At 70.0% G+C, this 56,397-nt stretch carries 47 protein-coding genes; 22 read left to right on the top strand and 25 right to left on the bottom strand.

Annotated elements, in window-relative coordinates; translation table 11 throughout:
• Nucleotides 1-115 precede the first annotated feature (115 nt).
• The gene (locus ACI3KY_RS12650; RefSeq protein WP_404930523.1) at nt 116-1,018 is read right to left on the bottom strand and encodes a TerC family protein; all 903 of its coding nucleotides are present in this window, start codon (nt 1,016-1,018) and stop codon (nt 116-118) included.
• Nucleotides 1,019-1,137: 119 nt separating this feature from the next.
• Between ACI3KY_RS12650 and ACI3KY_RS12645 the strand changes: the two genes are divergently transcribed.
• The gene (locus ACI3KY_RS12645) at nt 1,138-2,337 is read left to right on the top strand and encodes a fatty acid desaturase family protein (RefSeq protein ID WP_404930522.1); all 1,200 of its coding nucleotides are present in this window, start codon (nt 1,138-1,140) and stop codon (nt 2,335-2,337) included.
• 54 nt (nt 2,338-2,391) lie between these two features.
• Here ACI3KY_RS12645 and ACI3KY_RS12640 read toward each other — a convergent pair whose 3' ends face one another.
• The 4 genes from ACI3KY_RS12640 to ACI3KY_RS12625 all read right to left on the bottom strand — a co-directional run bounded on the left by ACI3KY_RS12640 (nt 2,392) and on the right by ACI3KY_RS12625 (nt 5,266).
• Nucleotides 2,392-2,886: an SRPBCC domain-containing protein gene (locus ACI3KY_RS12640; protein ID WP_404930521.1), complete on the bottom strand. Its 495-nt coding sequence runs from the start codon at nt 2,884-2,886 to the stop codon at nt 2,392-2,394.
• A 109-nt stretch (nt 2,887-2,995) separates the two neighbouring features.
• Nucleotides 2,996-3,874 (bottom strand): alpha/beta fold hydrolase, encoded by an 879-nt coding sequence (locus ACI3KY_RS12635; RefSeq protein ID WP_404930520.1) that lies wholly within the window; start codon nt 3,872-3,874, stop codon nt 2,996-2,998.
• A gap of 20 nt (nt 3,875-3,894) precedes the next feature.
• Complete coding sequence (locus ACI3KY_RS12630; protein WP_404930519.1) at nt 3,895-4,875, bottom strand: SRPBCC domain-containing protein; 981 nt, start codon at nt 4,873-4,875, stop codon at nt 3,895-3,897.
• A gap of 1 nt (nt 4,876) precedes the next feature.
• Complete coding sequence (locus ACI3KY_RS12625) at nt 4,877-5,266, bottom strand: ArsR/SmtB family transcription factor (protein WP_404930518.1); 390 nt, start codon at nt 5,264-5,266, stop codon at nt 4,877-4,879.
• Between the two features lie 227 nt (nt 5,267-5,493).
• Between ACI3KY_RS12625 and purL the strand changes: the two genes are divergently transcribed.
• The 5 genes from purL (at nt 5,494) to ACI3KY_RS12600 (ending at nt 10,259) form a co-directional block, all read left to right on the top strand.
• The gene (purL, locus tag ACI3KY_RS12620) at nt 5,494-7,827 is read left to right on the top strand and encodes a phosphoribosylformylglycinamidine synthase subunit PurL (RefSeq protein WP_404930517.1); all 2,334 of its coding nucleotides are present in this window, start codon (nt 5,494-5,496) and stop codon (nt 7,825-7,827) included.
• 114 nt (nt 7,828-7,941) lie between these two features.
• Nucleotides 7,942-8,079: a hypothetical protein gene (locus ACI3KY_RS12615; protein WP_194412119.1), complete on the top strand. Its 138-nt coding sequence runs from the start codon at nt 7,942-7,944 to the stop codon at nt 8,077-8,079.
• Nucleotides 8,080-8,136: 57 nt separating this feature from the next.
• Nucleotides 8,137-8,313 (top strand): hypothetical protein, encoded by a 177-nt coding sequence (locus ACI3KY_RS12610; RefSeq protein ID WP_404930516.1) that lies wholly within the window; start codon nt 8,137-8,139, stop codon nt 8,311-8,313.
• Nucleotides 8,314-8,396: 83 nt separating this feature from the next.
• Complete coding sequence (locus tag ACI3KY_RS12605) at nt 8,397-9,203, top strand: hypothetical protein (protein ID WP_404930515.1); 807 nt, start codon at nt 8,397-8,399, stop codon at nt 9,201-9,203.
• A 39-nt stretch (nt 9,204-9,242) separates the two neighbouring features.
• A complete protein-coding gene (locus ACI3KY_RS12600) occupies nt 9,243-10,259 on the top strand; it encodes a hypothetical protein (RefSeq protein WP_404930514.1) in 1,017 nt (338 codons plus the stop codon).
• A gap of 32 nt (nt 10,260-10,291) precedes the next feature.
• Here the strand turns inward: ACI3KY_RS12600 and ACI3KY_RS12595 are convergent, their stop codons facing one another.
• The 5 genes from ACI3KY_RS12595 to ACI3KY_RS12575 are packed head-to-tail and all read right to left on the bottom strand — an operon-like array spanning nt 10,292 to nt 15,645.
• The gene (locus ACI3KY_RS12595) at nt 10,292-11,359 is read right to left on the bottom strand and encodes a 1-acyl-sn-glycerol-3-phosphate acyltransferase (RefSeq protein WP_404930513.1); all 1,068 of its coding nucleotides are present in this window, start codon (nt 11,357-11,359) and stop codon (nt 10,292-10,294) included.
• Nucleotides 11,359-12,279 (bottom strand): patatin-like phospholipase family protein, encoded by a 921-nt coding sequence (locus tag ACI3KY_RS12590; protein WP_404930512.1) that lies wholly within the window; start codon nt 12,277-12,279, stop codon nt 11,359-11,361. The genes ACI3KY_RS12595 and ACI3KY_RS12590 overlap by 1 nt, the downstream gene beginning before the upstream one ends.
• 44 nt (nt 12,280-12,323) lie before the next feature.
• Nucleotides 12,324-13,211, bottom strand: a complete 888-nt coding sequence (locus ACI3KY_RS12585) for a glycine betaine ABC transporter substrate-binding protein (RefSeq protein WP_404930511.1) — start codon at nt 13,209-13,211, stop codon at nt 12,324-12,326.
• 20 nt (nt 13,212-13,231) lie between these two features.
• Entirely contained in the window at nt 13,232-14,236 is a 1,005-nt protein-coding gene (locus tag ACI3KY_RS12580; protein WP_404930510.1) for an ABC transporter permease, read from the bottom strand.
• The gene (locus tag ACI3KY_RS12575; RefSeq protein ID WP_404930509.1) at nt 14,233-15,645 is read right to left on the bottom strand and encodes a glycine betaine/L-proline ABC transporter ATP-binding protein; all 1,413 of its coding nucleotides are present in this window, start codon (nt 15,643-15,645) and stop codon (nt 14,233-14,235) included. The genes ACI3KY_RS12580 and ACI3KY_RS12575 overlap by 4 nt, the downstream gene beginning before the upstream one ends.
• A 382-nt stretch (nt 15,646-16,027) precedes the next feature.
• On the opposite strand from ACI3KY_RS12575, the gene ACI3KY_RS12570 reads away from it, so the two are divergent.
• The 3 genes from ACI3KY_RS12570 to ACI3KY_RS12560 are packed head-to-tail and all read left to right on the top strand — an operon-like array spanning nt 16,028 to nt 18,038.
• Nucleotides 16,028-16,420, top strand: a complete 393-nt coding sequence (locus ACI3KY_RS12570) for a GntR family transcriptional regulator (RefSeq protein WP_404930508.1) — start codon at nt 16,028-16,030, stop codon at nt 16,418-16,420.
• Complete coding sequence (locus ACI3KY_RS12565) at nt 16,417-17,346, top strand: ABC transporter ATP-binding protein (RefSeq protein WP_404930507.1); 930 nt, start codon at nt 16,417-16,419, stop codon at nt 17,344-17,346. The genes ACI3KY_RS12570 and ACI3KY_RS12565 overlap by 4 nt, the downstream gene beginning before the upstream one ends.
• Nucleotides 17,343-18,038, top strand: coding sequence for a hypothetical protein (locus tag ACI3KY_RS12560; RefSeq protein WP_404930506.1), 696 nt, complete (start codon nt 17,343-17,345; stop codon nt 18,036-18,038). The genes ACI3KY_RS12565 and ACI3KY_RS12560 overlap by 4 nt, the downstream gene beginning before the upstream one ends.
• Before the next feature lie 74 nt (nt 18,039-18,112).
• Here the strand turns inward: ACI3KY_RS12560 and ACI3KY_RS12555 are convergent, their stop codons facing one another.
• A complete protein-coding gene (locus tag ACI3KY_RS12555) occupies nt 18,113-18,406 on the bottom strand; it encodes a chorismate mutase (protein WP_404930505.1) in 294 nt (97 codons plus the stop codon).
• 131 nt (nt 18,407-18,537) lie between these two features.
• On the opposite strand from ACI3KY_RS12555, the gene ACI3KY_RS12550 reads away from it, so the two are divergent.
• Nucleotides 18,538-19,740, top strand: a complete 1,203-nt coding sequence (locus ACI3KY_RS12550) for an AI-2E family transporter (protein WP_404930504.1) — start codon at nt 18,538-18,540, stop codon at nt 19,738-19,740.
• A 132-nt stretch (nt 19,741-19,872) separates the two neighbouring features.
• On the opposite strand, the gene ACI3KY_RS12545 is transcribed toward ACI3KY_RS12550, so the two are convergent.
• Entirely contained in the window at nt 19,873-21,084 is a 1,212-nt protein-coding gene (locus ACI3KY_RS12545; protein WP_404930503.1) for a lactonase family protein, read from the bottom strand.
• A 16-nt stretch (nt 21,085-21,100) separates the two neighbouring features.
• Complete coding sequence (locus ACI3KY_RS12540; protein WP_404930502.1) at nt 21,101-22,387, bottom strand: adenylosuccinate synthase; 1,287 nt, start codon at nt 22,385-22,387, stop codon at nt 21,101-21,103.
• Nucleotides 22,388-22,563: 176 nt separating this feature from the next.
• On the opposite strand from ACI3KY_RS12540, the gene ACI3KY_RS12535 reads away from it, so the two are divergent.
• Nucleotides 22,564-23,538, top strand: coding sequence for a manganese catalase family protein (locus tag ACI3KY_RS12535; protein WP_404930524.1), 975 nt, complete (start codon nt 22,564-22,566; stop codon nt 23,536-23,538).
• A gap of 113 nt (nt 23,539-23,651) precedes the next feature.
• On the opposite strand, the gene ACI3KY_RS12530 is transcribed toward ACI3KY_RS12535, so the two are convergent.
• Nucleotides 23,652-24,029, bottom strand: coding sequence for a DUF2255 family protein (locus ACI3KY_RS12530; protein WP_404930501.1), 378 nt, complete (start codon nt 24,027-24,029; stop codon nt 23,652-23,654).
• Nucleotides 24,026-24,448 carry a cupin domain-containing protein gene (locus ACI3KY_RS12525; protein WP_404930500.1) on the bottom strand — a complete coding sequence of 141 codons (423 nt, stop codon included), beginning with the start codon at nt 24,446-24,448 and terminating at the stop codon, nt 24,026-24,028. Before ACI3KY_RS12525 ends, ACI3KY_RS12530 begins: the two co-directional genes overlap by 4 nt.
• Here ACI3KY_RS12525 and ACI3KY_RS12520 point away from each other — a divergent pair, their 5' ends adjacent.
• The gene (locus tag ACI3KY_RS12520) at nt 24,449-24,571 is read left to right on the top strand and encodes a hypothetical protein (RefSeq protein ID WP_404930499.1); all 123 of its coding nucleotides are present in this window, start codon (nt 24,449-24,451) and stop codon (nt 24,569-24,571) included.
• 108 nt (nt 24,572-24,679) lie between these two features.
• Here ACI3KY_RS12520 and ACI3KY_RS12515 read toward each other — a convergent pair whose 3' ends face one another.
• On the bottom strand, nt 24,680-24,907 hold the full coding sequence (locus ACI3KY_RS12515; protein ID WP_404930498.1) for an RNA-binding S4 domain-containing protein: 228 nt from the start codon (nt 24,905-24,907) through the stop codon (nt 24,680-24,682).
• Nucleotides 24,908-25,026: 119 nt separating this feature from the next.
• Here ACI3KY_RS12515 and ACI3KY_RS12510 point away from each other — a divergent pair, with 119 nt between their 5' ends.
• Nucleotides 25,027-25,782, top strand: a complete 756-nt coding sequence (locus tag ACI3KY_RS12510; protein ID WP_404930497.1) for a Pr6Pr family membrane protein — start codon at nt 25,027-25,029, stop codon at nt 25,780-25,782.
• A 203-nt stretch (nt 25,783-25,985) separates the two neighbouring features.
• A complete protein-coding gene (locus ACI3KY_RS12505) occupies nt 25,986-26,720 on the top strand; it encodes a Pr6Pr family membrane protein (RefSeq protein WP_404930496.1) in 735 nt (244 codons plus the stop codon).
• Between the two features lie 97 nt (nt 26,721-26,817).
• Here the strand turns inward: ACI3KY_RS12505 and ACI3KY_RS12500 are convergent, their stop codons facing one another.
• Complete coding sequence (locus ACI3KY_RS12500; RefSeq protein WP_404930495.1) at nt 26,818-35,748, bottom strand: DUF5979 domain-containing protein; 8,931 nt, start codon at nt 35,746-35,748, stop codon at nt 26,818-26,820.
• Between the two features lie 247 nt (nt 35,749-35,995).
• Between ACI3KY_RS12500 and argG the strand changes: the two genes are divergently transcribed.
• The 7 genes from argG to ACI3KY_RS12465 all read left to right on the top strand — a co-directional run bounded on the left by argG (nt 35,996) and on the right by ACI3KY_RS12465 (nt 46,280).
• Nucleotides 35,996-37,438 (top strand): argininosuccinate synthase, encoded by a 1,443-nt coding sequence (argG, locus tag ACI3KY_RS12495; protein ID WP_404930494.1) that lies wholly within the window; start codon nt 35,996-35,998, stop codon nt 37,436-37,438.
• Nucleotides 37,439-37,582: 144 nt separating this feature from the next.
• Entirely contained in the window at nt 37,583-38,239 is a 657-nt protein-coding gene (locus ACI3KY_RS12490) for a TetR/AcrR family transcriptional regulator (RefSeq protein WP_404930493.1), read from the top strand.
• Nucleotides 38,236-38,934 (top strand): hypothetical protein, encoded by a 699-nt coding sequence (locus tag ACI3KY_RS12485; RefSeq protein WP_404930492.1) that lies wholly within the window; start codon nt 38,236-38,238, stop codon nt 38,932-38,934. Before ACI3KY_RS12490 ends, ACI3KY_RS12485 begins: the two co-directional genes overlap by 4 nt.
• Entirely contained in the window at nt 38,931-40,784 is a 1,854-nt protein-coding gene (locus tag ACI3KY_RS12480; protein ID WP_404930491.1) for a YhgE/Pip family protein, read from the top strand. Before ACI3KY_RS12485 ends, ACI3KY_RS12480 begins: the two co-directional genes overlap by 4 nt.
• Before the next feature lie 213 nt (nt 40,785-40,997).
• A complete protein-coding gene (locus ACI3KY_RS12475) occupies nt 40,998-43,661 on the top strand; it encodes a penicillin acylase family protein (protein WP_404930490.1) in 2,664 nt (887 codons plus the stop codon).
• Between the two features lie 338 nt (nt 43,662-43,999).
• Nucleotides 44,000-44,866, top strand: coding sequence for a GyrI-like domain-containing protein (locus tag ACI3KY_RS12470; protein ID WP_404930489.1), 867 nt, complete (start codon nt 44,000-44,002; stop codon nt 44,864-44,866).
• A 79-nt stretch (nt 44,867-44,945) separates the two neighbouring features.
• On the top strand, nt 44,946-46,280 hold the full coding sequence (locus ACI3KY_RS12465) for an FAD-dependent oxidoreductase (RefSeq protein ID WP_404930488.1): 1,335 nt from the start codon (nt 44,946-44,948) through the stop codon (nt 46,278-46,280).
• A 30-nt stretch (nt 46,281-46,310) separates the two neighbouring features.
• Here the strand turns inward: ACI3KY_RS12465 and mnhG are convergent, their stop codons facing one another.
• The 7 genes from mnhG to ACI3KY_RS12430 form a co-directional block, all read right to left on the bottom strand.
• Complete coding sequence (gene mnhG, locus ACI3KY_RS12460) at nt 46,311-46,667, bottom strand: monovalent cation/H(+) antiporter subunit G (protein ID WP_404930487.1); 357 nt, start codon at nt 46,665-46,667, stop codon at nt 46,311-46,313.
• Nucleotides 46,664-46,930, bottom strand: a complete 267-nt coding sequence (locus ACI3KY_RS12455) for a monovalent cation/H+ antiporter complex subunit F (RefSeq protein ID WP_404930486.1) — start codon at nt 46,928-46,930, stop codon at nt 46,664-46,666. The genes mnhG and ACI3KY_RS12455 overlap by 4 nt, the downstream gene beginning before the upstream one ends.
• Nucleotides 46,927-47,568 carry a Na+/H+ antiporter subunit E gene (locus ACI3KY_RS12450; protein ID WP_404930485.1) on the bottom strand — a complete coding sequence of 214 codons (642 nt, stop codon included), beginning with the start codon at nt 47,566-47,568 and terminating at the stop codon, nt 46,927-46,929. Before ACI3KY_RS12450 ends, ACI3KY_RS12455 begins: the two co-directional genes overlap by 4 nt.
• Nucleotides 47,565-49,148 carry a Na+/H+ antiporter subunit D gene (locus ACI3KY_RS12445; RefSeq protein ID WP_404930484.1) on the bottom strand — a complete coding sequence of 528 codons (1,584 nt, stop codon included), beginning with the start codon at nt 49,146-49,148 and terminating at the stop codon, nt 47,565-47,567. The genes ACI3KY_RS12450 and ACI3KY_RS12445 overlap by 4 nt, the downstream gene beginning before the upstream one ends.
• Nucleotides 49,145-49,720 (bottom strand): Na(+)/H(+) antiporter subunit C, encoded by a 576-nt coding sequence (locus tag ACI3KY_RS12440; protein WP_404930483.1) that lies wholly within the window; start codon nt 49,718-49,720, stop codon nt 49,145-49,147. The genes ACI3KY_RS12445 and ACI3KY_RS12440 overlap by 4 nt, the downstream gene beginning before the upstream one ends.
• Nucleotides 49,717-52,671 (bottom strand): Na+/H+ antiporter subunit A, encoded by a 2,955-nt coding sequence (locus ACI3KY_RS12435; RefSeq protein WP_404930482.1) that lies wholly within the window; start codon nt 52,669-52,671, stop codon nt 49,717-49,719. The genes ACI3KY_RS12440 and ACI3KY_RS12435 overlap by 4 nt, the downstream gene beginning before the upstream one ends.
• Nucleotides 52,672-52,994: 323 nt before the next feature.
• On the bottom strand, nt 52,995-54,062 hold the full coding sequence (locus ACI3KY_RS12430) for a LacI family DNA-binding transcriptional regulator (RefSeq protein WP_404930481.1): 1,068 nt from the start codon (nt 54,060-54,062) through the stop codon (nt 52,995-52,997).
• A gap of 71 nt (nt 54,063-54,133) precedes the next feature.
• Between ACI3KY_RS12430 and ACI3KY_RS12425 the strand changes: the two genes are divergently transcribed.
• Nucleotides 54,134-55,360 carry an MFS transporter gene (locus ACI3KY_RS12425; RefSeq protein WP_404930480.1) on the top strand — a complete coding sequence of 409 codons (1,227 nt, stop codon included), beginning with the start codon at nt 54,134-54,136 and terminating at the stop codon, nt 55,358-55,360.
• 46 nt (nt 55,361-55,406) lie between these two features.
• Here the strand turns inward: ACI3KY_RS12425 and ACI3KY_RS12420 are convergent.
• On the bottom strand, nt 55,407-56,397 hold a 991-nt coding region (locus ACI3KY_RS12420), incomplete at its 5' end, for a MinD/ParA family protein (RefSeq protein ID WP_404930479.1).

The raw sequence follows: 56,397 nt of genomic DNA, 5'->3' as shown, positions 1-56,397 counted from the left end.
GCCCACGGGCGATCCCCCGCCGGCGCGAGCGCTGCAGTTGCCTGCGAGCGCTGCACCGCTCGACAGCGCGCTCGCCGGAAACTGCCGCGCTCGCGCGCACAGCATGCGGGCCGAGTCAGCCGAGGCCCTGGCGCTCCTCGCCCGCGGTGGGCGCGGCATCCCCCGCCACCGGCTTGGACGACAGGCCCACCGAACCGGCATGCGGGTCGGTCGAGAGCGCCGCTGCGACCGCCACCGACTCGTCGACATCGGGGTACTGCGGCCGCAGCTGAACCGGGGTGCGCGCGCGCCGCTCGCGCTTGGCCCTCGAGGCGGCGGCCCACAGGTTGAGCGCCTCGACGAAGATCGCGAACGCCATCGGGCCGTAGATGAACGCCTTGTCGATGTGGAAGCCGAACCCCTCGGCGATGAGGAACACGCCGATGAGGAGGAGGAACGAGAGCGCCAGCATCTTCACCGTCGGGTGCTTGTTGACGAAGGCGAAGATGAAGCGCGAGGCGAAGAGCATGATGCCGAACGACAGCACCACGACGGTGATGATGATGAGCAGGTTCGTGGTCATGCCGACGGCGGTGATGACCGAGTCCAGCGAGAACACCAGGTCGAGCACCAGGATCTGCGCGATCACCGAGCCGAACGTCACGGCTTTGCGACCGCCGCCGCCATGCTCCTCCTCGGCTCCCTCGAGCTTGTGGTGGATCTCCGTGACGGCCTTGTAGACCAGGAAGAGTCCTCCGGCGATGAGGATGAGGTCCTTCCAGGAGAAGCCCATCTCGCCGATGAAGAAGACATCCTCCTTGAGCGTGATGATCCAGCCCGCGAAGAGCACGAGGACGACGCGCATCAGCATCGCGAGGGTGAGCCCGAGGTTGCGGGCACGCGCCTGCTGCTCCTTCGGCAGCTTGGACGCGAGGATCGAGATGAAGATGACGTTGTCGACGCCGAGGACCACCTCGAGGACGAACAGCGTCAGGAACACGGCGATCAGATCGGGCGTGAAAGCGAAGGAGAAGTCCACCCCGTCATCGTAGGGCCGGGACTTCTCCTGCACCCTGTCAAGAGCCCCGCCTGGGGATGCCCCTCCAACATCCTGGGGATCCACCACCCCATTCCCCCACGGCCATATGCACCTGCGTAGTGTGGGCCCTAGCGATCGGCATCCGCCTGTGGCTCCGCGTCGACCAGGGTGGTCGGCATCCGACCAGAGCAGGTGCGATCATCGCCACCATCACCGCTGTCGCACCTGAGGCTGCCCGTCTGGGCCCCGTCCGACAGACCTACGCCGGCACCGAGACCTTCCCGCCCGTCGCGCGGGCCTACACCGAGGTGTCGCAGGTCGTGCGCGAGACCGGCCTGCTCGCACGGGCGCAGTGGTTCTACGCCCTCGTCGGCGGCGCACTCGTGCTCGCCTTGGGCGGCGCCATCACCGGCTTCATCCTGCTGGGCGACACGTGGTACCAGCTGCTGATCGCCGCCGCGCTCGGCGTGATCTTCACGCAGGTGTCGTTCCTCGCGCATGAGGCGGCGCATCGCCAGATCCTCGCCTCCGGGCCCGCGAACGACCGGCTCGGGCGCATCCTCGCCTCCGGGATCGTGGGCATCAGCCTCTCCTGGTGGAACAACAAGCACAACCGTCACCACGCCAACCCGAACCGCGTCGGCAAGGATCCCGACATCGAGGTCGACACCATCCGCTTCCTCGAGGAGGACGCCGCGAAGGCGAGCCGCCTCGGCGCACTGATCACCCGCAAGCAGGGGTGGCTGTTCTTCCCGCTGCTGACGCTCGAGGGGCTGAACCTGCACTTCCTCGGTCTCAAGCACCTGCTCTCGCGCGGCGAGGTCAAGGGCCGCTGGATCGAGCTGTCGCTGATCGCGCTGCGCTTCGCGCTCTACCTCACGCCGCTCTTCCTCTTCCTTCCGGTCGGCATGGCGTTCGCCTTCCTCGGCGTGCAGCTGGCCGTGTTCGGCGTCTACATGGGCGCGTCGTTCGCACCGAACCACAAGGGCATGCCGATCATCGCTGCCGACGCGAAGCTCGACTTCTTCTCGAAGCAGGTGCGCACCTCGCGCAACATCCGCGGTGGCTGGTGGGCGACGGCGCTCATGGGCGGTCTCAACTACCAGGTCGAGCACCACCTCTTCCCGAGCATGGCCCGGCCGCACCTCGCCAAGACCCGCGAGATCGTCATGGAGCAGTGCCGCACGCGCGGCGTGCCCTACACCGAGACGAGCCTGATCCAGTCGTACGGCATCGTCATCGCGTACCTGAACCGCGTCGGCCTCTCGGCCCGCGACCCGTTCGACTGCCCCATGGTGAACAAGTTCCGCACCGCGTGAGCAGACACGCATGAAACAGGAGGGACGGATGCCGCGGCATCCGTCCCTTCGGTTTCAGTCGCCGGAAGCGACCAGGCGCTCCATCTTGTCGAGGCACTGGTCCAGGCCGCCGCGCGACATGTTGCGCGCCTCGGCCGTCATGTAGCCGTGCTCGACCATGTCGAGCCGGGTGCGCCCGTCTCCGAGGTCGGTCAGCCTCACCTCGTGGCGTCCGTCTACGGTCGTCGCCGTGGGGACTCCGGCCTCAGCCGGCGTGATCGGCGTCCCGTCCTCGTCGCAGAACCGCATGATGTAGCGCAGGGTCGTCGGCGCCTCGAGCTCGGTGATGTCCCAGCGGTTGTGATAGTCGGCACCGCCCCATTCCGCCGGTGCTCGCATCGTCACGATGATCGCGCCACCGACGCGGACATCGGTCTCGGCGCGCGGACACGTGAATCCCGTGGGTCCCCACCACTCGCGCAGGTCGGCGGGTGTGGTCCATGCCGCCCAGACGCGCTCGATCGGCGCATCGAACTCGCGGCTGACTTCCACATCGAACGTCGTAGCCATCGTCGTCTCCCTTTCTCCGGTCACACCCCGACAAGCACGCCCTCGCGAACGCGGGCAGCAGCGTCTCGCCGCCGATCTCGTGGGTCCGCGAGGCCCGCGGACCCACCCGTCAGCCGAGAACCTCGTGAAGGCGGGCGGCGAAGCCCGCCGGATCGCCCGGGTAGCCCGGCTGATCGGTGAAGCCGGCATGGTGGCTGGGGAAGTCCGTCACCGGCACGCCGACGGCGGCCGCGACCGACCGGCCACCGCGCGCTGCCAAGGCGTCGCCCGACTCCACGCCGACCGCGAGGACGAGGCGTTCGCCCCGCGCCCGCAGCGCGTCGATGTCGATGCGGTACGCGATGGTCGCCGGCATGTTGCGCATCAGGGGATTCGTGCGGTCGCCGTCATCCTCGGTCGACAGGCCGAACATGGCCGGATCGGGCGCGGGACCGTCGAGGTACCCGTCGGTGACCGGTCCGTCGAACATCACGAACGCGATGAACTTCGCCATCGCGGCGCCATCGCCCTGTTCGGCGTACGTGCGTTTCATGTCGGCGATCACCGCAAGCACCGCGTCCCGGTCGGGGAGATGCTCGGCGAGCGGCGGCTCGTGGGCGACGGCGACGCGCACGTCTTCCGGGTGGGCGGCGGCGAGCGCGAGCAGGTGCACCGCCCCGCCACTGGTGCCGAAGGCGTCGACGGGGCCGACATCGAGCGCCGCGATGACGCGGTGCAGGTCGGCCGCGTGCTGCTCGGGCGTGATGTCGGCCGTGCCGACGGGGTTGCGCCCGGCACCGCGCGGGTCGTACGTCACGACCGGCCTGTCGGTGATGCGCGCGGCGAGGAGTGCGAGCCCGCTCGCGTCCATCGGTCCGGCGAAGAGGAACAGCGCCGGGCGTTCGACGGTGGCATCGGCCAGATCGCCGTGGATGTCGTAGGTGATCGCGTCTTCTCCCGCGCCCACGATGTGAGTGGTCACGGTGCGCGTGACGGTGTCCTCGGTCATGATCGTCTCCTGTTCTCCGGTCACACCGACGCCAGCACGCCCTCGAGGCGTGCGTAGCTGGTCTCCATGCCGTCGGTCATGCCGGTGGCGAGCACCATGTCACGCGTCTGCATGTCGGGGTACTCGATCAGCAGCGTGATGAGCGTGGCGCCGTCCTCCTCCTCGAGGTTGAGGTCGTTGAGCGTCGACGGGTAGTCGGTGCCTGTCATGTGCTCCGTGGTGACGGCGCGGCGCGGCGCCTCAGACAGAAGGGTCTCGCCGTCGAACCCGAAGCGCTCGCCCTCCGTGCCCTCGATCGGCTCCCACTCGTAGCGGTAGCGACCGCCCACCGACGGATCGACCTCGCACACCGACATCCGCCAGCCGTCAGGGCCGAGCATCCACTTCTCGAGGAGCTCGGGCTCCTGGTGCGCGCGCCAGACCAGATCGATCGGACCCTCGATGAGGCGCGTGATCCGCACGTGGGTGTCGTCGAGGATCTCGGTCTGCGTGCCCTTGCCCGCGGCGTAGGCCCGCAGTCCTTCGAGCACCCGGTCGAGCTGGTTGACGGCCATCGTGGCGCCCTCGACCATGCCCATGCCCACGACCTGCTCCAGCGCCTCGGCGGAGGTGAAGTACGTGACGTTGCGCAGCTGCGTCCCCTGCGGGGTGCCGGTGAAGCTGAACTCCATGCGCGACGCGGGAAGATCCGGGTTCGGCGTGCCCGTCTCGTCGGCGAAGGCGTCGATCACCTCGAAGGAGCGCGGCTCAGCCAGGGAGAGGAACTCCCACGAGCCGTACGCCTTCTCGCCGCGCGGGCTCGTCAGGTGGTAGACGGCGCGCCCGCCGGGCGTGAAGTCGAACGACGTGAAGGTGGCTGGCCAGCCGGGAGGGCCCCAGAAGCGCTCGAGCTGACGTGGGTCGGTGAACGCGTCCCAGACGCGGTCGACGGGGGCGGCGAACTCCGCCGTGAGCGTCATGGTGAGCGCTTCGGGGTCGGTGGTGACATCGGTGACGGGCATCTCATACTCCTTGCGTGTCGGTCTTGTCAGTGCTGTCTGGGTCATCGGTGGGTGAGGCGGGGGCGCCGGCCGGTTCGGCCAGCAGAGCGTCGAGCCGGTCGATGCGGGATCGCCACAGCTCCTCGTAGCGGGCGAGCAGCGCCCGTGCCCGGGCGATCATCGTGGGATCCGCTCGGACGAGACGCTCGCGGCCCTCGGCGCGCTTGATGATGAGGCCGGCGGCCTCGAGCACGGCCACGTGCTTCTGGACCGCCGCGAATGACATGTCGTAGTCGCGCGCCAGCGTCGAGACCGAGAGCTCGCCCTCGATCGTGCGACGCAGGATGTCGCGGCGCGTCGACGCGGCGAGCGCGTGGAACACGCGGTCGATGTCATCATCGGAGACTTCCATTCGTACAACCATTTGGTTGTACGTTACGCCGGGATGCGGCATCCGTCAACAGTTCTTCGGAGCGATGGTGCCGAGACAGGGGATACCGCCCGAGACCCAGGGCGACGCCCCCGGTCTCGCCGGGAATCCCCTGGTTCGAGGCGGTCGTCGCACGAGACGAGCGGATGCCGCGGCCGAACTAGACTGGACCGGTCCGGCATCCCCCGAAATTTCAGGAGCTGAGCCGCGTGACCACCCCCTCTTCGACCGCCGTCGCCGACACCGTCGACAACGCCACCGCCACGCCGGAGAAGGAGCAGCCGTACGCGGCGCTCGGTCTCAAGCCCGATGAGTACGACAGGATCCGCGAGATCCTGGGCCGCCGCCCCACGTCGGGTGAGCTGGCGATGTACTCCGTCATGTGGTCGGAGCACTGCTCCTACAAGTCCTCGAAGATCTACCTCCGCAAGTTCGGCGAGAAGGTCTCGGACGAGATGAAGGAACGGCTCATGGTCGGCATGGGCCAGAACGCCGGCGTCGTCGACATCGGCGAGGGGTGGGCGGTGACCTTCAAGGTCGAGTCCCACAACCACCCGAGCTACATCGAGCCGTTCCAGGGCGCCGCGACCGGCGTGGGCGGCATCGTGCGCGACATCATCTCGATGGGCGCGCGCCCGGTGGCCGTCATGGACCAGCTGCGCTTCGGCGCCATCGAAAACCCCGACACCGCACGTGTCGTGCACGGGGTCGTCTCCGGCATCTCGTTCTACGGCAACTGCCTGGGTCTGCCGAACATCGGCGGCGAGACCGTGTTCGACGCGGTCTACCAGGGCAACCCGCTCGTGAACGCGCTGGCGGTCGGCGTGCTGCGCCACGAGGACCTCAAGCTCGCCAACGCCACCGGCGCCGGCAACAAGGTCGTGCTCTTCGGCGCCCGCACCGGCGGCGACGGCATCGGCGGGGCATCCATCCTCGCCTCCGACACGTTCGCCGACGGCGGTCCCACCAAGCGGCCCGCCGTGCAGGTCGGCGACCCGTTCGCCGAGAAGGTGCTCATCGAGTGCTGCCTCGAGCTGTACCGCGACGAGCTGGTCGAGGCCATCCAGGACCTCGGCGCCGCGGGCATCTCGTGCGCCACGTCGGAGCTCGCCGCGAACGGCGGCTCGGGCATGCGCGTGGACCTCGAGAACGTGCTGCTGCGCGATCCCTCGCTCACGCCCGAGGAGATCCTCATGAGCGAGAGCCAGGAGCGCATGATGGCGATCGTCGCTCCCGAGAAGCTCGACGCCTTCCTCGCCGTGGTCGGCAAGTGGGATGTCGAGACGAGCGTCCTCGGCGAGGTCACCGGCGACGGACGCCTGCAGATCTTCTGGCACGGCGAGGAGATCGTGAACGTCGACCCGTCGACGGTCGCGGTCGACGGCCCGGTCTACGAGCGCCCCGTGGCCTACCCGACGTGGATCGACGCACTGCGCGAGGACTCGGCATCCGCTCTCCCCCGGCCGACAGACGCCGACACGCTCCGGGACCAGTTCACGCGCCTCGTCGCGAGCCCGAACCTCGCCGACACCTCATGGGTGACCAACCAGTACGACTACTACGTCATGGGCAACACGGCGCTGTCGTTCCCCGATGACGCGGGCATGATCCGCGTCGACGAGAACTCGGGCCTCGGCTTCGCGATCGCGACCGACTGCAACGGCCGCTTCTGCCAGCTCGACCCGTACCAGGGCGCGAAGCTCGCGCTGGCCGAGGCGTACCGCAACGTCGCCGTCAGCGGTGCGGTGCCGACGGCGGTCACCGACTGCCTCAACTTCGGCTCCCCCGAGAACCCCGAGGTCATGTGGCAGTTCTCGCAGGCTGTGGACGGCCTGTCGGACGGATGCCTCGAGCTCGGCGTGCCCGTCACCGGCGGCAACGTCTCGTTCTACAACCAGACGGGCGACCAGCCGATCTTCCCGACCCCGGTCGTGGGTGTGCTCGGGATCATCGACGACGTCGGACGCCGCATCCCGTCGGGATGGCAGGATGCGGGCGAGAACATCTACCTCCTCGGCGTCACCTCGACCGAGCTCTCGGGCTCGCAGTGGGCCGGCACGATCCACGGCCACCTGGGCGGTCGCCCGCCGGCGGTCGACCTCGGCCAGGAGAAGAAGCTCGCCGAGCTGCTGCACGCGGCCGGCCAGCAGTCGCTCGTGTCGTCGGCGCACGACCTGTCGTCGGGCGGCCTCGCCCAGACGCTCGCCGAGGCCGTCATGCGCTTCGGCGTCGGTGCGCGGGTGTGGCTCAACGAGATCCAGGAGCGGGACGGAGTGGATGCCGCGACCGCCCTCTTCTCGGAGTCGACGGGCCGCGTGATCGTGTCGGTGCCGCGTGAGGACGACGTGAAGTTCCGCGGGCTGTGCGAGGGACGCGGCTACCCGGTGCTGCGCATCGGCGTGACCGACAGCGCTGCGGACGGCGACGAGCCGGCGCTCGAGGTGCAGGGGCTGTTCACGCTGCCCCTCGCCGAGCTGCGCCGACTGTCGACGTCGACCCTTCCGGACGCCTTCGGCCCGATCGTCACCGAGCACACCGCCTGAGCCCGCCGCGATCTCGGCGATCGGCTCATACGCACGGAGTCGGCTCAGCAGACGAGCCGAGATCGCGCGGATGCGCCGACGTGGTGCGCCCGGCGTCACCCTAGGATGGGACCCATGGCGCCGGAAGACGACGAGTACAGCGGTTACAACGACACCCGGCAGCGCCGCGTCAAGATCATCGCGTGGGTGACGATCGTCGCCCTCATCCTCGTCGGCGGCGGCGCCACCGTCTTCGCGCTCCTCTTCGGCTGACTCCCGCACAGCGCTCGGGCACTGGCCTGGAGCGAGCGGATGCCGTACGTTCGGGCCATGAGCCGAAAACCGTCGCTGTGGACCCGGGTGCGCAACTTCTTCTCGCCCCCGCGCGAGTCGTACGACACCCGTCAGGCACGGCCCGGCGACCCGGGCGACGGCCCCGGCAATGCCATCTACGAAGCCACCGACCGCCGGCGTCACGGCGGGACGATGGACATCGGATCTCACTGACCTGATCCGCCGCGGATCAGCCGTCGGCAGATCTGCGGCGAACTCCCGGGCTCGGGGCGGCACCGCGCGGCTACCATGGCAGGGTGGAGCCGATCCTCCTTGTCATCGCGGGCTGGTGGTGGATCGCTCCGGCCGCCGCCGGCGCCGGAGCGGCGACCTACGCCGGGCTGACGACGCGCAGCCGCCGGGCCAGAAGGCTCGAGCTGGATGCCGCGCGCCAGGAGGAATCGCTGGCCTACCGCGAGCTCGTGGCGGCGAAAGCGCGGGTGCGGACGGCGAACGCCGACCTGCTGACGGCGAAATCCCGTTCCGGTGCCCCGGCCTTCCAGGCGGGAGACGCGCGGCGCGAACTGCTCGCCGCCAAGCAGGCGGAGAAGACCGCGTCGCTGGCCCTGCGGGCGAGCCGATCCCGCGTGAAGGCGGGCTATGCCCAGTACCGCGCCGCGACCGCGAACGACCCGCTGCCGATCGACCGCCTCTACGCCGCGCACGACGCGATCAACCTCCGCTGGCTCGCCTACGAGACGGATGTCGACAGGGCGCTGGCGTATCCGCAGATGACCGATGTGCGCCATCCCGCCACCGTCGCGTTCCTGCGCGCGCAGCGCGAGGCGCTCGCCAAGCGGCCGACGCTCCGGGAGCGGGCGACACCGCAGCAGTTCCTCGAGTACCGTGCAGCGGTGCACCATCTCGAGTCCACCTTCGACGAGGCGGAGCGGCGGGCCGGAGTCGCCGGAGCAGCTCGCCCCGCCTCACCGGCGGCGAGCGCCGCCGCCGGTCTGACCGCCGCGGCGGCGCTGATCGCCGAGCTCGCCGACCGGCTGCCGACGCTGATCGCCAAGATCCCACCGCCACGCACGAGCGAGCCGCCCGCTGGCAGGGTGCCCTGAGGCCGACACAGCGGTCGGCGAGGCCGTTAGCATGACAGGGTGGAACCGATCTTCGAGTTCCTGGGCAACTACTGGTGGCTGGCGTTCCCCGCGTTCGGCATTCTTGCGGCCACCGGAAATGCATGGGAGCAGAGCGCGAGACGCCGGCACAGGCGGCGCCTCGAGGTGATGCACGCCAAGGCGGAGCTCAAGGCCGCCCAGGCCGCGGCGCGCGGCAACGTCGTGCCCGCGGCATCCCTCCCTCCTGTCGATGCCGGCTCCATCACCCAGAGCGTGACCGACGCGGTCACCGCCGGCCGAGGCGCCGCGCGACCGGCACGCGAGACCCAGACCACCCAGCTCGAGCGCCTGTTCGCCACGCACGACGCGGTCACGGCCCGCTGGTTGGAGTATGAGCTCGATGTGGCCAAGATCATCGCGTTCCCGGCGATGAGCGACGGCCGCCAGCCGCTCACCGCCGGATTCCTGCGCGCCAAGCGCATCGCCGACGGGCTGCGGCCCGCATCGGCCAAGGCCCATCTGTCCCGGGAGCAGCTCACCGAGTACCGCAATGCGGTCGCCGACTTCGAGGTGGCCTTCGACGTCGCCGAACGGGATGCGCGCCGACTGCGGGACTCGAGCTTCACCGAGGTCGAGCGCAAGCGGCTCGACACCGCGAAGAAGCTTCTGACCGTCGCCATCGACGAGGCCGCCACGCCGGCGGAGCGCCAGCTCGCCTACCGGCGCGTCCGCGAAGAGCTCGACGGCCTCATCTCGATCTCCGACGAGGCGATCGAGGTGCTCGAGAACAAGGTGATGCTCGAACTCGGCCCGACCGCCTCCGCCGGGGAGGCCTCGCCTCCGGCCGCCGCGACGGCAGCCCCGGCAGCCGCCCCGGCGGCTCCGGTTTCCCCGGCTGCCGCACCGCCCGCAGCATCGCCCCAGCCCGTCGCCGAACCGCTGCCGGCGCCGAAGCGCCCGAGCACGACCCCACCGGCGGCCGCGCCGTGGCCGATCCCGTCGCGCGGCACCGGCGATGCGCCCGGGCGGGTGACGCACCCCAAGCCCCATCACTGACTCGCTGAGCACCGCTGGTACTAGGGGCGAAGTCAGGCGTTGACCTCGGGCTGCGCCTCGATCCAGGCGTCGATGCGGGCGAACCAGTCGAACAGCCACGCAGCGCGGTCATCCAGGTCTTCGGGCACGTCCGCGCGGGGTACGCGCCAGGCGCGCATGGTGATGCCCTTGTCCATCGGGAGCTCGCGCCAGATGTCGCGCAGGGTCACGAGACGGTCGAGCCCGGTGTGCGCGATGAACACCACGTCCGCGTCCGGCGCCGCGTCCAGCGCGGCGTGCATGCCGCCCGGCTGCGGCGCCATGACGTGCTGCAGCGCCTCGGCCCGTTCGGCCATCGCCTCGCGTCCGGCGTCGCGCAGCCGCTGGATCCGCGAGAGACGTCGAGCCGCGCTGACGTTGCCGCCTTCGGGGAAGATGACGAACGCGTCGTCGGGGCCGAGCCCCGTGGCGAGGTCCGCGAGCGCCTCCTCCACGCGCAGTCCCCCGCCGCTCTGCGCACGGCCGAAGCCCGACGGAACGATGAAGCGCGACGGCACGCGGTGCAGCAGGATGTCGATCGACGGATCCCACTGCAGCGTGTACTTCAGCACGATGCGCGGCTGGCGGGCGGCCTCGTTCAGCAGCGTGTGGATCAGGATGAACGAGTCGCCCGGCCCGCCGTGGCGACTGGCGACGACCAGCGGCGTGCCCGGGGCGAACAGCCGGTCGAACGCCGCCCGGTCGGCCGCGGACTCGCCGACGTCGGAACCCGTCGTGGTGATGGTGAGCCGCAGTACGCCGCCGAAGATCCAGAACAGCAGCCGCAGCGCCCAGCCGCCGAGACGGTAGTGGGCGGCCACGAAGCCCGGGCGCCGGAGAGCGTAGCCGAAGCCGGACGCGATCCACAGCGCGAACATCGCCACGACGAGCATCGCGTCCCAGAGCAGATAGACGGTCACGAGCCAGAGCACCCGGGGCAGCCGGAACCGCCCGGGCACCAGCGACGTGAGGGCCAGCGCGAGGATGAGCCACACCGGCGTGAGCGCCAGCATGACGACGGCGGCGACGATCACGAGAGGGGCGAGCACGATGCGGCGGACCCACGTGGGTGGCACGCCCATCACTCCTCAACCTCCTCGGCGGCGTCCGCACCGCGCATTCCGTCAGCTTGGTCGGCGTCGCTGCGGCCCGCGTCCCCGGCCGGGAGCCGCTCGCCGAAGCCCCGCTCGGCGAGGAACGACCGGCTGGCGTCATAGGCGGCGTCGATGCGCCGGTGGACGGTGTCCATGCGGCGGTACGACATCAGCGTGTCGTCATCGTCGTCGAGCCCACCGCCGGTGGGCAGCACGTGGAGCGCCACCCCCGCCGGAAGCGTCGCCACGTCGCGCGCGTACCGGTGCCGGCGGGCGATCTCGAAGGCGACGCGCGCGGTGTCCACGGCCGACTGGGGCGCCACGAGCGGCGTCTCGATGCGGCCGACCTGCAGGACGAACAACGTGTCGGCTCCGGCTTCCAGCGCCTGAGCGATCGGGATGGAGTTCACGATGCCGCCGTCGATGAAGTGCTCGTCGCCGATGCGCGTCGGGGGCAGGAGTCCTGGCACGGACGCCGACGCGAGGATGGCGTCGATCAGCGGACCCGACTCGAACACGTGCTCGGCGGCGCGCTCGATGCTCGCGGCCACCACCCGCAGGCGCACCGGGAGGTCTTCGAACCGGGTGTCGGCGCCGAGCGACCGCTCGAGCAGGTGACGCAGCGGGGCCGGAGAGTTCAGATGCGTCTTCGTCCTGACGAGCCGGGTGAACTGCGCGAAGAGCGAGTCGCCGTAGACCGCGTTCGCCTCGGGCGAGGTCCACGCGTCGAGCAGGAGATCGATCACGGCGGGCGTCGGGTCGCTCGCCACGAGAGCGCCGTTGATGGCGCCGATCGAGGTGCCCACGACGAGATCGGGACGGATGCCGGACTCCAGGAGCGCCCGCAGCATGCCGATCTCGACGGCGCCGCGGACGCCCCCGCCGCCGAGCACGAACGCCACCGCCATGCCCACACCCTATTTCGCCTGCGGCGTCGCGCGAGGCATCGCGGTCAGCGGGTGAGGCCGTCGACCCAGTCCCGGTTGTCGGCGATCCACTCCGCCACGACGGGGCCGTAGTCGTCGCCGTCGTATGCGCCGAACATCGCGTCCTCGAGGGAGTACAGCAGCTCGTTGTCCATCCGGAAGCCCTCGAGCCAGCGCGAGACATCGGGATGCTCATCGGCGAACGCCGTCGAGGAGACCGTGTGAATGCCCTCGGCATCGCCGAGCAGGCCGTCGGGGTCTTCGAGGTCTTTGATCGGGAACGCGTTGTACGCCCAGTGCGGGCGCCAGAGGGTGACGGCGACGTCGCGTCCGGCATCGGTCGCCGCCTGCAGCTCGGTGAGCATGGCGGGGGTGGACGCCGTCACGAAGTCCATCCCCTCGAGTCCGTAGCCGGGGATGACGGCGTCCTGCGTGACCGTGACCAGGCCGGACCCGGCCTCGATGCCGACCAGCCGGTTGCCGAACAGGTCGGCGTTGGCCGCGAGCTCGGTCAGCGAGTCGATCGGGGCGTCCTCGTTCACCGCGATGGTGAGCTTCGCCTCGTCGTTCCAGGCACCGAGGTCGACGAGGTCGTCGCCGTAGGTGTCCATGTAGTCGGCGTGCGTGAGCGGCAGCCACGTGTCGAGCGTCAGGTCGTAGTCGCCCTGCGCGATGCCCGTATAGGCGGCCGCGGGGTCGGCGTAGGCGAGGTCGACGGTGTACCCCTCTTCCTCGAGCACGGCCTTCCACAGCTCGGACGCGGCGATGCCCTCGTCCCAGCCGTTGAAGACGGCGATGGTCAGATGCCCCTTGTCGGGATCACCCGCGCCGGTCTGCGCGAGGGCGCCGGTGGCGAGCAGTCCGGCGGTTCCCGCCAGCGCGATGCCGGCGGCGATGGTGCGTCGCGTGATCATGTCAGTCCTCTCGGGTCGGGTCAGACGTGGGCCGGCTCGGGATGCGCGGACGGCGCGTCGTCGGGCACGGCTCGCGCGCCCGCCTTCGGCGCCGCGATCGCGCGGCCTTCGGCGTCGGCGGACCCCCGGGCCGCGGCATCCGTCTGCCCGTCCGGTGCCCCGCTCCCGACCGCGTCGGCTCGGCGGACCGTGCGCGGACGCGCCGTGGAGAAGCCGGACGTGACACGGTCGAGGATCATCGCGAGGATCACGACCGACAGGCCCGCCTCGACACCCAGGCCGATGTCGATGCGGCTGAGGCTCTGGACGACCTGGCCGCCCAGGCCGCCCGCGCCGACCATGCCGGCGATGACGACCATCGACAGGCTCAGCATGATCACCTGGTTGACGCCCGCCATGATGCTCGGCAGGGCCAGCGGCAGCTGGATCTGGCGCAGGATGCGCCCGGGCGACGCACCGAACGCGTGCCCGGCCTCGACGATCTCGGGGTCGACGCCGCGGATGCCGAGCTCCGTCAGGCGCACGCCGGGAGCCAGGGCGAACACGATGGTCGCGACCATGCCGGGCACGGGGCCCACACCGAAGATCAGCATCGCCGGGATGAGGTAGACGAACGCGGGCATCGTCTGCAGGAAGTCGAGGACGGGGCGCAGCGTCGCCGAGACGCGGTCGTTCCGTGCAGCCCAGATGCCGAGGGGCACGGCGATGGCGATCGCCACGGCCGCGGCGAGGATCACCAGGGCGAGCGAGTCCATCGCATTCGCCCATTGCCCGACCGCGACGATCACGAGGAGCCCGACAGCGCTGCCGACGGCGAGCATCAGACCCTTCGACCAGTACGCGAAGGCCGCGATCACGAGGATCACCACCCAGAACGGCGGGGTCGACAGGGACGCGTCGAGCCACCCGTAGAGGCCGTTGAAGACGAGGGCGACGACGTCGAAGAACCCGCCGAGCACATCGATCGTCCAGCGGACGGCGGTCTCGACCACGTCGCCGAGCGGAAGGCGGAAAGCGTCGTTCATCGGGCGGCTCCCTCGGTCGTGGTGCGGGCATCGGTCGTGGCGCGGGCACCGGTCGTGGCGCGGGCATCGGTCGTGGGTCGCCCACCGGGCGGGGCGGCCACCGCCGGTGCGGCCGTGCGGGAGGCCGACGCCGCAGCCAGGGGCTGCTCGACCGCCGCAAGCGTCTGCGTGATCTCGCTCGCCGGCACCGTGGCCGGCAGGTCGATGACGGGGTTCTCGCGGGTGACCGGCGGCACGTTGCCGAGGGCGGCGAGCAGGGTCACCCGGGGGATCGCGCCCACGAGGCGGCCCGCGTCATCGACGACGGCGACCGGCACCGGACGCTCCACCGCCCGCTCGACGACATCGGTCAGCGGGTCGTCGACGTGCACCGCCGCGTGCGTCGTGTGCACGATCGCACGGAGGTCCGTGCGGCCGTCCTTGACGGCACGGATCACCGCACGGTCGGTCACCGTGCCGAGGAACCTGCGGTTCTCGATGACCGACACCGATCCGACCTGCAGGTCGCGCATGACCCGCAGGGCTCCGCGCACGCCGGCGCTCACCGGAGTGGTGGCGGCCGGCGGAGCCATGACCGAGCCGGCGGTGAGCACGCGTGCCCGGTCCACGTCCTGCACGAACTGCGCGACATAGTCGTTCGCCGGATCGGTGAGGATCTCCTCGGGCGTCCCGTTCTGCACGATGCGGCCGTCGCGCATGACCGCGATGCGGTCGCCGAGGAACATCGCCTCGTTGAGATCGTGCGTGATGAACACGATGGTGCGGCCGAGCTCGCGCTGCAGCTCGATGAGCTGCTCCTGCATCTCGCGCCGGATGAGGGGGTCGAGCGCCGAGAAGGCCTCGTCCATGAGCAGGATGTCGGTGCCCGAGGTGAGCGCCCGCGCCAGGCCCACGCGCTGACGCATGCCCCCCGAGAGCTCGTCGGGCATCGCGTCGGCGCGGTCGCCGAGCCCCACCTTGCCGAGGATCTCGCGGGCGCGCTCGCGCCGCTCGTCGCGCCCGACGCCCTGGATCTCGAGCGCGTAGGCCGCATTGTCGAGCACCGTGAGGTGGGGCAGCAGCGCGAAGTGCTGGAACACCATCGAGACGGAACGCTGGCGGATGCCGCGCAGCGCCTTCGCCGATCCCTTCGTGACGCTCTGTCCCTGCACGAGCACCTCACCCGCCGTGGGCGGGAGCAGCCCGTTGAGCATGCGCAGCACGGTGGACTTGCCCGAGCCGGACAGCCCCATGATGACGAAGATCTCGCCCGGCTGGACGGTGAAGCTCGCATCGATGACGGCGGCCGAGCCGGCGTCCGCGACGTCGGCGCGGGTCGCGCCGGCACGGAGGCGGCGAACGGCCTCCTTGGGGTTTCGTCCGAAGACCTTGAAGAGGCCCTGCGCCTCGATGGCAGGAGGAAGCGTCACTGTGTGCACCTCGGCAGCTTCCGTGCAGAAGCTGCAGCGGTTGCGCCCGGGTGGCGGCCGCACACGCAGCGGATGTCGGATCCGCGCTCCGGCCGCCGACCATACGCTCACCGGTCTGGCGTCCCGTGAGGACGTCACCCGTGACCGCGGACTGGTCGGGAACAGCCCCATAAGGGGCCTGATCAACCGTTTCACGGTCGCCCTCGAGCGGGCAAATTGGACACCCATCGGTGCTTTGGGTAGGTCGCGCACGCGTGATAACACGGACCGAGGCGACGCGGGCCGCCCGTCTCTCGACGGTGGGATGCCGCGCACCGCTTGACAGCGGCGGGACTTCAGTGGTTAGTTACTCAAGTAACTAACCGACCTACTCAGGAGCGAAGTGATCGAAGAAGGCCGGGCCCTGTTCCTGCAGATCGCGGAGAGCGTCGAGGACTCGATCGTCGACGGATCCCTCGCCGAGGAGGCCCGGGCGCCGTCGACGAACGAGCTCGCGGGCTTCTACCGGATCAATCCGGCCACCGCCGCGAAGGGAATCGCCATGCTGACCGACAAGGGCGTGCTGCACAAGCGCCGCGGAATCGGGATGTTCGTGGCGCCCGGTGCGCGCGACCTGCTCCTCGCCGAGCGGCGGAGCGCCTTCGCCGACCGTTTCGTCGATCCGCTGCTGGCCGAGGCCCGCAAGCTCGGGCTCGGGCCCGACGACCTCGCACTGCTCATCCGCGACCGCGTTTTGGGGCGCGGCGCGACCATCACAGAAGGGAACCCACGATGACGACCGGGACGCACGTCATCGAGGTGAAGAATCTCACCAAGCGCTACCGCGACACCGTCGCGGTGGACGATGTGAGCTTCACCATCGAGAAGAACACGATCTACGGCCTGCTCGGCCGCAACGGTGCCGGCAAGACGACCGTCATGTCGATCCTCACCGCGCAGAACTTCGCCACCAGCGGCGAAGTGCGCATCTTCGGTGAGCAGCCGTACGAGAACGCCCGTGTGCTCAGCCGGATGTGCTTCGTCCGGGAGAGCCAGAAGTATCCCGACGACGCGCTGGCGAAGCACGCCTTCGCCACCGCACGGCTGTTCTTCCCGAACTGGGACGAGGACCTCGCCCAGCGGCTGATCGAGGACTTCCAGCTGCCGTCGAAGACGCGGATCAAGAAGATGTCGCGCGGGCAGCTCTCGGCCGTCGGCGTGATCATCGGCCTGGCCGCCCGCGCGGAGATCACGTTCTTCGACGAGCCGTATCTGGGCCTCGACGCCGTCGCCCGGCAGATCTTCTACGACCGGCTGCTGGAGGACTACACCGAGCACCCGCGCACGGTGATCCTCTCGAGCCACCTGATCGACGAGGTGTCGAACCTCATCGAGCGCGTGCTCGTGATCGACCGCGGCCGCATCATCATGGACGAGGCGACCGACTCCGTCCGCGACCGCGCGGCGAACATCGTCGGTGATGCCTCCGCCGTCGACGCTTTCGTCGCCGGTCGCCAGGTCATCCACCGCGAGCGCCTCGGCAACGTGGCATCCGTCACCGTGCTCGGCGCGCTTTCACTCGCCGACCGCGAACGCCTCGGGGCGGCCGGCCTGGACGTCGCACCCGTGTCGCTCCAGCAGCTCATCGTGCGCACGACCACGGCGCACGCGAACGAACGCGGCGACGCGGCATCCGCCCTCGACGAAGGAGCCCTGCGATGAACCGCACCGTCAACGTCGTGCGCATGCAGCTGATCAACAAGCAGACGTTCGTCTGGGTGCCGCTGATCGTGCTCGGCGCCTCGTTCGCCGTGTCGATCGCGATCTACGCGATCCTCTCCAGCTCGGGCCTTCCCGGACCGTTCTACGGCGGCGGCTCGCAGGCGCCGCTGTGGGTGCTGCTGTTCGTGGGGATCTCGTCGCTGACGCTGACGTTCCCGTTCTCACAGGCGATGAGCGTGACCCGCAGGGAGTTCTTCCTCGGCACGATGCTCGCCGCGGCGATGTGCGCGGTGCTGCTGGCCGCGGTCTTCGCGATCGGCGGCATGATCGAGGAGGCGACCAACGGCTGGGGCCTCAACGGCTACTTCTTCGCCCTGGACTGGGTGGTCGCGGACGGCCCGCTTGTGGCGGCGTTCTTCTACTTCGTCCTGGCGCTGCTGATCTTCATGCTCGGATTCTGGTCGGCGACCGTCTACAAGCGGTCCGGGGCCATGGTGGTGGCGCTCATCTGGTCGGGTGTCGGCCTGCTGCTGGTCGTCGCCGTCTGGGCGATCACCCGCTTCGAGATGTGGACCGACGTGATCTCGGCGATCGTCGAGCAAGGACCGGGCGGGTTCGCCGTGTGGGGACTGCTGGCGGCCGTGCTGCTCAGCGGGATCTCGTATCTGACGCTGCGCCGCACGGTTCCTTGATCGACGCGGACTTCGAATGACGGATGCCCCGGCCCGGCGTACGACGCCGGGCCGGGGCATCCGTCATTCAGGTCTCAACGGCTGTCAGCGGCCTCGGTGTGGTGGCGGATGACCTCGGCCACGACGAAGTTGAACCACTTCTCGGCGAAGGCGGGATCGAGGTCGGCCTCTTCGGCGAGGCGCCGCAGGCGAGCGACCTGCTGCTCCTCCCGGGCGGGATCGGAGGCCGGCATGCCGTGGTCGGCCTTCAGATGACCGACCTGTTTCGTCGCCTTGAAACGCTCGGCCAGCAGATACATCAGCGCGGCGTCGATGTTGTCGATGCTGCTCCGCAGCCGCGTGAGCGTCGTCGTGGGATCCTCGGTCATGGCGGTCCTCCTCGCCCCTCGACGATACCCGAGCGGCGCGGCGGACCCGGACGGCGGCGGGTGTCGTGCGATACGCATGAAATCGCGACTCCTGCATGTCTGGGCGGCCGCCCGGCTCTAGAGTGTGACGCATGACCGACGCCTCGTCCTCGCTCGGCGCGAGCGCCGCAGAAGCCGCCGACCCGCTCGCCGTCGACCCCGCGGTCGGCACCGACGCCGCCGCGATCGTCGTGAGTGACCATCCAGCCACGTTCGCCCTCGCCGAGAATCAGCAAGGTCGGCCCTTCTGGGCGAGGCTCGACAACCCCTTCGCCGCCGGCCTCCTGCTGACACTGGGAGGATTGGTCGCGCTCCTCCTCGGGATCGCACTCACCAACATCTCGACCATCCTCGTCTACATCGGACTGGCGATGTTCGCCGCCCTGGGCTTGGATCCGGTGGTCAAGTGGCTCGGCAGGCACGGGGTCAAGCGGGGATGGGCGATCGCCATCATCTTCCTGACCGGCGCCATCCTCGGCGTCGGTCTCATGTTTCTCGTCGTGCCGACCCTGGTCGCCCAGATCGGCCAGTTCGTCACGGGCATCCCCGACACCATCGACAACTTCCAGAAGTCCGACTTCTTCAAGTGGCTCGAGGGCATCTTCGGCACCGGGCTGAACTCGCTGGTGACCGACGCCGAGAAGTGGATCACCGACCCGGCGAACATCGCGGCGATCTCCGGCGGTCTGCTGAAGGTCGGCGCCGGCATCGCCACCGCGATCTCGGGTGGCCTGATCGTCGTCGTCCTGACCCTTTACTTCGTCGCCTCGCTGCCCGGGATCAAGAACTCGCTGATGCAGTTCGCGCCGGCACGCCGCCGCCCGGGCGTACGGGCCATGACCGACCAGATCACCGACTCCGTCGGCGGATACCTCATGGGAATGGTCATCCTGGCGTTCTTCAACTCCGTGGTCGCGACTCTCCTGCACTTGGTGCTCGGGCTGCCGTATCCGCTGCTGATGGGTGTGCTCGCCTTCTCGATCACGATCATCCCGCTGATCGGACCGGTGCTGTACTGGATCGTCGCCACCGTCATCGCGCTGTTCACGAGCCCGATCGCGGCGTTGATCTTCGCCATCTGCTACCTGATCTACATCCAGATCGAGGCCTACGTGCTCACCCCGAAGGTGATGAACAAGGCCATCGAGATCCCCGGCTCGCTCGTGGTCATCGGTGCGCTCATCGGTGGCACGCTGCTGGGCTTCATCGGGGCGCTCGTCGCGATCCCGGTGACGGCGTCCATCCTGCTGATCATCAAACAGGTCTTCTTCAAGAAGCAGGACGCCAAGGTCTGACAGCCGTCCACCCCGGCGCGGCACCGCATGCCGTCGTGCGGCTGAGGTTCCAGGCAGCGCCGCGGGCCGCGGCATCCGTGTCGATGGTGTGAGAACGGATGCCGCGGTCAGTAGTCCACTCGCCGGCCGACGTCAGCGGATCGGCAGGAGACAGGTGGGCGAGGGCGCGTCGGCGCGATGCCGCACGCGTCCGGGCACGCCGGTGCGCAGGTCGAGGGTGAGCGAGGCGGCCTCGTCCGACAGCTGACCGGCGACCAGCAGGATGTCGCGGACCACGACGTGGTGCCGCGGCCAGTCGACGCCGGCGTCGACGAGGGCGACCGGAGCCACCACATCGCCCGCGCCGCGGACACGGAGCGTCGCGAGGGTGTTGCTGCCGCGCACCCCCGCGTAGACGAACTCGCCGTCACGGGAGAGCGCCACCTCGGCGGCGTTGTCACCCGGAAGCGTGCCCGCGCCGAGCGGCGTGCCGCCGACCAGTCGCCAGGTGCCGTCGGCCGACGGTGCCAGCACGAACAGCTCGCACGAGAGCTCGGTGACGACGTAGAGGTGACCGCTCGGATGCCACACCATGTGCCGCGGGCCGCTGCCCTTCGGCAGCGCGATCTGCTGCACCTGCCGCAGACCGTGGTGGCCGTCGCGCCAGAACCGGACGACGTCGAAGCCGAGATCGGTGGTCGCGATGAGGCCGCCGGGCAGGAAGACCGCCTGGTGCGCCCGCGATGGACGGGCTTCGCCTTCGCCGGTGTCGTCCTTCGCCTCGTCGGCACGGTCGTGGTCGGGGACAAGGTGCGCGTACTCGTCACCCGCGGCCTCGCGCAGGGCACGGGCTGCGGCGACGAGGTCGATGTCGCCGGCCGAGGCCGGAGCGTCGGCGGCGTCGGGGCCGTAGGGGTCGACCGCCACAGGGGCCGTGACGGGCGCGGAGGGCCGGCCCGCGGCATCCAGTTCCATCCGGATCACGCGGCCGTCGCCCCAGCAGCTCGCGATGAGAGAGCGAGCGTCGGGCGCAACCGCCACGTGACACACCGCCTCGCCTGCGGCGACCGGCGCGCCCAGCGGCACGAACGTCGTCTCGCCGGTGCGCCGGAACGCCTGCACCTGCTGCCGCTTCTCGAGCGCCGCATAGACGACGTCGCCCCTCGACAGGCTCAGGGAACGGTCGCCGGTCCCCGAGCCCGGGTGCGGCGCGAGCCACGACGGCGAGTCGGCGGTGGCGGCATCGCCCGCGAACGCGAGTGCGCCACCCGCCGAGGTCTCGTCGGGGGCGCCGGCGAGCAGCATCCCGATCCCCCCGGCGCGGCCATCCATATCGGCGGTGTAGCCGCCCCGCAGGAATCTCATCGCAGCCGCGGCCGCGTCAGTCGACGAGGTCGTGGCGCACGATGACCGCGTCGCGCGAGGCGCCGACGCCGATCACCGAGATGCGGGTGCCGCTCATCGCCTCGAGCGCGAGCACATACTCCCGCGCCTCGAGGGGGAGATCCTCGAAGGTGCGGGCACGGGAGATGTCGGCCTTCCATCCGGGGAAGTACTCCAGGATCGGCTTCGCGTGGTGGAAGTCCGACTGGTTCACCGGGATCTCGTCGAAGCGCTCACCGTCGATGTCGTAGGCGACGCACACGGGGATCTGGTCCAGGCCGGTGAGAATGTCGAGCTTGGTGAGCACGAGATCGGTGATGCCGTTGACCCGGGTCGCATACCGCGTGATCGGGGCGTCGTACCAGCCGACGCGACGCGGACGGCCGGTCGTGGTGCCGAACTCGAAGCCGCGCGAGCGCAGGAAGTCGCCGTTCTCGTCGAAGAGCTCGGTCGGGAAGGGGCCGGCCCCGACGCGCGTCGTGTACGCCTTGACGATGCCCACGATGCGATCCAGGCGGTTGGGGCCGACACCCGAGCCGGTGGCCGCGCCGCCGGCCGTCGCCGACGATGACGTCACGAACGGGTAGGTGCCGTGGTCGACGTCGAGCATCGTCGCCTGGCCGCCCTCGAAGACGACGACATCGCCGGCGTCGAGCGCGTCATTCAGCAGCAGGCCGGTGTCGGCGACCATCGGCCGCAGCCGCTCGGCGTACGACAGCAGGTCGTCGACGATCTCGTCGACGGTGATCGCGCGGCGGTTGAAGATCTTGACCAGCAGGTGATTCTTCTGGTCGAGGGCGCCCTCGACCTTCTGACGCAGGATGTTCTCGTCGAAGATGTCCTGCACGCGGATGCCGACGCGATTGATCTTGTCGGCGTACGCGGGCCCGATGCCTCGGCCGGTCGTGCCGATCTGCCGCTTCCCGAGGAAGCGCTCGGTGACCTTGTCGAGCGTGCGGTGATACTGCGTGATGATGTGGGCGTTGGCGCTGACCCGCAGGTGCGAGGTGTCGACGCCGCGCGCGTGCAGCGCCTCGAGCTCCGCGAACAGGACCTCGAGGTCGACCACGACGCCGTTGCCGATGATCGCGTTGACGCCGGGAGACAGGATGCCGGAGGGCAGCAGATGCAGCGCATACTTCTCGTCGCCGATCACGACGGTGTGGCCGGCGTTGTTGCCGCCGTTGAACTTGACCACCCAGTCGGTGCGCTCACCGAGGAGGTCGGTGGCCTTGCCCTTGCCCTCGTCTCCCCACTGGACTCCGACGATCACGATGCCTGGCATGGGCTACTCCCCCGTTATCGGACGGTTACACCCCATCCTATCGGGGCGCCGCGGACATCCCCTCGGCGGGTGGCGGAGTCCCACCGGATCCGCGCCGCGGCGGATGGTACGCGTCGCGTGTGGTCGTGTCCATCCCGGTGCCGACCCTGACCGTGCGGCCAGAGGGTGTTCCGTACATTCGCCGACATCGAGGAGACCCCGCGTACTTCCACCTGCAGAACCTGATCAACCCCATCGAACAGGACGAGCCCGATCCCGCCGCCGCCAACGCCTTGCAGGAAGGGCTGGGCGGCCAGTTCGGCGAGATGCGCACGATGATGCAGTACCTGTTCCAGAGCATCAACTTCCGCGGCGCCAACGCGAAGCCGTACAAGGACCTGCTCCAGGGCATCGGGACGGAGGAGATCAGTCACGTGGAGCTGATCGGCACCACGATCGCGCGTCTGCTCGACGGATCCCCCGCGTACCAGGGCAAGCCCGCCGACCCGGTCGACCTCCCCGGAGCCCGGGGAGCGACGCCCCTGAACATCGCACTGGACCACAGCAACATCCACCACTATCTGGTGGGTGCCCAGGGCGCGCTGCCCGTGGACGCGGCCGGAAACCCGTGGAGCGGCAGCTATGTCTACAACTCGGGGAACCTCGTTCTCGATCTGCTCTACAACCTCATGCTCGAATCCACCGGTCGCCTCCAGAAGTGCCGCCTGTACGAGATGACCGACAACAAGACGGCCCGGTCGACGATCTCGTACCTGATCGTGAGGGACCAGGCACACGAGAACGCCTACGCCCGGGCGCTCGAGACGCTCGGCGTCAAGTGGAGGACCGCCCTTCCCATCCCCAAGACCAACGCGGAGCGGTTCCCCGAGGTGAAGCGGCTGCTCGACCTGGGCCTGCAGAGCAAGCAGTACTCCTTCGACCTCGGCGACCAGTCCGAGGCGGGGAGGATCTTCCAGGGCATGTCGCCCTCGGACGACGGCACGCAGCTCGACGCCACCGAGCAAGCACCGGAGGGTGTGCCCATCGAGATCGCTGCCGAGCGACCCGAGGAGTTCTCTCCCGGCGCCGACCCGGAGCTGATCGCGCTCATCGAAGCCACCGCGGCGATGGAGATGGCCGACATCGACACCACGTTCGGCAGGCTCGGCTGACGCCGATCGCCCGCCATGGGGCGCGGCGTGGCGCCGCGTGCGCGCCGCGTGCCGGGTGCGCGCCGCGTGCCGGCGGGTGTGCCGCGTGCCGGCGTGCGCCCCGCCTGTTCGGCTCAGCGTCGCGGCAGCACTTCCAGGGTGGTCTCCAGGACGTCGTCGCCGGTGATCGCTCCGACCGGGCCGGGTCCGTACCTGTCGTACTTCGCGTGGAGCGCGCTGTCGATGCTCGCCCGCACCTCGGGTTCGGCCGGGCGGAAGGTGACATCGGCCTCGATACCGCCGGCGCTGATCCGGCCCAGGCCGGAGCGCCGCGCCCGGCGGAACCATCCGTTCTCCGGGCCGTGCGCGGAGCGGATATAGAGGGTGTCGCCGACGGTCGCGTGCCAGATGGTGGTGAAGGGTCGCAGTGTCCCGTCCGGGCGCTGCGAGGTCACGCGCAGCTCGGTGGCGTTTCCGATCCGGCGCAGTTCATCAGCGGTCCAGGCGGTCATGAAGCGCGCTCCTCGCTGCGGTGCGGGTACTCGCCGGGCGCGAGCTTGTCGCCCCAGACGGTCTCGGGCTCGCCGGTGGCAGGCGCCTCCCACATCGCCAGGTGGCACATGAAGTCATCGGCCGTGGCACCGTGCCAGTGCCACTCCCCCGCCGGCGTGTAGACGGTGTCGCCGGGATGCAGCTCGATGACGTCCTCGCCGCGGCTCTGCACGTATCCGCGGCCTTCCGTGACGTGAAGGGTCTGTCCGACGGCGTGCGTGTGCCATGCCGTGTGCGCACCGGGGGTGAAGCGGACGAGGTTCAGCCGCGCGCGCGACGGCTCCTCACCGGCGTAGTACGCGTTGAAGTACACGTCGCCGGTGAACCATTCGCCGGGCCCTTTCACCGTCGGGGTCTTCGGCTGCATCCGAGTGCTCATGTGTCCTGCCTTCCTGTGCCCAGCGAGCTCGTCGAGCGCATCGAAGCCCGTCATGGCGGCTTCCTCCGCGCCCGCTCGACCATTCCACTCCCCGGCTCGCAGATGGGGAAGGTGCTGGCGTGACGTGTACTGGCAGAACCCCCTACGACGTCGTGAGGCTGTCCACGACGTCGGGGCGCCGCGTGGGCCGCAAATGCGGCCTCATCGGGGGGGCCGTTCGCTTCGACGCTTTCACGGGCAGACGCGCACCCGGCGACCCTCAAAGCCGACGACGTCACCGAGCTGCAGCTGCCGCCCACGGCGGCGATCGACCTCGCCGTTCACGGTCACATAGCCGTCGATGATGGCCTCTTTGACGTTTCCCCCCGAGTCGAGGAGCCCGGCGAACTTGAGGAACTGCCCGAGGCGGATGCCATCAGAGCCGATCGGGACGTCATCGATCGGGGCCGCGTTCGTCATTCCCGAATGCTAGACGACGCTGTCCCCGTCGCGGGCCTCGCGGTCGACAGGGAGCGACGGCGCCACGCCGGGACCCACGGTGCCACGACGCCGCGCACGGCCATCGCTATGGTGTGGCCATGACGCGTACTCGGGCATGGGCGACGGTGTGGACGGTGCTGCGGCTCGCGATGGCCGCCGTCACGGTGGCGGCGATCACGGCGCAGCTCTCGAAGTCGATCGGCACCGCGACCGAGCTCGATCGCGACGTCACGACGACGGTCGCGAACTTCTTCAGCTTCTTCACGATCCTCTCGAACGCGATCGCGGCGATCGTGCTCGTGTGGGCAGCGGTCTGGTATTTCGCTCGCGGCCGCAGAGCGGCCGTCGAGCCCCCGGCGCTGGCCGTGGCCCTCGTCTGCGCGAGCAGCTACATGATCATCACGGGCATCGTCTACAACGCGCTGCTGCGCAACATCGAGCTGCCCCAGGGCAGCGCGCCCATCCCCTGGTCGAACGAGGTGCTGCATCTGATCGGCCCGCTGTTCCTGTTGGCCGACGTGTTCTTCGGGCCCCTGCGCCGCTCGCTGCCCTGGCGCAGCCTGTGGGCGGTGGTGGCCTTCCCGATCGTCTGGGTGATCTACACGATGATCCGCGGACCCCTCGTCACCAACCCCGTCTCCGGCGACCCGTTCTGGTACCCGTATCCGTTCCTCAACCCGAACGCGCCCGGCGGCTGGCCCTCCGTGGTCCTCTACGTCATCGGCATCGCGCTCGCGATCGTCGCGGTGGGCGCCTTCGTCGTCTGGTGGGGGCGCCGTTCCGGTGCAGCGGATGCCGATGCGGGGACGGATGCCGGCGCCCGCGTGGCCGTGACATCCACGCCATCGGACTGACGCAAACTGGCCCGTCACGGGCGTTTGTAACTTCTGTCCCCCGAACGGCGGACACGTTGTGGCTTCTGTACAACGGTGCCGTATCGGCGCGCGCTTTCCGCACCCCACCCTCACAGATGTTTCCGGTCCTCCCGTATCGGCAGGAGTACATCTGTGCTCGGGCAAGACGACACGCATCCGCGTGGTGTCGACAAGGGGGAGACATGTACTGGTCATGGTTTCGAATCGCCGCGGCGATCACCGGGTTCTCCGGTGTCGTCGCCGGATTCATCGTCAACGTGGATCGCGCGGCGCGCCAGGGGCAGGGCCTCGGCGACGTGCTGGCGAACTACTTCAGTCTGTTCACGATCGTGTCGACGCTGCTCGGCATCGTCACGCTGCTCGTCGCCGCATCATGGGGGATGCGGCACCCGGGCACGGGGCGCGAGCCGCTGGGCATCGCCCTCGCCCTCGCGGCCGTGACGGGACCGGTGCTGCTGCTCGGCCTCGTCTACAACGCGCTGCTCCGAGGACTGCCGGCACCGGTCGCCCTCGGCGACTCGGTCGGCATCGCGATGATGGACGGCTACGCGGCAGAGGTGCTGCACGTCGTACTGCCGATCTACTTCCTGCTCGATCTGCTGCTGGCACCGCACCGGCGCGGACTGCCGTGGTGGTCGCTCGCCGTGCTGGTGGGCTACCCGCTCGGCTGGACGACGTACACGATGGTCCGTGGCGAGCGCGTCGGGAATCCGGACGGCACCACGGCGTGGTGGTACCCCTACCCGTTCCTCGACCCGCACGGCGACGGCGGCTACTCGTCGGCGCTCATCTACATCGGGGCGATCCTGGCGGGCTTCCTCGCCATCGGCGTCGCGATCATCGTGATCGGCCGCTACCGCGAGCGCCGCGCGGTGCGCCACGGAGCGCCGGCGGCACGGGGGGCGCTGCCGATCTGAGCGCGCGGTCGGGTCGGCCGGTTCGGGTGGCAGGAACGCCGTCCGCCGACGACAGGAGAGGCGGGGCCGGAGCAGCCGGCCCCGCCTTTCCGACGGTTCAGCTCAGCCGACGCCGACGCATCGCCGCCAGCACCAGGACGACACCGCCCGCAAGGATGGCGAACCCGACCGACAGCGCGATCACGACGGCGCGTCCCTCGAGGCCGGTGGGAGGCAGCGGAGCGATGAACGTGTTCGTGAACGCGATCGTCACGGTCCCCGACGCGAGGGACACGGTGCCGGACGCTCCGGGCTGCTCCTCGCCGTCCACCGTCATCGTCGTCTGGGCGGCGTCCCCCGTGTCGGTCTCGGTGACCGTGCACTCGCTGCCGGCCGGCAGATTCTCGATCTCGGCGGTGAGCCGGTTCGGGCCGCCGATGTCGTAGGAGGCGTCGAGCACCACGAGTCCCGGCTCGGGGTGCGACGGGTCCACGAGCACGCACCGTACGTCCACCGGGAACGTGCGGTTGACCGATGTGGCGCCGGTGCCGTCCAGGATCTTCGAGATGCTGAGTGCCGTGACCCCGAACGCGTTGGCGATCGCGACCGAGGTCTGATCCGCGGCATCCGTATTCGGAAGGGGTGCCAGTTCGGTGACCGTCGCGGACTGCGGGTCTCCGGCCTCGCCGCCCTCGGTCACCACGATCGTCGTGGACTCGGCCCCCGCCGTGTCGGTCTCGGTGACGGTGCAGTCGGCGCCCTCGGGCAGCTCGGTCCACGTGACCGTCTCGCCGTCGGCGATCTGCTGCGTCATGGGCTCGGCCGCCGTGACCCGCTGCTCATCCCAGATGCAGGCGAGCTCCACCTCGAACGGGCCGTACGCGATCGGCTCGCCGTTCTGGTCGACGGCGCCGCCGTTGTCGACGGTCTTCGAGACCGACACCTGCGCGAGGTTGAAGGTGTTGCGCACCTGCAGATCGGGCTGCGGCTGGTCGTCGACGCTCAGGATCGCCGGGTCGGTCTCGACGGTGAAGGTGTAGCCCTCGCCGTCGCCCGCCACCACGTTTCCGTCGGCGTCCAGGATCTCCGTCGAGTTCGCGCCACCGGCATCCACCTCGACGAGGCGGCACTCGGACCCGGTGGGGAGGTTCTCCCACAGGGCCGTCGGCGAGTCGGCGCTCACGATGCGGATGCCGCCATCGGGGATGTCGACGATCTCGCCGTCGCGAAGGCACGCCAGGCGCAGCTCGTAAGCCGCGGTGCCGAACTTCTCGGCGCCGTCGCCCGCGAGCGTCTTCGTCACCTCGAGCGAGCCGGTGAGGTACCAGTTCGTCGCGGTAACCGTGACGAGGCCGCCGGTGACCGGCACGGTGCCGGTTCCGACCGACGTGTTCTCGCCGTCGTTGGGTTCGATGACAACCGCGTCGGCGCCCTTCAGATCGTCCTCGACGACGGAGCACTCCGAGCCCGGGATGACCTCCTGAACCGCCGTGGTCCACCCGTTCTCGGCGTTCAGCTCGACCTGGGTGTCGAGCACGGTCTCACCGGCGAATGTGCAGGTGGCGGTGAACGTGAACGTCTGGTCGAGGCCGAACTGGTCGGCGCCGGCACCCTCGAACTCCTTCACGAGGAGCAGGGCTGTGGCGTCGTACAGGTTGGTGTACGTCACGGTGTTGACCACCGCTGTGCTGTCGGGCTGCAGCTCCGGGATCACGACCGTGCGCGTCTCCTGGTCGATCACGGGCGCGAGATCGCCCTCGACGCCCGGCACATCGGCCTCGGTGATCGTGCCGTCCGCCTGGCGGTCGTCGGTCTCGGTCACCGTGCACTCGGAGCGCGCGGGGATCTCGGCGATCGTCTCGGTCTCGTTCGCGTCGAGGGCGAACGTCTCGTCCACCACCGTCTCGCCCTCGAACGTGCACACGACGTGGAAGCCGAACTGCGTCGGGATGTACGGGCTCGCCGACTCGACGATCTTGCCGACCTCGAGCGACGCCCATTCGTACGTGTTCTCGACGTCGAACGCGAAGGTCTCATCGGCGCCGGTCACGGTGATCGACTCCGGCGAGATGGTCGTGCCGGTCTGGCCGGCGTCCTCCTCCGCGACCGTGCAGACCGAGCCGACCGGAACGTCCGGGATCTCGACCGGGTCCTCGCCGGGCACGATCGTCACGACCCCCTCATCGGCGAGCGGAACCTCGGCGCCCTGCCAGGTGCACGACACGGTGGCCGTGAACTCCTCGGGCACCGGGAAGCCATCGGGGGCGTCCACCGACTTGGCGACCGACACCGAACCGTTCTCGAACACGTTGGTCACCGAGACGACGACCGGCGTGGTGCCGTCGCCGACGGTCACCGGATCAGGGCTGATCACAGGTGTGCCGGTGGCGTAGCCGGCATCCGTCTCGGTGACCGAGCACTCGGCGCCGGTCGGAAGCCCCTCATAGAGCGCGGTGCCTGCGCCGGTGATCGTCCGCGTCGCACCGCCGGGGATGGCGACGTCGACCGTCTCCCCGTTCACGACGCGGGTGCACGCGAGGCTCACCGTGTACACGTCGGTGGTCGCCGGGTCGAGGCCGTTCGCGGGTGCGCCGTCGAGCTCCTTCTGCACCTCGAGTGAGCCGATCGTGAACGTGTTCGTGATCGCGGCCTCGACGGGCGCCGTCGGGTCGTCGCCGACGGTCACCGTGACGCTGTCGGTCGAATCGTTCGCGCCGCCGTTCTCGGTCTCGGTCACGGTGCATTCGGCGCCGGTCGGCAGGTCTTCGACGAGCCACGTGGTGTTGTCGGCATCGAGCGTCGTGGAGTCCTCGAACACCGGGTTCGGTGTGACGCCATCCAGTGTGCACGACATCTCCACCGTGAACTCCGCGGTACCCCAGCCGCCCGGGTCCACGATCACCTTGGTGACCTCGACCGGCCCGGTCGTGTAGACGTTCTCGAACGCGACAGCGGTGAGGGCGGTGCTCGTCTCGTCCGCGTACGGGAGGATCGTGAAGGATGCCTCATCCACGGTGACCGGCTCCCCGCCGGCCTCGGTGATCGTGATGTTCGTGCTCGCCGCCCCTGCGGCATCCGTCTCGGTCACGGTGCACTCTGCACCCGCGGGGATGTCGGAGAACGTCTTGGACTCGCCATCGGCGAGCGTGAACTCGAGGTCCGCGCCGGGGATGGTCTCCTGATCGAGGTAGATGCAGCTCGCCTGGAACGTGTAGGTGCGCTCGTAGACGATGGGATCACCGTCCTGGTTCACCGGGTCGCCGCTGTCGACGGACTTCTCGACGGTGAAGCCACCGGCGGCGAAGACGTTCGTGACCTCGATCGAGGACTGCTCGGGATCGCCGCTGTAGGCGTCCCAGACCGACGGCTCCTCGCTCCAGTCGCGGTCGGCGGTGACGCCGTCCTCCGGCTCGACCGTTACCGTGACGCCCGGGATCACCGGGTCCTCGGTCACCGTGCACGTCGAGAACAGCGGCAGGTTCACCGGTCCGGTGATGCTGTTGTAGGCGAGCACGGTGCCGTCGGCGTCCACCGACGGCCTGCTGGCGTCGGTGCCGTCGGCGTGCAGCAGCGTCACCGGCAAGCCCCCCGAGGTGCAGCTCACGAGCAGCGGATAGCTGTCGGGCAGCTCGATGTCGGTGGCGAACTCGGGTGCCTCGACGACCTTCGACAGCAGCAGCTGACCGGTCGCCGCCGCGACGCCCACCTTCTGCGGCTCGACGACGAGCGAGGGCCGTTCAGGCTGGGTCACGGTCGGGTTCGAGCGGGATGCCGTCGCGAACGAGTTGTATGCGACGGGAAGGCCCGACGGCACCGCCGAGGCGGCGGGCAGCTCGAACGGCGTCTGCGTGTCGAAGATCAGGCGAAGCGTCTCGCCGGGGCGCAGGCCGGGTGCCGGAGAGACCTGCCCCGGGTTCTGGTATTCGAGCACCAGCAGCATGCTGCGGGTGGCGTTGAGCGTGCCGACAGGCGTGATGGGGCTCACCGGAACCCACCCGAAATCGCATCCGGGCAGCGGCGCCGCGTCTTCGGTGTAGACCTTGATCGCGTTGGTGTTGCACTCCTGACTCAGCTCCACCGGTGAGATGAGCACCGCACCCATGGCGTTCGCACTGTCGGCCAGCTCGCCGAAGTTCGCGAAGACGTCGCCCGCCAGGGTCACCGGGAACTGCGAGTCGCGGGCGCCCGGCACGATGACGCCCTCATCACCGACCGAGGGCAGCACATCGAGCGCGGCGACGACACGGGCGCTCGTGTTGCCTGTGTTCGTGAAGTCCAGCCGCCACGTCTCGCGTCCGCCGGGCCTGGTGACCGGAGCGCACGGGTAGGAGTAGAAGCCGTCGTTCGTGACGCCGGGGACGCTCGCGTCGCACGCGGCCGCATCGCCGTCGACGTTCAGCACGCCGAGATCGTCGTCGCCGGGCACCGCAGGGTCGCCCGCGTCGTCGCCCTTGACGTACTTCTTCGCGGCGATCGTCGCGATCGCGATCGGCGAGATCGAGGTATCGGCCGAGCACTCGGCCACTCCCGGCGGAGTGTTCTCGACCGGCTTGGGCGTGAGGTCCCTGCCATCGACGACCGTCGTGCTCTCACACGTCTCGAACAGCCGGTCGGACGACACCGTCGCCACGTTCGTCACGACCGTGTCGGGGGTCACGTCGTCGCGGAACCGCAGCGGTGCATTGACCGTGAGCGTCCAGCCGGCGTTGAACACGAAGCCGGCCGGGGGCGTGATCGTGAGCAGCCCGGTCGTCTCGTCGAGGGATGCCGTGAACCCCGGGTTCCCGCTGGGCGCACCGGTGCCGGTCAGCGCGAACCTGTAGGCGGTCGGATCCGGCTCGATGAGGAGCGAGCCCTGGGCGTCGGTCGCGACCTGGTCCACGATCGTGAACCCGGTCATGTTCCATTGCCCGGTGTTGACCGCCCTGATGATGTACGGGATGGTGCCGTTCTGGCTGATGAGCGCCGACGAGCCGCGCGTCTTGGTGACCCTCACCGAATTCGGGCGGTGCTGCACGATCGTGCTGTCGGCCGCCGCGCCTGTCTGGGTGAAGGTCTGTGTGCCGAACTGCGCCGTGCTGAAGGACTGCACGTCGTCACTGATGACGCCGAGCTCGGTCTCGCCGGGGTTCGGCTGCAGGTCGGGCCGGGTCGTCGAGACGAGCACGGTCGGGTCGCTGCGCAGGAAGTCGCGGCGCTCCGTCGTGACCGAGAACGTCAGCTGCGGGTTGAACGGCCGCTCCCATTGCAAGACCGTGCCCGCGTCATCGACCTCCTGGGCGCGGAACCGCACGCCTACGACGGTGCCCTCGTCGGTCACGCCGGTGGGGAGGTCGAAGCTGACGATGTCGCCGGGTTCGGCATCCGTCCACTCGCCGTCGACCCAACATGGTGAGTCGGCCGCGAGGGGAACGCCGTTGCAGGTCGCGGTCAACGTGCCGCCCGCCTCGGTGTAGACGATGTCGGACCCGGCGTCGTCGTCGACGAGCACGTCCATGGCGACCTGGTTGACCGGTGCCGGCACGGTGATCTGCGCGCCGAGGTAGTCCATCGTGTTCCAGAACGTCGGTGTTGTGTCGGTGAGGCTGAAGAAGGTGGTGCGCGCCGTGCCGTTCGGCCGTCCGCCCAGCTGCGTGACGTAGCTCTTCGACTGATCCTCGTAGATCGACGCGGGCGTGATCGACTTGGTCGTGGTGATCGAGTAGCCGGCCGGGACGATCGCGAACTCGTCGGCGTCTTCGGCGTAGCCGGTGCCGCACTGGTTGTCGGCGCAGTCGTCGAGCACGGGCGTCTCGAGCTGGACGCTCGCGACGTTCGCGATGCTCGCGCCCGAGGGTGTGACCGTCACGAGCGTGCTCGGATCCGACCGCAGCACTTCGCGCAGCTGCCAGGTCAGGGTGACGCGACCGGATCCGCCCTGCGGAATGACCGCTGCTCCGTCGTCGTCGCGGAAGGCCACGGTGATCCCGGTCACGTCGGCGAGGTCGCCGGCGTCGAGGGCGAGCGCATCGGCGTACGAATAGTCCGTCGGCGTGCCGCTGCGGTCGAGCGTGACGGTGGTCTCGGCGTCGGTGATGCCCGGCGGCAGCTGGATCGCGTCGATGTCGTAGAGGTTGAGCGTGTCGAAGACGGTCGGATCGGGTTGGGTGGCAGCCGGGTCGGTGATCACCATGCCGGTCACCCGCGCCTCCGACGTGTTCGTCGCCACGAGGGTGCCGCTGATGAGCGGGTACTCGGCGGGGTCCACGTTGAGCGCGGGGTCCGGCAGACCGAGCTGGGTCTGATCGAAGTCCTTCGTCAGCGTCGCATTGATCGGCTCGTCGACGATGAGGATCGTGTCGCCGTCGACGTCCACGCTGTCCACGCCCGTCGTCTCGTTGACCCCGTGCGCACTCGCGGTGTTGTCGACGAGGCCGGCTTCGCCGGTGTTGTACCCGTAACTGTGCAGGTCGCCCAGCACCCATTGCGCCGGATCGCTGCGCAGCGTGTCGCGCACGCGGAAGTCGAGGTCGAACGGTCGGCGGTCGTACGACGTGCCGACGCCGGCGCCGGCGGTCTTCTCCGTGAGCACCACCCGCACGGCGAGCGCTGCCGCCGCCTGCTCGGTGGTGAGCTGATAGCCGCCGAACTGGCCATCGCAGCCGCTCGCGCAGGCCTGGGTGGTGATGTCGGTCCAGCCGGTGCCGTCGAGGTAGAGCGAGACCTCTGTCACGACGTCGTTCACGATCAGCGGGTCGATGGCCGGGGTGATCGGGTCGATCGCGACCAGGTCGAAAGCGTCGTAGACCGACGCGACAGTGTCCTCCGGATCCGCGGTCTCGGAGATGTCCGTCAGCGTCATCTCGGTGATGTTCAGGCCGTCGGTCGACCACCACAGGCGCGCGGTCCGCGTGCCGCCCGACAGCGCGGCCACGTCGTCCTCGGGCGTCCACTCCTTGTCGAGGAAGTCGGGGCCGGTCCCGCCGTCGATCGGCAGCAGGTTGATGTCGTCCGACGCGCTGTCGGTGTGCTCGCCGCCCGCATCGGGGTTGTCGACGAGCGACTGGGCCGTGTTGGTGAAGGTCACCGGTGCGTCGTGCGGCTCGGTCACCTCGACCTCGATGTGTGTGACCACGGTGAATCCGGGCGGCAGCAGTTCGGGGCATCCGTCCGCATCCATCGGCAGGTACTCGAACTGGATGCCGCCGATATCGCCCTGGAGGTCGGCGGGGATCTGGTACGACCAGAGCGCCTGGGGCCCGGGAACCTCGGTCGCACCGGGGAGGTCCGTCCACGGGCCGTCCGGCGCGTCCCAATACCGGAGCGTCAGCGTGGTGCACGCCGGGATGTCGGTGTTGTCGATCTCGGTGGCGGTGAAGTTGTCCCAGAACTCCGAGCCCTGCTCGGCTGATTCGGGATCGGAGATGACGAGCTTCTCGGAGCCGACCGTCGACTCGGGTGTCACGTTGCCGGTGAGCGTGATGTCGGCGTCCGTGCCCGGCACGCCCCAGACCGTCTCGGGGCTGATCGACTTGGTCACCGTGGTGTCGAGCGTCTGAGGCTCGATGGTGAACGGTGCCTCGGCGTCGTCGGTGCCCTCCTGACCGTTCGCGTTCTCGACGATGGTGTCGACGGCATTCGTGCTCGACACCGTCGTGTCGGTCGGCAGAGCCGTGACGTTCATCGGGATCGTGGCGTACGCGCCCGAGACGATGTCGTCACCGTCTGCCGAGTAGACCACCGTGAAGCCCTCGACGGTGCAGCCGGCGGTGGCGGCCGGGAGGGTGCCGACGGTGGTGGTCGACGCGGAGCTGTCGGCGCAGTCGCTGTACGTGTAGGTGATCTCCGCCTCGGTCGCGGCGACCGGCCACTCGACATCGCCGGTGAAGCCGTCGAAGCTCAGCCCTTGCTCGGAGAACGTTGCGGCGTCCGTGGAAGGCTCGGTGACCGTCAGGGTCTGCACGTTCTGCTCGCCGACGGTGGCGGTGATGTTCGCCGTCGTGCTCTGGCCGCTCACCAGCGTGTTGTCGGCGAAGGACTTCTCGATGCTGACGTCGGGATTCCGCTGCGCGATCGTGACGCTCGCGTCATCGGTGACCGGTGGGCTGGCGGTGCCGTCCTCGGTCACGGTGGAGGAGGCGTCGTTCGTGACGGTCACCTCGGTCTGGTCGGCGATCGTGGTGACGGTGTCGTTGGTCACGGTGTGCACGATGACCTCGCCCGTTGCCCCGGGCGCGAACGTGCCGGTGAAGGTCACGCGCACGCCGCCGGCATCCGACAGCGGGTCGGGCTCGGTCGTCGTCCAGCCACCGTCGACGTAGTACTCGGTCGTCGTGCCCGTCGTGCCCGGTGGGGCGGTGATGTCGACGCCGGCGACGTCGAGGTAGCCGTCCGCGGTGGGCGGATTCACCGGATCCTGCATGACGATCGTGTCGACGTTCTGATTCGACGCATTGCCCGGGGTGACAGTCCAGTCGACGGCCTGGCCGGGCACCGCGGGGATCGTGCTGGTGGGGGTGACATCCTTCGCGATGCTCGCCAGCAGCGTGGTCTCGATGTCGAGCACGATGCCGTCGGAGGCGGACGCTTCAGGCGCATTGGTGCCCGTTGCGGTGGCGGTGTTCGTGATGGTCTGGCCGTCGTACGTACCCGGAGCGCTCGGGTCGACCATGGCGTTGACCGTGATGGTCATGCCGTAGCCGGCCGGCCAGAGCACCGGGTCGGCCGCGAGGTCGAGTCCGGGTGCGACGGTGAAGCTGTTGGCGGCGGTGTCGACCTTCAGGTCGTAGGTGCCGGCCGGCTGGCCGGCGGGCGGGTCGATCTGGACCGTCACCGGGTCGACCGCGGGATCGGTGTTGAAGATCAGGGGTTCGGGCAGCGCATCGTTCACGACGGTGTCGAAGCAGCCTGCCTCGTTGGTCGACGAGCAGTTGACCGTGATCTGGTAGGTCACCGTGTCGCCAGGACCGAACGGCCCCGGTTCCACCGCGGTCTTCTGGATCGCGAACGCGGCGACCGCGAACGCCGGAGACGCGACCCCGACGAAGACGGATGCGGCCGCCAGTGTCAACGCCGTGATACCTGCCAGAAGACGCCGACGCCGCTTCATAACCCTCAACCCCCTGAGTGCAGTGACTTCGCCAGCCTAGGGGCCGATCAGCGGCAAATTCCAGCCCTTGCGTGTGACCATTGTGAAAATTGTCACGTGGCCGCATGGATGCTCGGGAGTGACGGATGCCGGGGGCCGCGGCATCCGTCATCGCCGTGGTGGGGGGCCGCCCGCGCGGCGTGCCCCGCCCAAACTAGACTTGGGGACCATGTCGAAGGTCCTTCAGTCCCTGCCCGTCGGCGAGCGCGTCGGCATCGCCTTCTCAGGGGGCCTTGACACCTCCGTCGCGGTCGCGTGGATGCGCGACAAGGGTGCGATCCCCTGCACCTACACGGGCGACCTCGGTCAGCCCGACGAAGACGACATCGACGCGATCCCGAACCGCGCCCTTGAATACGGCGCCGAGGTCTCGCGTCTGGTCGACTGCAAGCCCGCCCTCGTCGAGGAGGGCCTGGGCGCGTTGGCGTGCGGCGCGTTCCACATCCGCTCGGGCGGCCGCACCTACTTCAACACGACGCCGATCGGCCGGGCGGTCACCGGCACGCTGCTCGTGCGCGCCATGAAGGAGGACGGCGTCGACATCTGGGGCGACGGCTCCACCTACAAGGGCAACGACATCGAGCGGTTCTACCGCTACGGGCTGCTGGCCAACCCGGCCCTGCGCATCTACAAGCCGTGGCTCGACGCCGACTTCGTCACGGAGCTCGGCGGGCGCCAGGAGATGAGCGAGTGGCTCGTCGAGCACGGCTTCCCCTACCGCGACTCGGCCGAGAAGGCGTACTCGACCGACGCGAACATCTGGGGGGCCACTCACGAGGCGAAGACCCTCGAGCACCTGAACGTCTCGCTCGAGACCGTCGAGCCCATTATGGGTGTGCGGTTCTGGGACCCGGCGGTGGAGATCGAGACGGAAGACGTGGCGGTCTCCTTCGAGGCGGGCCGCCCGGTCGCGCTGAACGGCGTCGAGTTCTCCGACCCGGTCGCGCTGGTGTTCGAGGCCAACCGCATCGGCGGACGCCACGGCCTCGGCATGAGCGACCAGATCGAGAACCGCATCATCGAGGCGAAGTCGCGCGGCATCTACGAGGCGCCGGGCATGGCGCTGCTGTTCATCGCGTACGAACGCCTGGTCAACGGCATCCTGAACGAGGACACCCTCGCGACGTACCACGAGCAGGGCCGCCGCCTCGGCCGCCTGATGTACGAGGGCCGCTGGCTCGAGCCGCAGTCGCTCATGCTGCGCGAGTCGATCCAGAAGTGGGTCGGCTCGACGATCACCGGCACGGTGACGCTGCGCCTCCGCCGCGGCGAGGACTACACGATCCTCGACACCAGCGCCCCGCGGCTGTCGTACCACCCCGACAAGCTGTCGATGGAGCGCGTCGGCGACGCCGCCTTCGGTCCGACCGACCGCATCGGCCAGCTCACGATGCGCAACCTCGACATCGCGGACTCGCGCGTGCGCCTCGAGCACTACGCGGCGGCCGGGATCATCGGCGGCACCACCGGCGAGCTCGTCGGCCACCTCACCCAGGGCGAGGCGGGCGAGATCACCGAGCACGCCGAGGGGTTCAGCGCCGCGCAGGAAGAGCTGGCCGAGGCGACGGATGCCGCGAACGAGGCATCCGCGTTCGACTCCGGCACCGACTGACCCGCGCCGCCCCACCGGGCTCTGATCGGCCTCGCGGGGCGCGGGGGCCGGGTCGACCGGCGGGGGCGCCGCCGAAGCTGAGCCTCTGCTTTGCGTTCCTCCTCTATCTTGCACAGTGTTGTGCAAGATCGCTAACCTGGATGCATGAGCACCTCGACGGATGCGGCGCGCCGGCCGCGGCGCGACGCCTTGGAGAACCGCGCCGGGATCCTGGCTGCGGCCATCGTGGCCCTCGCACACGACCCGCGTGCGTCGGTCGACGCCATCGCCCGCCAGGCGGGACTCACGCGGCGAGCGCTGTACGGCCATTTCGACGACCGCGATGCGCTGGTGCGTGAACTTGTCGCGCAGGGCGCCACCCGGTTCAACGCGATCGCCGACACCATCGACGACGCCGACGCGCGCGTGGCACTGGCCCGACTGGCGGCAGGGCTCTGGACCGAGGCGTCTCACGTGCAGGTGCTCGCCGCGATCGCGCTGGACGAGGCCCACCTCGAAGAGACCGCGACCGCGCTCGCCCCGCTGCGGCGCACGGTGGTGCGCATCGTCCGCGACGGTCAGGACGCAGAGGTGCTGCGCACCGACGTCACCGCCCCGACGCTCGCGCGGCTCGTCGAAGAGACCGCGCGCACGGTGATCACGCGGATGGATGCCTCGTCCCCGGCGGCGCGGGACCTCGCGGTGCGTGCCGTGCTCAGCATCGCGGGCCTGTCCTGGCGCGAGGCGGCGGCGCTGCTCGAGGCCCACCCCGACGTGCTCACGCCTGCTCAGGCCTCGACGACCGAGGGGGCGAGCGCGTGAAGATCGAGCTGGATGCTGTGGGCAAGGGTCGCCGCGAACACGCGCTGCCCCTGACGTCGGCGGTCTTCGAGTCCGGTCGCGCCACCCTGGTCGTCGCCGAGACCGAGCAGCGGCCCACGGTGCTCGGGCTCATCGCGTCGGGACGCATGCGCCCTGACACCGGACGCGTCGCCATCGACGGGCGGACGGACTCCGCCGCGCTGCGTCGCCGGGTGGCTGTCGTCGACGCCCCCGAGATCTCGGAGCCCGAGCCGAACGTCACGCTCGCCGGCGTCGCCGCGGAAGAGCTCATGTTCGCCGGTCGCCGGTCGGACCCTCTCGCCGTGCGGCGCTGGCTGGAGCAGCAGCGGCTCGGGGACGCGGCATCCCTCCCCGTCTCGAACGTCGACCCCGCCGACCGCGTGCGCGCGCTCTGCGAACTCGCGGTGCTGCGCAAGGGCGTCGGGGGCCTCGTGCTCGTCTCACCCGACCGCCACGGCGGCGAGCCCGCCGCCTGGTGGGCCATCGCCGAGGACTTCGCGGCACGCGGCCTCGCCGTGCTGGTGATCGCCGGCCAGGCCTCCGCGCCCGTCGCCGAGCCGACCGCGCCGGCCGCCGAGCCCGATCGCTCGACGAGCGGGAACCATTCGCGCTCAGCGACAGCGCGCCCCCGCCTCCGCCGCCTCACGGCCCGTACGAAGGGCGGCCGTTCATGAAGGTCCCCCAGATGATCCTCGCCGAGCTGCGGCGGCTCACGTCGACGCGCATGTCGCTCATCGCGCTGATCGCGCTGATGGTGGTGCCGATCCTGTACGGCGGCCTGTACCTCTGGGCGAACCGCGATCCCTACGGTCAGCTCGATCAGGTGCCGGTCGCCCTCGTCGTCGCGGACGCCGGCGCGCAGCTCAACGGCACCGACCGCAATCTCGGCGACGAGGTCGCGCAGGAGCTCATCGAGGACGGCACGTTCGACTGGCACCTGGCGACCGCCGACGAGGCCGATGCGGGTCTCGACGACGGCACGTACGACTTCGCGATCGAGCTGCCCGCCGATTTCACGGCATCCATAGCATCCATCACGACCGGCGAGCCTCGCACCGCCGACATCGTGCTGCACACCAGCGACGCCAACAACTACCTCGCCTCGACGATCGGCACTCAGGCAGTCGAGCGCATCCAGACCACGATCACCGACAAGGTCGTGGCCGAGGCGGGTCTCACCATGCTCGACGCGCTCGACGCCATCCGCATCCAGCTGACGGATGCCGCCACCGGCGCCTCGCAGCTGGTCGACGGCCTCGCGCAGGCCGGCGACGGCGCCTCGCAGCTCACGGCCGGTGCGACGCAGCTCGCCGACGGCACCGCGCAGCTGCGCGACGGCTCCGCCCAGCTGTCTGCCGGTGCCGCGCAGGTCGCGGACGGCGCGGCCCAAGTCGCCGACGGCACCGCGCAGCTCGACGCGATCGCCGATCGCATCGGGACCGCCTCGTCGGACGCGGCGTCGGCGCTGCCCCAGGTGCGCGACGACATCACCACCGCCCTCACCGACGCCGGTGTCGACCAGGCGCGCATCGACGACGTGCTGGCAAAGCTCGATCCGGTCGGCGATCGGCTCATCGCGGTCGATCAGCGCGTGCAGGGCGCCGTCGCGCAGATCGACCGACTGAACGACGGCGCGCAGCAGGTGTCGGCGGGCGCAGCGACGGTGTCCACGGGTGCCGCCGACCTCGCGACGGGCACAGCGACCGCCGCCGACGGGGCATCCCAGCTGCAGGGCGGCGCCGCCGCGCTCGGCGATGGACTGACCCAGCTCGAGGACGGCGCGACACAGCTGCGCGACGGGCTCTCCGCGGGCGCCGCCCAGCTGCCGTCGTTCGACGCGGCGACCCGCGAGGCGCAGGCCGCCACACTCGCCGCGCCCGTGGAGATCGAGCGGTCGTCGCTCACGCAGGCGCAGAACTACGGCGCCGGCCTCGCTCCGTTCTTCGCCGCCCTCGCCGGCTGGATCGGCATCTACGCCCTGTTCCTCATCGTCAAGCCGGTCTCGAAGCGCGCCGTCACGGCGCTGCACTCCCCGATCCGCATCACGCTCGCGGGCTGGGCGACCCCGGCGCTCCTGGGCGGTCTGCAGATGATCGGGCTCTTCGGCGTGCTCGCGCTCGCGCTGGGCTTCTCCTTCGCCCACCCGCTCGCCACGCTGGGGATCCTGCTGCTCGCGAGCGCGACGTACGCGGCGATCGTGCTGGCGCTGAACGTCTGGCTCGGCTCTGTCGGTCAGTTCCTCGGCCTGGTGCTGATGGTGCTGCAGCTCGTGACCGCGGGCGGGACGTTCCCGTGGCAGACGCTGCCGGCGCCGCTGGCGGCACTGCATCACGTGCTGCCCATGGGCTACGTCGTCGACGCCATGCGTCAGGTGATGTACGGCGGCAACGCCGACCGGGTCTGGCTCGACCTGACCGTGCTGCTCATGTGGCTGGTCGGCGCGGGACTGGTCGCGGCGATCGGCGTCACGCGGATGACCCACTTCCGCACGCTGCGCGACCTGCAGCCCAGCGTGATCGGCTGACGCGGGGGCCGGCATCCGTGCAGCGCCGGCACCCCCGGGGACGCGGACCGCGACAACAGCCCGATCGTGGGGCGAAAAGCGAATGCGATTCGGCACAACGCACGCCCCGGGGATAGCATGCGGGAGCGGCGCCTGTGCACCCCGAAGGCACAGGAACCGAATACCGCGGTCCTTGGCACTGCGTCCCCCCACCCTCGCTCGGAAAGCTCTTCAATGCCGAAGCCCCAGCCCTCCCCCTACGCCCTCGACGACACCGCTCCCCGTCGGTCCGTCGGGCGGACGGTCGGCATCACGCTCTACAGCATCCTCGCCGGCGTGGTCGTCCTCGCCCTCGTCGCCGTCGGCTTCGTCGCGTTCACGGCGCAGCGCTCCTTCCCGCAGCTCAGTGGCGAGGTGAAGGCACCCGGCCTCGATGCAGAGGTGACCGTGCAGCGCGACGTGCTCGGCATCCCGACGATCACCGCCGACTCCTCGCACGACCTCTTCTTCGCGCAGGGGTACGTGCAGGCGCAGGACCGGTTCTGGGAGATGGACTTCCGCCGGCACGTCACGAGTGGACGCCTCTCGGAGCTGTTCGGCGAGTCGCAGCTCGGGACCGACAAGTTCCTGCGCACCCTCGGCTGGCACGCGACGGCTGAGCAGGAGGTGGAGGCGCTCAGCGAGACCGAGCGCGCCTACTACGACGCGTACGCCGACGGCGTGAACGCCTACCTGGCCGACAACCAGGGCGCCGACGCCTCGTTCGAGTACGCGGTGCTGGGCCTGCAGAACCCCGACTACGAGATCGAGCCGTGGACGCCCGCCGACTCGGTCGCGTGGCTGAAGGCGATGGCGTGGGACCTCCGCAGCAACATCGAGAACGAGACCGAGCGCGCGGTTCTCGCCTCCGACTTCACCGAGGCGCAGATCGACGGCCTCTACCCGGGCTACCCGTTCGACCGGAACCCCGTGATCGTGCCCAAGATCTCTGCGGTTCCGGCGGTCGGCACGGCACCCGATCTCCCCGCCGAGGGCGCAGCCGAGGGTGACGGCGGCTCCGGCGGCGACGCATCCGGCGACGCCTCGGGCGACACGACCCCCTCCGCCACCGCCGCCATCGAGTGGAGCCAGGCCGACACCGTGCTCGACGCCGTGAGCGATCTCGTCGGCGACGCAGGGGAAGGGATCGGCTCGAACTCGTGGGTGGTGTCGGGCAGCGTCACCGAGTCCGGGATGCCGCTCCTCGCGAACGACCCTCACCTCGGCGCCTCGCTGCCGAGCGTCTGGCACCAGATCCAGCTGAAGTGCTCCACGGTCTCCGAGGAGTGCCCGTTCGACGTCGCCGGGTTCGGCTTCTCCGGCCTGCCGGGTGTCGTCATCGGGCACAACGACCGCATCGCGTGGGGCTTCACCAACCTCACCACCGACGTCACCGACCTCTACCTCGAGAAGATCGAGGGCGACTCGTACTGGTACGACGGCGCCCTCGTGCCGCTCGAGACCCACACCGAGACGTTCAAGGTCGCCGGTGGCGACGACGTCCAGCTCGAGGTGCGCTCCACCGCGAACGGCCCCCTCGTCTCGGGGCTCACCGACGACTTCACCGCGATCGCCGAGAACCCGTACACCGGCACTGCCGGCACGGTCGCCGCGCCGGCAGCCGCTCCGGAGGGGGACTATGCGGTGAGCCTGCGCTGGACCGCTCTGCAGCCCGGGACGACAGCATCCGCCATCTTCGCCCTCAACACCGCGAAGGACTTCGACGACTTCCGCGGGGCCGCCGCCCTCTTCGACGTGCCGGCACAGAACCTGATCTACGCCGACGTGGACGGCAACATCGGCTACCAGACGCCCGGCAAGCTGCCGATCCGCGGTGCCGGCGACGGGTCGATGCCGCAGCCCGGCTGGGACTCGGCGTACGCATGGCAGGGGTACATCCCCTTCGAAGAGCTCCCCGTCTCGTACAACCCCACCGAGGGCTACATCGTCACCGCGAACAACGCGATCGTCGCCGCCGACTACAAGTACGGCCTCACCAGGGACTGGGACTACGGCTGGCGGGCCGCGCGCATCGACGAGCTGATCCAGCGCGCGATCGCGAAGGGCCCCGTCACGGCCGACGATCTCAACGCGATCCAGGCCGACAACTACTCCTTCATCGGCATGCGGCTGACCGCCGCATACGCCGACATCACCACGGGTGATGACGAGACGGATGCCGCGCTCGACCTCCTGCAGGAATGGGATGCCCAGAGCAGCCCCGACTCGGCAGCCGCCGCCTACGCGAACGTGCTGTGGGACACCCTCGTCGAGAACGTGTTCGTGGACGGTCGCGAGAGCGCCGCGCCGCTCAGCGGCCAGGGCCGGCTGTTCCTGGTCGTCGACGCACTGCTCGACGACGACCAGTCGCCGTGGTGGACGAACCAGGAGCTCGGCGTCGCGGGCATGACCGACATGCTGAAGCGCTCGGCGATCGACGCGTACGAGCGCCTGGTCGACGAGCAGGGCGACAACGCGTCGCGCTGGAACTGGGGCTCGCTGCACGCGCTGCCCCTGACCAACGGCAGCTTCGGCGAGTCGGGCATCGCGCCGATCGAGTGGCTCTTCAACCGTGGACCCTACCCGGTCGGCGGCGGCTCGTCGGTGGTCAACGCGACGGGCTGGGACCTCGGGCAGAGCTTCGCGACCATCACCGTGCCGTCGATGCGCATGATCGTCGACCTGGCGGACTTCGACGACTCGCGCTGGAACCAGCTCACCGGCGAGAGCGGCCACGCCTTCCACACGAACTACACCGACCAGGTCGAGTCGTGGCAGAAGGCCGAGCTGACGCCGTGGGCGTTCTCGTCGAAGGCGGTGGATGCGGCCACCACCGACACCCTGGTGCTCACGCCCTGACACGACGCGTTCGGTGCCGCTGCGCGCGGTGCTGCTGCGCCCGCTGAGAGATGTTTCGTCTCGCTCGTTCCTCGCTCGCTCAACGACCGAGGGACGGCTTCCCGTTGAGCGAGCGACGCGACGACCGAGGGACGTGTTCCGGTCGGTGAGCGAGCGAGCGCCAGCGAGCGACGGGTTCCGGTCGTTGAGCGAGCGAGCGCCAGCGAGCGAGACGAAACGCCTGAGGCCCGCGGCGAGCGCGGGCGGTTCGGTCGCGGGATGCCCGCCGATCGATTCGGACCGCGATAGTAGGGTGCGGATTGCCACCGACAGCGAGGCTGGATGTCGAAGGAGGAACCGTGATCGCGATTCTCAACCGGGTCGTCGAGTACGTCGAGGACCATCTCACCCAGGACATCGACGTCGCCGACCTGGCGCGCAGTCTCGGCACGACCGAGTACCACCTGCGCCGGATGTTCTCGTCACTGGCGGGCATGCCGCTGTCGGAATACGTCCGACGACGGAGGATGTCGGTCGCCGCGGCTGACGTCGTCGGCGGCGGCGAGCTGCTCGGGATCGCGGTCCGCTACGGCTACGGCTCGACCGAGGCGTTCGGCCGGGCGTTCCGCGGCGTGCACGGTGTCGGTCCCGGCGACGTGCGCCGCGACGGCGGTCCCCTTCGTACACAACCGCAGCTCAGGTTCCGCCTGACAGTAGAAGGGAACACACCCATGGACACCCGCATCGCAGACCTCCCCGACCTCCGGCTCATCGGCCACGCCGCCCGCGTGCCCCTCATCCACGAAGGGGTCAACCCGCACATCCAGGCGCACATCGCCTCGCTCCCCGCCGACGAGCACCTGCGGCTCAAGGCGCTGAGCAGCGCCGAGCCCGCGGGGCTGCTGCAGGTGAGCGCCGACGTCGAGCCCGACTACACCGAGGGCAGCGAGCTGACGTACCTGCACGGGGTCGCCGTCGCCGAGGGCACGACCGTCCCCGGCGATCTCGACGTGATCGCGGTGCCGGCCGGCAGCTGGGCGGTGTTCCGCACCTCCGGCCCGTACCCCGCCGCCCTGCAGTCCACGTGGGCCGCGACCGCCACCGACTGGTTCCCCTCGAACCCGTGGCGCCTGCGACCGGGGCCCTCGATCGTGGCGATCATCGAGCGCGCAGACGACTTCCGCACCGCGACGTCGGAGCTGTGGCTGCCGGTCGAACGCGCCTAGCCCCTCGCCGAGGCGGCGGTCGTACCCTGGGTTCGAATCGGTGCTCGCCCGAGCCCGAGGACTCGAGGAGGTGTCGGACGTGGAGAGCGGACCGATGCGGGAGACGGATGCCGACATGACCGCCGCTCCGGGGGCAGCCGGATCGATGCGGACGACGTGCGCCATCGTGGGCGGCGGGCCGGCCGGCCTCGTGCTCGGCCTGCTGCTCGCGCGGGCGGGCGTGCAGGTCACGGTGCTGGAGAAGCACGCCGACTTCCTCCGGGACTTCCGCGGCGACACCGTCCATCCGACCACGCTCGGCCTGCTCGACGACCTCGGGCTGTTCGACCGGTTCGACGCGCTGCCGCACTCGCGGATCAGCCGGGTCGTGCTGCCCGGCCCGGCCGGCCAGGACGTGCAGATGGCCGACTTCTCGCGCCTGCGTGTGCGGCATCCGTATGTCGCGATGGTGCCGCAGTGGGACCTGCTCGACCTCATCGCGGATGCCGCTGCCGCCGAACCGTCCTTCACCCTGCGCACCGAGCACGAGGCGACCGGTGTCATCCGCGACGGCGATCGCGTGGTGGGCGTGGAGTACTCGTCACCGGCGGGTGACAGCCGGCTCCTCGCCGACCTCACTGTCGCGTGCGACGGTCGTTGGTCGGTGGTCCGCCGCACCGTCGGTCTTCCGGCGCGGGAGTTCCAGGTCGGCTTCGATGTCTGGTGGTACCGCGTGAACACGGCGCAGCCGCTCGGCGAGTCCCTCCTGCCCCGCATCGGCAAGGGACGGGTCGCCATCGCGATCCCCCGCCGGGGCTACGTCCAGGTCGCGGCCCTCGGGCGCAAGGGCACCGACGCCGCAGTCCGCCGCCGTGGGATCGAGGCCTTCCGCGCCGACACCGCGCAGCTGCTCCCCGAGCTCGCCGGCGACGTCGACGGCATCGCATCGATGGACGACGTCAAGCACCTCGATGTGCGGCTCGACCGCCTGCGCCGCTGGTACGCGCCCGGCGTGCTGTGCATCGGGGACGCCGCCCACGCGATGTCGCCGGTCGGCGGCGTCGGCATCAACCTCGCCGTGCAGGACGCGGTCGCCGCCGCCCGCATCCTGGCCAACCCGCTGCGGCGTGGCACGTTCCGCGGCCCTGTGCGCGACGGCGAGCGGGTGCTCGCCCGCGTGCAGCGCCGCCGGACGATGCCGACGATCCTGATCCAGGCGCTGCAGCGCTTCATCCACGCGCGCCTCATCCTGCCGGCGCTCAGCAGCAAGGGAATCACACCGCCGCACCGCCTCATCCGGCTCATCCGCCGCCTGCCCGGACTGACCGTCATCCCGGCGTTCGTCATCGGCGTCGGGCCCCGGCCCGAGAGGGCGCCGGCCTGGGCGCGCCGCACGCCCCCCGCCCCGGCCGGCCCTCGCAGCGCCTCCGGCTGACCGCGGGTCGACCGCCGTCAGCCGCCGTGGTCAGCCCCCGGCGGCGGGAGGCGTGCGCTTGGACTCGGCGAGCTCGTCGACGTGCAGCCCGCCCTCGTCGATCGTGCCGTTGCGGTACGCCTGGCGCCCCACCATGTGGGCCGACAGCGGCGCCGTCGCCAGCTGGATGAGCGCGATCGGCACGAGGAACGCCACCACCGGCCACGACCGCAGCGACAGCGCGATCGCAAGGCAGATCAGCATGAGGCCGAACACCTGGGGCTTGGTCGCCGCGTGAAGCCGGCTCGGCACGTCGCGGAACCGCAGCACACCGATCGCGGCGGTGAGGCACAGCAGCGCGCCCATGAGGATCAGGACGAGGGCCGCGACATCCAGGATCTCGTTCATCGTCCCTGGTCCCTTCTCGCCACGAAGCGGGCGATCGAGATCGACCCGAACACGCCCACGGCCGCGATGATCAGCAGTACCGGCAGCGTCCGCGTGTGGTGGTTGATCGCCATCTCGGCACCCAGCACGCACATCACCTCGGTGAGGAGGACATCGGATGCCACGGCCCTGTCGAGGATCGACGGCCCGATGACGATCCGCCACAGCGTCAGCAGCGCCGCGACGCCGAAGATCACGTAGATCACGATCATCAGTGCATTCATCGCGCACCTCCCCGCCGCGCGGTCCCGGAGCCCCGCGCCGCGGACCCTGACTCCGTCGAAGGGCGCCGGGCCGCGGCATCCGCTCGGATCGCCCGCAGCTGCGCGCGCGACCCCACCGCGCGGACGATGCGCGCCTCCCAGTGATGCACGCTGGCACGCTGCCTCTCGACGTCGGCGTCGTCGCGCACACCGATGACGTGCAGGTACAGGATGCGGCGATCTCGATCGGTCTCGACGATGAGCGAGCCGGGAATGAGGGATGCCGTCACGCCGGTGTGCGTCATGATGAGGTCGTCGTCGGTGCGCAGCTGGACGGCGATGATCGCGGCGCCCGGCTGCCGGCGGAAGTCGAGCACCTGCCACGCCACGGTGAGCGAGCCGTGGATCACCGCCGCGATGAACTCGAGCACGAAGACGAAGCCCCACCAGAGGTTCACGCGGCCCGAGAGCTCGACCGGCGGAAGGCGGAAGATGCGCGTCACGACGATCGCCGCGATCAGGCCGGTGAGGAACGCGAGCCACGTGAACTGGCCCCACAGGAGCATCCACAGGGCGATGAGCCATACGAAGAACGGCAGCTGGCGCCAGAGCGTGACGATGGCGCGGTGCAGCCGGTTGCGGGGCAGGTCGGGGCTCACGGCGTCTTCTCCGGTCCCTGCACGTCGTTCTGCAGCTCTGTGAGCGACACGGGCTGCAGCAGCGACTCGCCGATGCGCGTGCACACCTCGTAGAGGGGCCCCGCGAAGACGGTGAGCGCGACGGTGATCGCGACCATGCCGGTCGTCGCGGCCGTCATGATCTTCGGGATGACGCGGCGCTCGGTCTCCACTCCGGCCGCCGGTGCCGAACCGAGGTACGAGATGCGCGCCTCGGTCTCTGCCGAGTCGTCCTCTTCCCGCCAGAACGACAGGTTCCACGCGCGCATGAGGGCGTAGAGCGTGAGCAGGCTCGTGATGATGCCGCCCACCATCAGCACGATCATGATCGGCGTGCCGACCTGCGCGGCGGCATCGAAGAGCGCGAACTTGCCGATGAAGCCGGAGAACGGGGGCAGGCCGCCGAGGTTGACGGCGGGGATGAAGTAGAGCACGGCGATCACGGGCGCCGCCTTCATGAGCCCCTTCACGCGCAGGATCGAGGTCGACCCGGCACGGCGTTCCACGAGCCCGACGGCGAGGAACAGCGTCGTCTGCACCACGATGTGGTGGATCATGTAGTAGATCGTCGCGCCGATGGCCGCCGGGGTCGCGATCGCGAGCCCGAAGATCATGTAGCCGATATGGCTCACCAGCGTGAACGACAGGATCCGCTTGAGCTCGGCCTGTGCCACGGCGCCGAGCACGCCGACGATCATCGTCGCCAGTGCCACCCACATCAGCAGCTGGTTCACGTCGTTGTAGAGGAACAGCTCGGTCTCGGTACGGATGATCGCGTACACGCCGACCTTCGTCAGCAGGCCGGCGAAGACCGCCGTCACCGGCGCGGGCGCGGTCGGGTACGAGTCGGGCAGCCAGAACGACAGCGGGAAGACCGCCGCCTTGATGCTGAACGCCAGCAGCAGCATGAGGTGGAGGATCAGCTGCGTCTCCTGCGGCAGCTCGCCCATCCGCTCGGAGATCTGCACCATGTTGACGGTGCCGAGCGCGCCGTAGATCATCGCGATCGCGGCCAGGAACAGGATCGACGACACCAGCGACACCACGATGTAGACGACGCCGGTGCGGATGCGCGACTCGGTCGAACCCAGGGTGATCAGCACGTACGACGCGACGAGCAGGATCTCGAACCCGACGTAGAGGTTGAACAGGTCGCCGGCGATGAACGCGTTGAAGATGCCCGCGCCGAGGATCAGGTACGAGGGGTGGAAGATCGAGACCGGGGTGTCGTCGTCGCCGTCGGCGGCGCCCTGGCCGACCGAGAAGAGGAGGACGGCGAGCAGCACGATGCTCGAGACGACGACGAGGAGCGCCGAGAGCCGGTCGACGTACAGCACGATGCCGAACGGGACCGGCCAGCCGCCGACCGAGACGGCGATCGGCTCGTCGCCTGCATCGACGACGTACAGCAGGATCGCTGCGATGACGAGCACGGCCGTGAGTGTCACGATCGAGACGGCGACCTGCGTCTTGCGATGGCGCCCCGCGATGAGTGCGATGGCGGCGCCGAGCAGCGGCAGTGTCACGAGCAGCGGGACGAGGGTCGGCGCGAGCTGGATCATGCGTCGTCACCCCCGTCGCGGTCAGTGCGGTCGCGCGACCCCTGCCGCTGGCCGCGTTCCGGGCGATCGACCGGTGCGTCGTCGCGCAGGCCCGCGAAGTCGCGGGTGCCGAGGATCGTGATCGGTGCGGTGGCGGTGCCCACGAAGTCCGTCGTGGCGTCGTCGTCCGCGTGCTCGATCTCGGTCTCCTCGTCCATCGTGTCCTCGTCCTCGGGACCGCGCTCGCGCACCTCGAGGTCTGCCACGTCGTCGACCACGGTGTCGGCCTGACCGAGCTGCCACGAGCGGTAGATGAGCGCGAGGAGGAACGCCGAGACGGCGAAGGTGATGACGATCGCGGTGAGGGTGAGGGCCTGCGGCAGCGGGTCCGACATCTCTTCGACGGATGCTGCCGCACCGAAGAACGGCGCCACCCCAGGCGCGCCCATCACGATGAGCAGGAGGAGGTTGGTCGCGTTGCCGAGCAGCAGGAACCCGATCAGCACGCGCGTGAGGCTGCGTTCGAGCATCGCGTAGACGCCGCAGGCGAAGAGCACCGCCATGACGATGATGAGGATCAGCGAGACGTTCACGGAATGCTCACCCGCTGACGCGAAGCCGGCTCCTGCGCGTCGCGCAGCGCCTGCGCCTGGCGGTCGACCTCGGCGCCGAGGCTGCGCAGCACGTCGAGCACGAGGCCGATGACGACCAGGTAGACGCCGACGTCGAAGATCGTCGAAGTGACGAACTCGACGTGGCCGAGCACCGGCAGCGTCGCCTCGAAGAAGAAGCTCGACAGCGGCGGGAACCCGAAGAACACCGGCACGACGGCGCAGGCTACCGCGATCGTCATGCCCGCCCCGAGCAGGCGGCCCGCATCAGTGGGCGCGGCCGCACCCAGTTCGTAGCGGCCGCCCGCGACGTAGCGCATCACGAGGGCCATGCCCGCGACCAGGCCGCCTGCGAATCCGCCTCCGGGCAGGTTGTGCCCGGCGAACAGCAGGTACAGCGAAACGATGATGATCGTGTGGAAGAGGATGCGCACGATCACCTCGAGCATGATCGAGCGGTTCTCAGGACGCACGCGCTGGCCGCCGACGAGCCACGCCGTGCGCCCGCTGCCGCGCTCGTCGCCCCGCTGCTTGAGCCCGTCCGAGGTCTCCACGAGCGGGCGACGCGCGCGCGTCGCTCCGGACGGAAGCGGCGCGATGAATCTCGACAGCGTGTCGGCACGGTGGGTGACGAAGACGAGGGATGCCACACCCGTCGCCGCGAGGATCAGCACCGAGAGCTCGCCCATCGTGTCCCATCCGCGCAGGTCGACCAGGGCGACGTTGACCACGTTCTTGCCGTGCCCGAGCTCGTATGCCAGCTCGGGGAAGCGCTCCGAGATCGGCTTCTCGACCCGCGCACCGGTCGCGACGATGGCGACGAGCGCCATGGTGATGCCGACGGCCGCCCCGAGCACGGCGCGGGCGACGGGCCATACCGACGCGTTGTGCTCGCCGAGCCGGGAGGGGATGCGCCGCAGCACGAGCGCGAACGCCACCAGGGTGACGGTCTCGACGAGGATCTGCGTGAGCGCGAGGTCGGGCGCCCCGCTCGTGGCGAAGAGCAGCACCATGCCGAGCCCTGTCACGGAGACGAGCACCACCCCGGTGTAGCGCTTGCGGGCGCGGATCGCGATGAGCCCGGCGGCGATCATCAGCGGGGCGACGAACAGCTGGGTCGGCGTCTGGAAGGCATCGAGCTGCGCGCGCCACTCGTCGCTGGCGATCAGGGCAGTGCCCTCCGCGGCGACGAACACCACGAAGATCGTGCCGACGTACACGGGCAGCGAGCCCCGCTGGGTGAGGCTGGTCGTCAGGACCGAGAGGCGCGCGATGCCGCGGAGCGTGCCGTTGTAGGCCTCGGCGGCGGTGAACGGCAGCAGCCGCGTGACGGGGCGCCAGCGCCGGGTCGACCAGAAGACGAGGACTCCGCCCGCGATGGAGGCGAGCGAGATCCACAGCGCGGCCTCGAACCCGTGCCAGACGGCGAGATGCGCGAGGTGCTCGGGAGCCGTCACGCCCGGCGTCGCCGCGGGTGCCTCATCGGCGTACGGGGTGAAGGCCTTGTCGAGCCACGGGGCCGCGACACCGGCGACCACGGTCAGGCCGGCGAGCACGATCGGTGCGACGAGGAAGCCGATCGGCGGGTCGGGCCATTCCGTGTCGGGCATCCGGTCGCCGCTGGGCTGGCGCTTGGTCGCGAACGCGCCCCAGAGGAATCGGATGCCGTACCCCGCGGTCAGCGCCGAGCCCAGCGTGATGCCCACGAGAGCGACGATGCCCCACGCCGCGCCGCCGAGCGCCTCGTGCAGGAGGGCGGCGAGCGCGCCCTCCTTGGCGACGAATCCGATCGTCGGGATGATGCCGACCATCGAGGCGACGGCGATGATCGAGAACGTGGCGAGCACGGGCGCCTGCCGCCCGACCCCCGACAGCTCGGTCAGGTCGCGCGTCGAGAGCTGGCGGTCGATGACGCCGACGACGAGGAACAGGGCCGACTTGAAGAGCGCATGGCTCAGCAGCAGCCCGAGGCCGGCGAGGGCGACGTCCCTCGTTCCGTAGCCGAGCACCACGGTCAGCATGCCGAGCTGGCTCACCGTGCCGAACGCGAGCACGCGCTTGAGGTCGGTCTCGCGCAGCGCCTGGAAGCCACCGAGCAGCATCGTGAACACGCCGAGCCCGACCACGATGGGCCGCCAGGTGGGCGCGATCGTGAACACCGGCGCGAGGCGGGCGATGAGGTAGATGCCGGCCTTCACCATCGCCGCGGCGTGCAGGTAGGCGCTCACGGGTGTGGGCGCCGCCATGGCGCCGGGGAGCCAGAAGTGGAACGGGAAGATCGCCGACTTGCTGAGCGCGCCGACGAGGATCAGCACCAGGGCGGCGTCGACGATCGGCCCGCTGGGCGCCTCGGCGAGGATCGTCGAGATGCTCGACGTGCCGGCGTCGACGACGAGCAGCACGACGCCGATGAGCATCACGAGTCCGCCCAGCGTGGTGACGAGAAGCGCCTGCAGCGCGGCGCGGCGGCTCGCCGCCCGCTTGTTGTAGTACCCGATGAGGAGGTACGACAGCACGCTGGTGACTTCCCAGAACATCACCAGCACGACGAGGTCGTCGGTGAGCACCAGACCGTACATCGCGCCGGCGAACGCGAGGAGCACGGCCGCGAACTGGCCCAGGTTCTCCTTCTTGCCGCGGAAGTACCAGCGGCAGTAGATCATCACCAGGGCGCCGACCCCCGTGACGATCAGCGTCATGAGCCACGACAGCGTGTCCATGCGCATCGAGAGCGCGATGTCGAGCGGCGGGATCCAGTCGTATGTCTCGAACGGAATGTCGCCGGCGATGACGCGCGGAGTGAGCACCGCGGCGTAAACGAAGGCCGCGATCGGCAGGATCGCCGCCACGTAGAACGCGCGTGCGCCGATGCGCGCCACGAGCCACGGCAGCAGGATCGGAACGACCGCGAACGCGCCGAGGACGAGGAGCATTCGGGCCTCCTCGTGGTCGTCGGCCGGCGCGAGTCATCGAAGGACGGCGCAGAGCCCAGGCGATCGGGGTGTCGTGTTCATCCTACCGGGCGCGTTCCGGCCCTTGACCGTCGCGGCATGCATCCGTCGCGCCGGGCATCCAACGTGCCGTCGCGTCCTCGTTTGAGGAAACGTGCCGGAATGAGGACCCCCATTCCGCGCGCCGCTCCTCATCTCAGCTCGCTTCCTCATGTGAGGACGCGAGGGAGACGGATGCCGCGGCACGCCGCCGCCGGTCGAGCCGCGTGGCAGAGCGAGGCGGTGGCCGACTGGTGGGCGCCGGTTCAGCGCTCGGCCGGGACCGGGCCCGTGGTGTTGCCCTCACGGAAGATGCAGGTGAACCGGATCGAGGCGGCCGGCTCGCCCTCCAGCATCGCGGCCACCGCGGCGCCCGCGGCGCGGCCCTTGTCGGCTGCGGGCTGCACGAGCGTCGTCAGCTCGTACGGCGCGAGACCGTCCACGACGATGCCGTCGAAGCCGGTCACGCTCACATCCTCGGGCACGCGCAGGCCCGCCTCCTCGGCCGCGCGGATCACACCGGCGGCGAGCAGATCGCTCTGCGCGATGACGGCGGTCGGCCGTCGATCCGGGTCGGCGAAGATCTCCCGGCCGGCCGCGTGGCCCTCGTCGATGAAGCTGCCGGCGGCGGCGTAGGTGCGGGCATCCGGGAACACGTCCAGGGCACCGGCGAGCCGCCCGCGCGTGACGTCGACCGAGATCGCCGTATCGTCGTGGATCCAGCCTCGCTCCCAGCCGGCGCGCACGGGCAGCGCGATCACGGCGACCTCACGGTGTCCGAGCGTGCGCAGGTGGCTGGCGGCCTGGCGCTGCGCCTCGCGGTTGTCGAGGCCGATGCGGGGGACGTCGTCGCCGGCGTCGCCCTCGATGACGACGACCGGGATGCCGCGTGCCTTGACGGTCTCGAGAGACTCGCGCAGCAGCCCGCTGCACCCGATGAGCACGGCCGCATCGAGTGGCGCGGTCGTGAGCGAGGGCCCGACCCCGGTGGGCTCGTGGTCGCGGAGCAGGAGGAGGCCGGCGCCGATCGGGGTGACCGCGTCGGCGAGACCGTCCATCATCAGCGTCTTCACCGGATCGAGGAAGGCCGTCCGCAGATGCTCCTCGAACACGACCCCGACGATGCCCGAGCGCCCGCGCCGAAGCGATGCCGCCCGCGGATCGGGCCCGGTGTAGCCCAGGGCGCCGGCGGCGTCGAGCACGCGACGCCGGGTCGCCTCCGACACGGGCGTCTTGCCGCTGAAGACCACGGATGCCGTCGACGGCGAGACGCCTGCCTCACGGGCGACGTCCGAGATCGTGGCACGGCGGGTACCGGCATCCTGACGGCTCATGTCGTGTCGATCGTAGCCCGTCCAAGCCGCCCAGGCGACGACCGGTCGAATCGATTCGGTAAAGTGTCCGGATGGACACCGTGCTCACCCGGACACAGCTGGTCGCCTGGCGCACCGCGATCTTCACGATCTTCTTCGTGACCGGCCTCGGCTTCGCGTCCTGGGCGTCGCGGCTGCCCGCGGTGAAGAACGACCTGGGCATCACCGATCTGCAGATCGGCGTGCTGCTGTTCGTCTCCGGCGCCGCCTCCATCGTCGGACTGTCGCTGGCGAACGTCATCGTGGTGCGCTGGGGCGCCCGGCGCGGCATGGTCGCGACGGTGATCGCCTTCTCGCTCGGTCTGGTCGTCGTCGGGCTCGGCGTGCAGTTCCTCGAGTCGTACGCGGTCACCGCCGTGGGCCTCGGCCTCATGGGCATCGGCATGAGTTCCACCGACGTCATGATGAACGTCGAGGCGGCGGCCGTCGAGCAGGCCTTCGAGCGCACCCTCATGCCGCTCTTCCACGCGTTCTTCAGCATCGGCACCGTCGTCGGCGCAGGAATCGGCGTGGCGATGGCCGCGTGGAACGTCGGCGTCGCCTGGCACCTGTGGGGCATCGCGCTCTTGGTGCTCGCCGCCGGGCTGATCTCGCTGCGCGCGGTGCCGACGCGCGAGGTCGTCCTCGACGACCCGGCGACCACCACGAGCCGTCGGGAACGCTTCGCGGAGCTGCTCTCGGTGTGGCGCGACCCCCGCACCTACGCGATCGGCGCGATCATGCTCGGCATGGCGTTCGCCGAGGGCAGCGCGAACGACTGGCTGGCGATCGCAGTGGTCGACGGACACGGCGAGACGGAGGCCGTCGGGGCTGTCGCGCTCACCGTCTTCTCGGTGGCGATGACCGTCTTCCGCATCCTGGGCGGACCGCTCGTTGATCGCATCGGCCGGGTGTGGACGCTGCGGATCCTCGCCGTGACCGCGGGCGTCGGCCTCGTGATGTTCATTCTCGCCCCGTCGCTTCCGATCGCCTTCATCGGTGTGGCGCTGTGGGGTGCGGGAGCCTCGCTGGGCTTCCCGCTGGGCATGTCGGCCGCTGCGGACGATCCCGCCAAGGCCGCGGCATCCGTCTCCGCCGCCGCCACGATCGGCTACCTCGCGTTCCTGTGCGGCCCCCCGATCCTCGGCTGGATCAGCCACGAGATCGGGATCCTGCCGACCCTCTGGATCATCGTCGGCCTCATCGTGATGTCGGGACTCGCGTCCGGCGCGGCGAAGCCGATCGCCGGCTCGCAGGTCGGCGTCGGCCACCACCACTAGGGCGGAATACGCCGGGGCATCGGCAGATGTCGCGGCGAGTGTCAGCTCAGAGGCGATCCGCGACGGTGGCCGCCACCGTCAGCCACGCGTCGCGGGTCTCGGGCGCCAGCGCATCGAAGTCGATGGGTCCGCCGTCGACCAGGGACGGATCGAACGGCGCGTTGACGACCGCCGAGGTCACCTGCTCGAAGTGACGCGAGAGGCGGGCCTCGAGCCGGCGGTCGGGGCGCGACGAGGGGGCGGTGAGCACGGTGACCGCGTCATCGATCTTGTCGCCGAAGCCCTTCTCACGAAGGCCGTCGAGCAGCCATGCGGCGCTGGCCGCGGTGTCTTCCCGCACGGTGGAGACGATCACCAGCTGGTCGGCAGCCGCGACGGACGCCACCCAGTTGGAGGCGCGCATGTTGTTGCCGGTGTCGACGATCATCAGGCGGTAGTAGCGGCGCAGGAGCGAGTGGAGCCGGTCGAACGCGGCGGAGTCGATCGTCGATGATGCGGCGGCATCCTCGTCGGACGCCAGCACGTCGAAGCGAGCGTCGACCTGCGTGCGCACGTACGTGTCGAGCGCCGCGAGGCTGGAGCCGCTCGGGTTCCAGAACTCGTCGATGTCTTCGAGGAGGTCGACGGCGGTCCGGTGGTGCGGGGTGTTCTGTGCGCGCCAGCCCAGCGTGCCGCGGGTCTCGTTGTTGTCCCACGCGAGCGTCGCACCGCCGCGCACCGTCCCGAACGTGGCCGCCAACAGTAGCGTGCTCGTCGTCTTGTGCGCGCCGCCCTTCGGGTTGAGCACCACGATCGTCCGCGGCGCATCGAGGCGACGCTGCACGCGCTTCTGGCGATCGAGCCGGTCGCGCTCGGCGCGGCCCGGTGCCGGTGAGACGAGACCGCCGGTTGCCCGGCGGACGGCTCCTTGCCACCCCGACGCCGCGCGGGTGCGGCTGACGCCACCGCGCGAGTCGAGCAGGTCGTGGACGGTCGGCTTGCCCGCGTCGCGCCAGTCGGCGACGGTCGCGGGCGTCTCGCGCCGATCCGGGAGCGGC

Source organism: Microbacterium sp. ZW T2_14, assembly GCF_044987405.1.
Classification (GTDB): Bacteria; Actinomycetota; Actinomycetes; order Actinomycetales; family Microbacteriaceae; genus Microbacterium.
Note: the sequence above shows the minus strand (reverse complement) of the source record. Positions and strands in the feature narration are given on the sequence as shown.

Coding starts and splice junctions, on each gene's coding strand:
- ACI3KY_RS12610 (WP_404930516.1), top strand. CDS start 8,137: ATGAGCCGAAAACCGTCGCTGTGGACCCGGGTGCGCAACTTCTTCTCG.
- ACI3KY_RS12545 (WP_404930503.1), bottom strand. CDS start 21,084: ATGAGATTCCTGCGGGGCGGCTACACCGCCGATATGGATGGCCGCGCC.
- ACI3KY_RS12625 (WP_404930518.1), bottom strand. CDS start 5,266: ATGGAAGTCTCCGATGATGACATCGACCGCGTGTTCCACGCGCTCGCC.
- ACI3KY_RS12565 (WP_404930507.1), top strand. CDS start 16,417: ATGACGACCGGGACGCACGTCATCGAGGTGAAGAATCTCACCAAGCGC.
- ACI3KY_RS12585 (WP_404930511.1), bottom strand. CDS start 13,211: ATGATCACGCGACGCACCATCGCCGCCGGCATCGCGCTGGCGGGAACC.
- ACI3KY_RS12505 (WP_404930496.1), top strand. CDS start 25,986: ATGTACTGGTCATGGTTTCGAATCGCCGCGGCGATCACCGGGTTCTCC.
- mnhG (WP_404930487.1), bottom strand. CDS start 46,667: ATGAACGAGATCCTGGATGTCGCGGCCCTCGTCCTGATCCTCATGGGC.
- ACI3KY_RS12530 (WP_404930501.1), bottom strand. CDS start 24,029: ATGACCGCCTGGACCGCTGATGAACTGCGCCGGATCGGAAACGCCACC.
- ACI3KY_RS12455 (WP_404930486.1), bottom strand. CDS start 46,930: ATGAATGCACTGATGATCGTGATCTACGTGATCTTCGGCGTCGCGGCG.
- ACI3KY_RS12590 (WP_404930512.1), bottom strand. CDS start 12,279: ATGGCGGTGGCGTTCGTGCTCGGCGGCGGGGGCGTCCGCGGCGCCGTC.
- ACI3KY_RS12560 (WP_404930506.1), top strand. CDS start 17,343: ATGAACCGCACCGTCAACGTCGTGCGCATGCAGCTGATCAACAAGCAG.
- ACI3KY_RS12515 (WP_404930498.1), bottom strand. CDS start 24,907: ATGACGAACGCGGCCCCGATCGATGACGTCCCGATCGGCTCTGATGGC.
- ACI3KY_RS12445 (WP_404930484.1), bottom strand. CDS start 49,148: ATGATCCAGCTCGCGCCGACCCTCGTCCCGCTGCTCGTGACACTGCCG.
- ACI3KY_RS12475 (WP_404930490.1), top strand. CDS start 40,998: ATGCCGAAGCCCCAGCCCTCCCCCTACGCCCTCGACGACACCGCTCCC.
- ACI3KY_RS12555 (WP_404930505.1), bottom strand. CDS start 18,406: ATGACCGAGGATCCCACGACGACGCTCACGCGGCTGCGGAGCAGCATC.
- ACI3KY_RS12635 (WP_404930520.1), bottom strand. CDS start 3,874: ATGACCGAGGACACCGTCACGCGCACCGTGACCACTCACATCGTGGGC.
- ACI3KY_RS12490 (WP_404930493.1), top strand. CDS start 37,583: ATGAGCACCTCGACGGATGCGGCGCGCCGGCCGCGGCGCGACGCCTTG.
- ACI3KY_RS12540 (WP_404930502.1), bottom strand. CDS start 22,387: ATGCCAGGCATCGTGATCGTCGGAGTCCAGTGGGGAGACGAGGGCAAG.
- ACI3KY_RS12525 (WP_404930500.1), bottom strand. CDS start 24,448: ATGAGCACTCGGATGCAGCCGAAGACCCCGACGGTGAAAGGGCCCGGC.
- ACI3KY_RS12615 (WP_194412119.1), top strand. CDS start 7,942: ATGGCGCCGGAAGACGACGAGTACAGCGGTTACAACGACACCCGGCAG.
- ACI3KY_RS12435 (WP_404930482.1), bottom strand. CDS start 52,671: ATGCTCCTCGTCCTCGGCGCGTTCGCGGTCGTTCCGATCCTGCTGCCG.
- ACI3KY_RS12640 (WP_404930521.1), bottom strand. CDS start 2,886: ATGGCTACGACGTTCGATGTGGAAGTCAGCCGCGAGTTCGATGCGCCG.
- ACI3KY_RS12580 (WP_404930510.1), bottom strand. CDS start 14,236: ATGAACGACGCTTTCCGCCTTCCGCTCGGCGACGTGGTCGAGACCGCC.
- ACI3KY_RS12510 (WP_404930497.1), top strand. CDS start 25,027: ATGACGCGTACTCGGGCATGGGCGACGGTGTGGACGGTGCTGCGGCTC.
- ACI3KY_RS12430 (WP_404930481.1), bottom strand. CDS start 54,062: ATGAGCCGTCAGGATGCCGGTACCCGCCGTGCCACGATCTCGGACGTC.
- ACI3KY_RS12425 (WP_404930480.1), top strand. CDS start 54,134: ATGGACACCGTGCTCACCCGGACACAGCTGGTCGCCTGGCGCACCGCG.
- ACI3KY_RS12480 (WP_404930491.1), top strand. CDS start 38,931: ATGAAGGTCCCCCAGATGATCCTCGCCGAGCTGCGGCGGCTCACGTCG.
- ACI3KY_RS12550 (WP_404930504.1), top strand. CDS start 18,538: ATGACCGACGCCTCGTCCTCGCTCGGCGCGAGCGCCGCAGAAGCCGCC.
- ACI3KY_RS12630 (WP_404930519.1), bottom strand. CDS start 4,875: ATGCCCGTCACCGATGTCACCACCGACCCCGAAGCGCTCACCATGACG.
- ACI3KY_RS12595 (WP_404930513.1), bottom strand. CDS start 11,359: ATGGGCGTGCCACCCACGTGGGTCCGCCGCATCGTGCTCGCCCCTCTC.
- argG (WP_404930494.1), top strand. CDS start 35,996: ATGTCGAAGGTCCTTCAGTCCCTGCCCGTCGGCGAGCGCGTCGGCATC.